The organism is Micromonospora sp. NPDC048947 (assembly GCF_040649495.1).
Classification (GTDB): domain Bacteria; phylum Actinomycetota; class Actinomycetes; order Mycobacteriales; family Micromonosporaceae; genus Micromonospora; species Micromonospora alfalfae.
Genome location: NZ_JBEZFO010000005.1, coordinates 57,349 through 112,921, shown reverse-complemented (window position 1 = coordinate 112,921; position 55,573 = coordinate 57,349). Strand labels below are relative to the sequence as shown.

The 55,573-nt window shown below is 70.9% G+C and carries 61 protein-coding genes and 1 riboswitch (2 of these 62 running past the window's edge); of the genes, 24 read left to right on the top strand and 37 right to left on the bottom strand.

Annotated features, from left to right (window positions below; genetic code table 11):
• On the bottom strand, positions 1-616 hold the 5' end (the start) of the coding sequence (ppdK, locus tag AB0B98_RS09725; protein WP_357361747.1) for a pyruvate, phosphate dikinase. The gene continues 2,093 nt to the left of window position 1, outside the view; the window shows 616 of its 2,709 coding nt (coding positions 1-616); it begins with the start codon at positions 614-616; its stop codon lies beyond the left edge, outside the window.
• A 316-nt stretch (positions 617-932) separates the two neighbouring features.
• On the opposite strand from ppdK, the gene AB0B98_RS09720 reads away from it, so the two are divergent.
• Together AB0B98_RS09720 and AB0B98_RS09715 are read left to right on the top strand one after the other, a co-directional pair.
• Entirely contained in the window at positions 933-2,600 is a 1,668-nt protein-coding gene (locus AB0B98_RS09720) for a beta-N-acetylhexosaminidase (RefSeq protein WP_357361746.1), read from the top strand.
• 646 nt (positions 2,601-3,246) lie between these two features.
• Positions 3,247-3,912: a C39 family peptidase gene (locus AB0B98_RS09715; RefSeq protein ID WP_357361745.1), complete on the top strand. Its 666-nt coding sequence runs from the start codon at positions 3,247-3,249 to the stop codon at positions 3,910-3,912.
• Positions 3,913-4,408: 496 nt separating this feature from the next.
• Here the strand turns inward: AB0B98_RS09715 and dusB are convergent, their stop codons facing one another.
• From dusB to AB0B98_RS09695, 4 genes are all read right to left on the bottom strand, one after another.
• On the bottom strand, positions 4,409-5,581 hold the full coding sequence (gene dusB / locus AB0B98_RS09710) for a tRNA dihydrouridine synthase DusB (RefSeq protein WP_357361744.1): 1,173 nt from the start codon (positions 5,579-5,581) through the stop codon (positions 4,409-4,411).
• Between the two features lie 64 nt (positions 5,582-5,645).
• Positions 5,646-7,025 (bottom strand): glycine--tRNA ligase, encoded by a 1,380-nt coding sequence (locus AB0B98_RS09705; protein WP_203124314.1) that lies wholly within the window; start codon positions 7,023-7,025, stop codon positions 5,646-5,648.
• Between the two features lie 114 nt (positions 7,026-7,139).
• On the bottom strand, positions 7,140-7,619 hold the full coding sequence (locus AB0B98_RS09700; protein WP_112589144.1) for a hypothetical protein: 480 nt from the start codon (positions 7,617-7,619) through the stop codon (positions 7,140-7,142).
• A gap of 24 nt (positions 7,620-7,643) precedes the next feature.
• Positions 7,644-7,985 (bottom strand): antibiotic biosynthesis monooxygenase, encoded by a 342-nt coding sequence (locus tag AB0B98_RS09695; RefSeq protein WP_357361743.1) that lies wholly within the window; start codon positions 7,983-7,985, stop codon positions 7,644-7,646.
• Positions 7,986-8,014: 29 nt separating this feature from the next.
• Between AB0B98_RS09695 and AB0B98_RS09690 the strand changes: the two genes are divergently transcribed.
• The 9 genes from AB0B98_RS09690 to AB0B98_RS09650 all read left to right on the top strand — a co-directional run bounded on the left by AB0B98_RS09690 (position 8,015) and on the right by AB0B98_RS09650 (position 13,274).
• Positions 8,015-8,272 carry a hypothetical protein gene (locus AB0B98_RS09690; RefSeq protein WP_238670364.1) on the top strand — a complete coding sequence of 86 codons (258 nt, stop codon included), beginning with the start codon at positions 8,015-8,017 and terminating at the stop codon, positions 8,270-8,272.
• A 54-nt stretch (positions 8,273-8,326) separates the two neighbouring features.
• Positions 8,327-9,271 (top strand): metal ABC transporter substrate-binding protein, encoded by a 945-nt coding sequence (locus tag AB0B98_RS09685; protein WP_357361742.1) that lies wholly within the window; start codon positions 8,327-8,329, stop codon positions 9,269-9,271.
• The gene (locus tag AB0B98_RS09680; RefSeq protein ID WP_357361741.1) at positions 9,268-10,029 is read left to right on the top strand and encodes a metal ABC transporter ATP-binding protein; all 762 of its coding nucleotides are present in this window, start codon (positions 9,268-9,270) and stop codon (positions 10,027-10,029) included. Before AB0B98_RS09685 ends, AB0B98_RS09680 begins: the two co-directional genes overlap by 4 nt.
• A gap of 3 nt (positions 10,030-10,032) precedes the next feature.
• Positions 10,033-10,899 (top strand): metal ABC transporter permease, encoded by an 867-nt coding sequence (locus AB0B98_RS09675; protein ID WP_238670367.1) that lies wholly within the window; start codon positions 10,033-10,035, stop codon positions 10,897-10,899.
• Positions 10,900-10,942: 43 nt separating this feature from the next.
• Positions 10,943-11,242, top strand: a complete 300-nt coding sequence (locus tag AB0B98_RS09670) for a metalloregulator ArsR/SmtB family transcription factor (RefSeq protein WP_030338189.1) — start codon at positions 10,943-10,945, stop codon at positions 11,240-11,242.
• Positions 11,239-11,637: a Fur family transcriptional regulator gene (locus tag AB0B98_RS09665; RefSeq protein ID WP_210820118.1), complete on the top strand. Its 399-nt coding sequence runs from the start codon at positions 11,239-11,241 to the stop codon at positions 11,635-11,637. The genes AB0B98_RS09670 and AB0B98_RS09665 overlap by 4 nt, the downstream gene beginning before the upstream one ends.
• Before the next feature lie 13 nt (positions 11,638-11,650).
• Positions 11,651-12,094 (top strand): GNAT family N-acetyltransferase, encoded by a 444-nt coding sequence (locus AB0B98_RS09660; protein WP_238670368.1) that lies wholly within the window; start codon positions 11,651-11,653, stop codon positions 12,092-12,094.
• Between the two features lie 206 nt (positions 12,095-12,300).
• Entirely contained in the window at positions 12,301-12,909 is a 609-nt protein-coding gene (locus AB0B98_RS09655) for a hypothetical protein (RefSeq protein ID WP_357361740.1), read from the top strand.
• A gap of 197 nt (positions 12,910-13,106) precedes the next feature.
• Positions 13,107-13,274: a hypothetical protein gene (locus AB0B98_RS09650; protein ID WP_167337361.1), complete on the top strand. Its 168-nt coding sequence runs from the start codon at positions 13,107-13,109 to the stop codon at positions 13,272-13,274.
• A 93-nt stretch (positions 13,275-13,367) separates the two neighbouring features.
• Here the strand turns inward: AB0B98_RS09650 and AB0B98_RS09645 are convergent, their stop codons facing one another.
• From AB0B98_RS09645 to AB0B98_RS09625, 5 genes are all read right to left on the bottom strand, one after another.
• Positions 13,368-15,365 carry an acyl-CoA dehydrogenase family protein gene (locus tag AB0B98_RS09645; RefSeq protein ID WP_357361739.1) on the bottom strand — a complete coding sequence of 666 codons (1,998 nt, stop codon included), beginning with the start codon at positions 15,363-15,365 and terminating at the stop codon, positions 13,368-13,370.
• A 104-nt stretch (positions 15,366-15,469) separates the two neighbouring features.
• Entirely contained in the window at positions 15,470-15,973 is a 504-nt protein-coding gene (locus AB0B98_RS09640; protein WP_124778172.1) for a DUF6328 family protein, read from the bottom strand.
• A 139-nt stretch (positions 15,974-16,112) separates the two neighbouring features.
• Positions 16,113-16,862: an SIS domain-containing protein gene (locus AB0B98_RS09635; protein WP_112584644.1), complete on the bottom strand. Its 750-nt coding sequence runs from the start codon at positions 16,860-16,862 to the stop codon at positions 16,113-16,115.
• Entirely contained in the window at positions 16,859-17,665 is an 807-nt protein-coding gene (locus tag AB0B98_RS09630) for an AAC(3) family N-acetyltransferase (protein ID WP_357361738.1), read from the bottom strand. The genes AB0B98_RS09635 and AB0B98_RS09630 overlap by 4 nt, the downstream gene beginning before the upstream one ends.
• Before the next feature lie 29 nt (positions 17,666-17,694).
• The gene (locus AB0B98_RS09625; RefSeq protein ID WP_357361737.1) at positions 17,695-18,525 is read right to left on the bottom strand and encodes an alpha/beta fold hydrolase; all 831 of its coding nucleotides are present in this window, start codon (positions 18,523-18,525) and stop codon (positions 17,695-17,697) included.
• A 107-nt stretch (positions 18,526-18,632) separates the two neighbouring features.
• Positions 18,633-18,737, top strand: a riboswitch (TPP riboswitch).
• A gap of 74 nt (positions 18,738-18,811) precedes the next feature.
• Here AB0B98_RS09625 and AB0B98_RS09620 point away from each other — a divergent pair.
• From AB0B98_RS09620 to AB0B98_RS09610, 3 genes are all read left to right on the top strand, one after another.
• Positions 18,812-19,405, top strand: a complete 594-nt coding sequence (locus tag AB0B98_RS09620) for an ECF transporter S component (RefSeq protein WP_210786970.1) — start codon at positions 18,812-18,814, stop codon at positions 19,403-19,405.
• Between the two features lie 117 nt (positions 19,406-19,522).
• Positions 19,523-20,953 carry an ABC transporter ATP-binding protein gene (locus AB0B98_RS09615; protein ID WP_357361736.1) on the top strand — a complete coding sequence of 477 codons (1,431 nt, stop codon included), beginning with the start codon at positions 19,523-19,525 and terminating at the stop codon, positions 20,951-20,953.
• Complete coding sequence (locus AB0B98_RS09610; RefSeq protein WP_357361735.1) at positions 20,950-21,750, top strand: energy-coupling factor transporter transmembrane component T; 801 nt, start codon at positions 20,950-20,952, stop codon at positions 21,748-21,750. Before AB0B98_RS09615 ends, AB0B98_RS09610 begins: the two co-directional genes overlap by 4 nt.
• 131 nt (positions 21,751-21,881) lie before the next feature.
• Here the strand turns inward: AB0B98_RS09610 and AB0B98_RS09605 are convergent, their stop codons facing one another.
• Positions 21,882-22,307 carry a hypothetical protein gene (locus tag AB0B98_RS09605; RefSeq protein WP_357361734.1) on the bottom strand — a complete coding sequence of 142 codons (426 nt, stop codon included), beginning with the start codon at positions 22,305-22,307 and terminating at the stop codon, positions 21,882-21,884.
• 290 nt (positions 22,308-22,597) lie between these two features.
• On the opposite strand from AB0B98_RS09605, the gene AB0B98_RS09600 reads away from it, so the two are divergent.
• Both AB0B98_RS09600 and gndA read left to right on the top strand, forming a co-directional pair.
• Complete coding sequence (locus AB0B98_RS09600; protein ID WP_196919265.1) at positions 22,598-22,894, top strand: thiamine-binding protein; 297 nt, start codon at positions 22,598-22,600, stop codon at positions 22,892-22,894.
• A gap of 189 nt (positions 22,895-23,083) precedes the next feature.
• The gene (gene gndA, locus AB0B98_RS09595; RefSeq protein ID WP_357361733.1) at positions 23,084-24,526 is read left to right on the top strand and encodes an NADP-dependent phosphogluconate dehydrogenase; all 1,443 of its coding nucleotides are present in this window, start codon (positions 23,084-23,086) and stop codon (positions 24,524-24,526) included.
• Positions 24,527-24,651: 125 nt separating this feature from the next.
• Here gndA and AB0B98_RS09590 read toward each other — a convergent pair whose 3' ends face one another.
• The 5 genes from AB0B98_RS09590 to recO all read right to left on the bottom strand — a co-directional run bounded on the left by AB0B98_RS09590 (position 24,652) and on the right by recO (position 27,778).
• Positions 24,652-25,413 (bottom strand): pirin family protein, encoded by a 762-nt coding sequence (locus AB0B98_RS09590; RefSeq protein WP_357361732.1) that lies wholly within the window; start codon positions 25,411-25,413, stop codon positions 24,652-24,654.
• Complete coding sequence (locus AB0B98_RS09585) at positions 25,410-25,610, bottom strand: thioredoxin reductase (protein WP_357361731.1); 201 nt, start codon at positions 25,608-25,610, stop codon at positions 25,410-25,412. Before AB0B98_RS09585 ends, AB0B98_RS09590 begins: the two co-directional genes overlap by 4 nt.
• Positions 25,611-25,839: 229 nt before the next feature.
• Positions 25,840-26,025: a hypothetical protein gene (locus tag AB0B98_RS09580; protein ID WP_030336441.1), complete on the bottom strand. Its 186-nt coding sequence runs from the start codon at positions 26,023-26,025 to the stop codon at positions 25,840-25,842.
• Positions 26,026-26,094: 69 nt separating this feature from the next.
• Complete coding sequence (locus tag AB0B98_RS09575) at positions 26,095-26,907, bottom strand: isoprenyl transferase (RefSeq protein ID WP_357361730.1); 813 nt, start codon at positions 26,905-26,907, stop codon at positions 26,095-26,097.
• Between the two features lie 4 nt (positions 26,908-26,911).
• A complete protein-coding gene (gene recO / locus AB0B98_RS09570) occupies positions 26,912-27,778 on the bottom strand; it encodes a DNA repair protein RecO (RefSeq protein WP_357361729.1) in 867 nt (288 codons plus the stop codon).
• Positions 27,779-27,880: 102 nt separating this feature from the next.
• Between recO and AB0B98_RS09565 the strand changes: the two genes are divergently transcribed.
• Complete coding sequence (locus tag AB0B98_RS09565) at positions 27,881-28,690, top strand: DUF4097 family beta strand repeat-containing protein (RefSeq protein WP_357361728.1); 810 nt, start codon at positions 27,881-27,883, stop codon at positions 28,688-28,690.
• 55 nt (positions 28,691-28,745) lie between these two features.
• On the opposite strand, the gene era is transcribed toward AB0B98_RS09565, so the two are convergent.
• The 7 genes from era to AB0B98_RS09530 form a co-directional block, all read right to left on the bottom strand.
• On the bottom strand, positions 28,746-29,651 hold the full coding sequence (gene era, locus AB0B98_RS09560) for a GTPase Era (RefSeq protein WP_238670383.1): 906 nt from the start codon (positions 29,649-29,651) through the stop codon (positions 28,746-28,748).
• Positions 29,648-30,034: a cytidine deaminase gene (locus tag AB0B98_RS09555; RefSeq protein WP_238670384.1), complete on the bottom strand. Its 387-nt coding sequence runs from the start codon at positions 30,032-30,034 to the stop codon at positions 29,648-29,650. Before AB0B98_RS09555 ends, era begins: the two co-directional genes overlap by 4 nt.
• Positions 30,027-31,451, bottom strand: a complete 1,425-nt coding sequence (locus tag AB0B98_RS09550) for a hemolysin family protein (protein WP_357362015.1) — start codon at positions 31,449-31,451, stop codon at positions 30,027-30,029. Before AB0B98_RS09550 ends, AB0B98_RS09555 begins: the two co-directional genes overlap by 8 nt.
• Positions 31,427-31,900: an rRNA maturation RNase YbeY gene (gene ybeY / locus AB0B98_RS09545; protein WP_030491788.1), complete on the bottom strand. Its 474-nt coding sequence runs from the start codon at positions 31,898-31,900 to the stop codon at positions 31,427-31,429. Before ybeY ends, AB0B98_RS09550 begins: the two co-directional genes overlap by 25 nt.
• Positions 31,901-31,915: 15 nt before the next feature.
• Entirely contained in the window at positions 31,916-32,974 is a 1,059-nt protein-coding gene (locus AB0B98_RS09540) for a PhoH family protein (protein WP_238670385.1), read from the bottom strand.
• A gap of 130 nt (positions 32,975-33,104) precedes the next feature.
• On the bottom strand, positions 33,105-34,502 hold the full coding sequence (locus tag AB0B98_RS09535) for a serine hydrolase domain-containing protein (protein ID WP_357361727.1): 1,398 nt from the start codon (positions 34,500-34,502) through the stop codon (positions 33,105-33,107).
• Positions 34,499-34,858: a histidine triad nucleotide-binding protein gene (locus tag AB0B98_RS09530; protein ID WP_357361726.1), complete on the bottom strand. Its 360-nt coding sequence runs from the start codon at positions 34,856-34,858 to the stop codon at positions 34,499-34,501. Before AB0B98_RS09530 ends, AB0B98_RS09535 begins: the two co-directional genes overlap by 4 nt.
• A gap of 99 nt (positions 34,859-34,957) precedes the next feature.
• On the opposite strand from AB0B98_RS09530, the gene AB0B98_RS09525 reads away from it, so the two are divergent.
• Positions 34,958-35,719, top strand: a complete 762-nt coding sequence (locus AB0B98_RS09525) for an SDR family oxidoreductase (RefSeq protein ID WP_357361725.1) — start codon at positions 34,958-34,960, stop codon at positions 35,717-35,719.
• Between the two features lie 46 nt (positions 35,720-35,765).
• Positions 35,766-36,704: a polyphosphate kinase 2 gene (ppk2, locus tag AB0B98_RS09520; RefSeq protein WP_357361724.1), complete on the top strand. Its 939-nt coding sequence runs from the start codon at positions 35,766-35,768 to the stop codon at positions 36,702-36,704.
• An 18-nt stretch (positions 36,705-36,722) separates the two neighbouring features.
• Here ppk2 and AB0B98_RS09515 read toward each other — a convergent pair whose 3' ends face one another.
• The 4 genes from AB0B98_RS09515 to AB0B98_RS09500 all read right to left on the bottom strand — a co-directional run bounded on the left by AB0B98_RS09515 (position 36,723) and on the right by AB0B98_RS09500 (position 39,930).
• On the bottom strand, positions 36,723-37,457 hold the full coding sequence (locus tag AB0B98_RS09515) for a 16S rRNA (uracil(1498)-N(3))-methyltransferase (RefSeq protein WP_357361723.1): 735 nt from the start codon (positions 37,455-37,457) through the stop codon (positions 36,723-36,725).
• Position 37,458: 1 nt separating this feature from the next.
• Positions 37,459-38,604: a molecular chaperone DnaJ gene (gene dnaJ / locus AB0B98_RS09510; protein ID WP_208758636.1), complete on the bottom strand. Its 1,146-nt coding sequence runs from the start codon at positions 38,602-38,604 to the stop codon at positions 37,459-37,461.
• Positions 38,605-38,679: 75 nt separating this feature from the next.
• A complete protein-coding gene (gene hrcA, locus AB0B98_RS09505) occupies positions 38,680-39,702 on the bottom strand; it encodes a heat-inducible transcriptional repressor HrcA (protein ID WP_091409786.1) in 1,023 nt (340 codons plus the stop codon).
• A gap of 84 nt (positions 39,703-39,786) precedes the next feature.
• On the bottom strand, positions 39,787-39,930 hold the full coding sequence (locus AB0B98_RS09500) for a hypothetical protein (RefSeq protein WP_238670390.1): 144 nt from the start codon (positions 39,928-39,930) through the stop codon (positions 39,787-39,789).
• On the opposite strand from AB0B98_RS09500, the gene AB0B98_RS09495 reads away from it, so the two are divergent.
• Positions 39,929-40,555, top strand: a complete 627-nt coding sequence (locus tag AB0B98_RS09495; RefSeq protein ID WP_238670391.1) for a DUF4870 domain-containing protein — start codon at positions 39,929-39,931, stop codon at positions 40,553-40,555. The two genes, AB0B98_RS09500 and AB0B98_RS09495, sit on opposite strands and share 2 nt — an antisense overlap.
• A gap of 67 nt (positions 40,556-40,622) precedes the next feature.
• On the opposite strand, the gene hemW is transcribed toward AB0B98_RS09495, so the two are convergent.
• Positions 40,623-41,846: a radical SAM family heme chaperone HemW gene (gene hemW, locus AB0B98_RS09490; RefSeq protein WP_357362013.1), complete on the bottom strand. Its 1,224-nt coding sequence runs from the start codon at positions 41,844-41,846 to the stop codon at positions 40,623-40,625.
• Between the two features lie 19 nt (positions 41,847-41,865).
• On the opposite strand from hemW, the gene AB0B98_RS09485 reads away from it, so the two are divergent.
• Complete coding sequence (locus tag AB0B98_RS09485) at positions 41,866-42,654, top strand: enoyl-CoA hydratase-related protein (RefSeq protein ID WP_357361722.1); 789 nt, start codon at positions 41,866-41,868, stop codon at positions 42,652-42,654.
• Between the two features lie 42 nt (positions 42,655-42,696).
• Here the strand turns inward: AB0B98_RS09485 and AB0B98_RS09480 are convergent, their stop codons facing one another.
• Positions 42,697-43,461 carry an SDR family NAD(P)-dependent oxidoreductase gene (locus AB0B98_RS09480; RefSeq protein ID WP_357361721.1) on the bottom strand — a complete coding sequence of 255 codons (765 nt, stop codon included), beginning with the start codon at positions 43,459-43,461 and terminating at the stop codon, positions 42,697-42,699.
• 312 nt (positions 43,462-43,773) lie between these two features.
• On the opposite strand from AB0B98_RS09480, the gene AB0B98_RS09475 reads away from it, so the two are divergent.
• The 3 genes from AB0B98_RS09475 (at position 43,774) to AB0B98_RS09465 (ending at position 47,137) form a co-directional block, all read left to right on the top strand.
• Positions 43,774-44,634: a hypothetical protein gene (locus AB0B98_RS09475; protein WP_238670394.1), complete on the top strand. Its 861-nt coding sequence runs from the start codon at positions 43,774-43,776 to the stop codon at positions 44,632-44,634.
• A 221-nt stretch (positions 44,635-44,855) separates the two neighbouring features.
• Positions 44,856-45,758: a phytanoyl-CoA dioxygenase family protein gene (locus tag AB0B98_RS09470; RefSeq protein WP_112604298.1), complete on the top strand. Its 903-nt coding sequence runs from the start codon at positions 44,856-44,858 to the stop codon at positions 45,756-45,758.
• A 191-nt stretch (positions 45,759-45,949) separates the two neighbouring features.
• Complete coding sequence (locus AB0B98_RS09465) at positions 45,950-47,137, top strand: low temperature requirement protein A (protein ID WP_357361720.1); 1,188 nt, start codon at positions 45,950-45,952, stop codon at positions 47,135-47,137.
• Between the two features lie 25 nt (positions 47,138-47,162).
• Here the strand turns inward: AB0B98_RS09465 and AB0B98_RS09460 are convergent, their stop codons facing one another.
• The 8 genes from AB0B98_RS09460 to lepA form a co-directional block, all read right to left on the bottom strand.
• Positions 47,163-48,356, bottom strand: a complete 1,194-nt coding sequence (locus AB0B98_RS09460) for a low temperature requirement protein A (RefSeq protein WP_357361719.1) — start codon at positions 48,354-48,356, stop codon at positions 47,163-47,165.
• A gap of 258 nt (positions 48,357-48,614) precedes the next feature.
• Positions 48,615-49,256, bottom strand: coding sequence for an MOSC domain-containing protein (locus tag AB0B98_RS09455; protein WP_357361718.1), 642 nt, complete (start codon positions 49,254-49,256; stop codon positions 48,615-48,617).
• Between the two features lie 119 nt (positions 49,257-49,375).
• On the bottom strand, positions 49,376-50,206 hold the full coding sequence (locus AB0B98_RS09450) for a carbohydrate ABC transporter permease (protein WP_238670398.1): 831 nt from the start codon (positions 50,204-50,206) through the stop codon (positions 49,376-49,378).
• Positions 50,203-51,189 (bottom strand): sugar ABC transporter permease, encoded by a 987-nt coding sequence (locus tag AB0B98_RS09445; protein WP_357361717.1) that lies wholly within the window; start codon positions 51,187-51,189, stop codon positions 50,203-50,205. The genes AB0B98_RS09450 and AB0B98_RS09445 overlap by 4 nt, the downstream gene beginning before the upstream one ends.
• Entirely contained in the window at positions 51,186-52,472 is a 1,287-nt protein-coding gene (locus AB0B98_RS09440) for a sugar ABC transporter substrate-binding protein (protein ID WP_238670400.1), read from the bottom strand. Before AB0B98_RS09440 ends, AB0B98_RS09445 begins: the two co-directional genes overlap by 4 nt.
• Positions 52,473-52,723: 251 nt before the next feature.
• Entirely contained in the window at positions 52,724-53,008 is a 285-nt protein-coding gene (locus AB0B98_RS09435) for a GlsB/YeaQ/YmgE family stress response membrane protein (RefSeq protein ID WP_357280443.1), read from the bottom strand.
• A 1,176-nt stretch (positions 53,009-54,184) separates the two neighbouring features.
• Entirely contained in the window at positions 54,185-54,469 is a 285-nt protein-coding gene (locus tag AB0B98_RS09430; protein WP_091409827.1) for a GlsB/YeaQ/YmgE family stress response membrane protein, read from the bottom strand.
• 431 nt (positions 54,470-54,900) lie between these two features.
• On the bottom strand, positions 54,901-55,573 hold the end of the coding sequence (gene lepA, locus AB0B98_RS09425; RefSeq protein ID WP_357361716.1) for a translation elongation factor 4. It continues 1,205 nt past the right edge of the window; 673 of the gene's 1,878 nt are visible here — the last part of the coding sequence; its start codon lies off the right edge, out of view — the gene reads right to left on this strand; its stop codon occupies positions 54,901-54,903.

Below are 55,573 nucleotides of genomic sequence, written 5' to 3'. Positions count from 1 at the left end.
GCTGCTGCGGGAACTCCCGACCGGTGTGCTTCAAGAAGATCTTCTTGTACGCGTCGACCAGCCCGCGCAGGTCGTCGGCGTCCAGATCCAGGTCGTTGTGGGTGCCCTTGGCGTGCTTGGCGTCGTCGAGCGCGTGCTCGAACTCCTCGCCCGGCACCTCGCAGACGGTCTTGCCGAACATCTGGATGAGTCGCCGGTAGGAGTCCCAGGCGAACCTGTCGTTCTGACCGGCCTGGGCGGAGAGCCCGACGACGCTCTGGTCGTTGAGACCGACGTTGAGGACGGTCTCCATCATGCCGGGCATGGAGAACTTGGCACCGGAGCGGACCGAGACCAGCAGCGGGTCCTGCGGGTCACCGAGGCGCTTGCCCATCGCGCGCTCCAGCGATTCCAGGTGCGCCTCGATCTGACCAGCGAGCCCGTCCGGCTCCCGCCCCGTCGCGAGGTACGCCTGACACGCCTCGGTGGTGATGGTGAAGCCGGGCGGAACGGGCAGGCCCAGGTTGGTCATCTCCGCGAGGTTTGCCCCCTTGCCGCCGAGCAGTTCCTTGAGCTCCTTGTTGCCTTCGGAGAAGTCGTAGACGTACTTGTGATCGACGGTCTCTTGCGCTGCCACCAGAGCCTCCACAACACACGCGCCGGATTGACACTTAACGAAGGTTCAGTTTTCTTCTTCCCCGGGACGGACCACCGGTAATCCCGGGGTCAACGTCGATCGGTGGGCGAAGGTTAAGCGAACATCGAGTGACCTGGGACCGTTCGGTGACAATTGGCACAGCCATCACGACTATCCGTGTTCGTACCGGTTTTTGGGAACGCTTCCATGCGCACCATCACGCATCCCGGCCGAGCGTCGTACGCTTGACGACACGCCAGCCGGTGAACCTCACTTTTGCCATAACCGACGCGAATACACCCCCGGAGTCGCCGCCGTGTCGACCATCCCCTCCCCCGGCCCCACCGCCGTCCCCGTGCCGCTGTCGGCGGGGGAACCCGACGCGGCCACGCTGGCCCGCACCGCCGAGCAGACCGCCGGCACGTTGCTCGCCCCGGCGGCCCCGCACCGGCTGGCCGATGTCGTTCCCGCCCCAGGGCAGGTCCAGCCGGACCCGACCGGCGACTGGGTGCTCACGGCCGAAGCGGTAATCGTGTCCAGCGCCGACCCCGCCGCGTTGGCGGTCGCCGAGCAGCTCGCCCAGCTCCTGCGTCCGGCCACCGGCTACCCGCTGCCGGTCACCGACGCCACCGCGCCGGAGCCCGCCGGCGGCATCGCGCTGGTGCTCGACGACAGCGCCGACCTCGGCGCGGAGGGCTACCGCCTCGACATCGCCACCGACGGGGCACGCGTCACCGCCGCCACCGCCGCCGGCCTCTTCTACGGCGTACAGACGCTGCGCCAACTGTTGCCAGCGGCGATCGAGAGTCCGACCCCGGTCACCGAACGCTGGGCGCTGCCCGGCGGGACCATCACCGACGTACCCCGGTTCCCCTACCGGGGCGCGATGCTCGACGTCGCGCGGCACTTCTTCGCCGTCGAGGACGTGCTGCGGGTGGTCGACCACCTGGCCCGCTACAAGCTCAACCACCTGCATCTGCACCTCACCGACGACCAGGGCTGGCGGATCGCCGTCGGCTCCTGGCCGAAGCTGACCACCATCGGCGGGACGACCGAGGTCGGCGGCGGCCCCGGCGGGCACTACACGAAGGCCGACTACGCGCGGATCGTCTCCTACGCGGCCGCCCGCCACATCACCGTCGTCCCGGAGATCGACCTCCCGGGGCACACCAACTCGGCGCTGGTCGCGTACCCGGAGCTGGCACCGGACAAGATCGCACCGCCGCCGTACACCGGCACCGAGGTCGGCTTCAGCTACGTCGACCCGGCCGACGAGCGCACGTACGACTTCGTCGCCGACGTGCTGCGCGAGGTGGCCGCGCTCACCCCCGGCCCCTGGCTGCACATCGGCGGTGACGAGGCGTTCAAGGTCAAGGGCGAGGTCTACACCGGTTTCGTCGAGCGGGTCCAGCGCATCGTGGCCGACCTCGGCAAGACCGTCGTCGGCTGGCACCAGCTCGCGCCGGCCGCCCACCTCGACGGGCGGGTCCTGCAGTGGTGGGGCACGAACGGCGAAGACCCCACCACAGTCGACGCCGTACGCCGGGGCGCCCGACTGATCGTCTCCCCCGGCAACCACGCCTACCTGGACATGAAGTACGCCCCGGACACCCCGATCGGGCACGACTGGGCCGGTCTCATCGACGTGCGAAAGGCGTACGACTGGGACCCGGGCACGCACGTCGCCGACGTACCCGCCGAGGCGGTTCTCGGTGTGGAGGCCCCGCTCTGGACCGAGTCGGTCACCTCGCTGGCCGACATCGAACTCCTGCTCCTGCCCCGCCTCCCGGCCATCGCAGAGCTGGGCTGGTCCACCCGGGCGACCCACGACTGGGCCGACTTCCGCGACCGCCTGGCCGGCCAGGGCCCGCGTTGGACGACGGCCGGGATCACCTTCCACCGCGCGCCCGAGATCCCCTGGCCGACCGCACCAACCATCCCGACACAGCGCACCACGCCCCAACCCGACACCGCCACCCCCTGACCCCCGCGTTAGGCCCGCACCCGACCCCCGCCCCCTCGATCAGGCCGGTCCGGGTGCACGAACGGCACAGATCCGGGCGCACGAACGGCACAGACGGCGTGATCCACTCGCGTTTCATGAAGTCGGGGCATCCCCGGCAGCCGGACACCGCGTTTTCCGTGAACCCGAGTCGATCACGTCGTGTGGGCGCCGTGTCGGGGTCATCGGGCCGACAGAGTGGGTGGTTTGTCGGGTTTGGTGGTTGCTGTCGGGTGGCCGGGGCCACCCCGGGGGCGGAATCGTGGGCCGGGCCGGGCCGTTATACCTGGCAGACCACCGCAACAGCCCGGGTCATGGTGCGCCGACCCCGCCGGGAACACCCGGCCGGCCGCCTCGGTTACATCCCCCGCACGGCCGAGCACCACAACGGCCGGGCATGGCAGCCGCCGGGAACACCCGCCAGGCCGCCTCGGTTACATCCCGCGCACGGCCGAGGACCACAACGGCCAACCCCCGCGGGCAGGAATGACCTGCCACCGCGAACGGTTACACCCTGTCCCGACGCCGACCCCCTCGTTGCGGGTCGCCGGGCAAGAACTTCCCCCGCACCACCACACACCCCCTGAGGTGGTGCGGGCACACCCCCGATGCAGAGGAGCACGCCATCATGCGTACCGATCTGATCCGTAAGACCACTCTGACCGCCGCCGGCCTCGCCTTCACCGCAGGCGCCATCGCCGGCCCCGTCACCACCGCCTTCGCCGCACCCACCACCACCAAGCCCACCACGCAGACGCAGACCGACCGCAAGGGCGGCCACGGTGAGCGGGAGTTGGGTGTGCGCTACGAGGCCCAGCCGAACTTCTACTACTGCGGGCCCGCCGCGACCCGTAACGCCCTGAGTGTGCAGGGCAAGAACATCAACGTCGACGACATGGCCAAGGAAATGGGCACCACCGAGGCCGGCACCAACTCCATCAACGACATCACCCCCGTCCTGAACAAGGAAACCGGCAAGACCAACGCCTACCGGTCGGTGGAGATCAGCACCCCCGACGCCGACGCCAAGCAGACCGACACCCTGCGCGCCGACATCGTCCGCACTGTTGACGACGGTAGGGCCGTGGTCGCGAACATCGCCGGCACCAGCACCGACACCGACGGTGTCACCCACTCCTACGAGGGCGGGCACTACATCAGCGTCGTCGGGTACCACGACAACGGAGACACGGTGAAGATCGCCGACTCCGCCGACCCGAACACCGCCGCCTACTGGATCAGCGTCGAACACCTCGCCGACTGGATCGCCACCCGCGGCTACGCCACCAGCTGACACCCACCCACACACAAGCACACGCTGAAGGGCCGGACCCCCACCACGGGGCCCGGCCCTTCGGCGTGTGCGTGACACCGTCCAGACCACAGCAGGCCCACCCCGCTGGCTGTGTCACGGGTCCTATAGAGCTGATGTCGTAAACGAATCAGGGCCTGACAAGCCGAGCCGAGCGAGTCAGGGCCTGACCGACCGAGCCGAGCGAGTCAGGGCCTGACCAACCGACCCGAACGAATCAGGGCCTGACCAACCGAGCCAAGCAAATCAGGGCCTCGCTGACCGACCCGAACGAATCAGGGCCTGACCGACCGACCCGAACGAATCAGGGTTTCGCCGACCGAGCCCAACGAACCAGGGCCGGGCCGACCCAGTCGAGCGGGTGATTCGTTCACGACATCAGCTCGATAGGGCGCCGAACTCATATGCCCAACCTCGGCGCCAAGGCCGCCTTCGCAAGGGCTGTTCGCGGGGCGTCTCTGCTCGACCGGGCAGGGGCTCAGCCCCCGGAGTCGTCCATCTCGGCACCCTCGGGGACCGTGTCGTCGTCGCGGCTGGCCAGCCATCCCTCGGGCAGAAAGACCTTGCCGGGCGAGTTGGTACGCCCACGCGGCTGCCCGAGGGCGGTCACCGGGAACGGCTCCGCCGGGTCGAGCTTGCCGAGCAGGTCGTCGAGCTGAGCCAGGCTTTCGATCATCGCCAGCGAGCGCCGCAGCTCGCCGCCGACCGGGAAGCCCTTGAGGTACCAGGCGACGTGCTTGCGGAAGTCGGTGCAGCCGTCCCGTTCGCCGCGGGCCGGGTTGCGGGCACCGGCAGTGAACTGGTCCACCAGCAGCTCGGCGTGCCGGCGCATGGTCACCGCCACCTCGCCGAGGGTGGGCAGCCGCCGCTCCGGCCGACCGTTGAAGGCGGCCTCCAGGTCGGCGAAGAGCCACGGTCGGCCCAGGCAGCCGCGCCCGATGACCACACCGTCGACACCGGTGTGGGCCACCATGCGGAGCGCGTCGTCGGCCTCCCAGATGTCGCCGTTGCCGAGCACCGGCACGTCGAGGGCCTGCTTCAGGGTGGCGATCGCGTCCCAGTCCGCGGTGCCCGAGTAGCGCTGCGATGCCGTCCGCCCGTGCAGGGCCACCGCTGCCACGCCGGCTTCCTGGGCGGCGAGCCCGGCTTCGACGAACGTCAGGTGGTCGTCGTCGATGCCCTTGCGCATCTTGACGGTGACCGGCACGCCGGAGGGTGACGCGGCGGCCACCGCGGCCCGCACGAGTCGCGCGAAGAGCCGACGCCGCCACGGTAGCGCCGCGCCGCCGCCACGCCGGGTGACCTTGGGGACCGGGCAGCCGAAGTTGAGGTCGATGTGATCGGCCAGGTTGCGCTCGACGACGATCCGCACGGCGGCGGCGGTGATCTCCGGATCGGTGCCGTAGAGCTGGAGACTGCGGGGCTTCTCGTCGTCGCCGAACGCGATCATGCGCAGCGTCTTCGGGTTGCGCTCGACCAGCGCCCGGGTGGTGATCATTTCGCAGACGTAGATGCCGCCGCCCTGCTCGCGACAGAGCCGACGGAAGCCGATGTTGGTGATCCCAGCCATCGGCGCGAGCACGACCGGCGGCCACACCTGGTGCTGGCCAAGCGTCAGCGGGCGCAGCGCGGGCACGGTCGAGGCAGTCACCGGACAAGTGTACGGGGCCCCGACCGGCGCTCATCGCGTCGGCCGAGGCCCCGTGCGCAGAGTCTCAGCAGCCGGGGAGACGCTCGATCAGGTAGCGCTCGACCTGGTCCAGGGAGACGCGCTCCTGGGCCATGGTGTCCCGGTTGCGCACCGTCACCGCGTTGTCGTCCAGGGTGTCGAAGTCGACAGTGACGCAGAACGGGGTGCCGATCTCGTCCTGCCGACGGTAGCGACGCCCGATCGCCTGCGAGTCGTCGAACTCCACCACCCAGCGCTTGCGCAGCAGCGTTGCGAGGTCCTTGGCCTTGGGCGACAGCGCCTCGTTGCGCGACAGCGGCAGCACCGCCACCTTGACCGGGGCGAGCCTCGGGTCGAACCGCATCACTGTGCGCTTGTCCACGCCGCCCTTGGTGTTCGGCGCCTCGTCCTCGTCGTACGCCTCCAACAGGAAGGCGAGCACCGCGCGGGTCAGACCCGCGGCCGGCTCGATGACGTACGGCATCCAGCGCTCGCTCTTGCCCTGGTCGAAGTACGACAGGTCGACGCCGGAGTGCTTGCTGTGCGTGGAGAGGTCGAAGTCGGTGCGGTTGGCGACACCCTCAAGCTCGGCGAACTCGGTGCCACCGAACTGGAAGCGGTACTCGATGTCCACAGTCCGCTTCGAGTAGTGCGACAGCTTCTCCTTGGGGTGCTCGAACAGGCGCAGATTGTCCGCCGAGAGGCCGAGGTCGAGGTACCAGTTCCAGCGCTCCTGGAGCCAGTACTCGTGCCACTGCTCGTCGGTGCCCGGCTCGACGAAGAACTCCATCTCCATCTGCTCGAACTCGCGGGTCCGGAAGATGAAGTTGCCCGGGGTGATCTCGTTGCGGAACGACTTGCCGGTCTGCGCGATGCCGAACGGGGGCTTCTTGCGGGCGACCGTCTCGACGTTCTTGTAGTTGACGAAGATGCCCTGCGCGGTCTCCGGGCGCAGGTAGTGCAGCCCCTCGTCGCTCTCCACCGGGCCCAGGTAGGTCTTCATCAGGCCGTTGAACATCTTCGGCTCGGTGAAGGTGCCCTTGTTCCCGCAGTTGGGGCAGTTCAGCTCGGCCAGCGAGGTGAGCGGCTTGCCGTGCTTCTCGGCGTACGCCTCTTCCAGGTGGTCCGCCCGGAACCGCTTGTGACAGAACTGGCACTCGGTGAGCGGGTCGACGAACTCGGCGATGTGGCCGGACGCCTCCCACACCTTGCGGGACAGGATCACCGCAGAGTCCAGGCCGACGACGTCGTCGCGCTGCTGGACCATCGTCTTCCACCACTGCCGGCGGACGTTCTCCTTGAGCTCCACGCCGAGCGGACCGTAGTCCCACGCCGATCGGGTGCCTCCGTAGATCTCGCTGGAGGGGAAGACGAAGCCTCGGCGCTTGGCGAGGCTGACGACGGCGTCGATACGGTCGGCTGGCATGTTTCCTCCTACGCCGGCTGGCGGTCGGCGGGGGCGAGATGTGGATGGAACGGTCGGTTCGGGACAACGGTACGACCACCGTCGCCCCGAGCCCAGCAGAATACCGGGGACGGGTCAGCTGACCTCGCAGACCTCCACGCCGCCGGTCTGCCCGTCCTGGCCGAGGCTGACCTGTTGCCGCTCCCGGTCGCCGCCGTCGAGGGTCACGTCGACCGGCACGGTCAGGTAGGTGGTGTCCACCTCGCCCACCCGGAACGCGGTCACCTGTGGTTCGGCGGCGGCGCGCCGCTCGAACTCCGGCCGGGATTCACGCCGCTGCGCGTCGTCGCAGAGCTGGTCGTACGCCCGCCCGTAGTTCCGTTCGACCAGCGCCTGGTAGTAGTCGCCGGTGACGGTGCGGGCCTGTTCCCGGATCGCCTGGACTCCGCTGACGGCCAGGCCGACGACGGCCGTGCCACCCCCGCCGCAGCAGAGCACCACGGCGAGCGCGCCGACGCCGAGGCCGATCCAGAGCCGAGTCCGGCGGCCCTCGGTGGGCGGCGCGGCGAACGGCGGAGCCACCCCGGGACCGGGTGGCGGGGCGGGTGCGGTCATAGGAGCAGCGTAGTGTCCGGCGGCTCAGCGGTAAGGACCCGCAGCCCGATCACTCTCGGCGACGACCACGGCCCCGCCGGGGGCGGCGGTGGCCAGCGCCTCGTAGGCGGAGGGCTCGTCGACGGACTCGGCGAGCAGCGGCACGGCGTTGACCTTGACCTCGAAGGCGCCAAGCGCCCTCCGGTACGTGCCGACCGACTCCCATTCGGTGACCAGTGACCAGTGCCGGGGGTCGTCCAGCGCCCGGACCAGTTGGCCGCGCAGGTAGCCGGGTCGGGCGGCCAGCGCGGTGAGGGCGGCGTGCGCCCGTTCGGTGAAGCCGTCGGCGGCATCGACGTCGACCACGAACCGGTTGGTCACCAGCACCGGGGGTTCCTCCTCGTAGAGTCTGTGGGATGCAGCGTACGCAGCGCCCTCTGCTCGCCCGGTTGGCCGGGGCGAACCCGACGTCGGTGTTCCTGCTCACCCTGGTGGTGGTGCTGGTGGCGTTCTTCACGCCGGGGGTGATCGGCGGGCTGCTCACGCTCGCGCTCGCCGGGGCCCTGATCGCCCTGTTGGCGACGACCTGGGCGGTTCAGGCGCCGCAGACCCGGCTGATCCGACTGGTGATGCTCACCCTGCTGGTGACTGTGGGCCTCGCGAAGCTCCTCTGACATGCAATCATGCGTTTTTGACAATCATTATCGTTGCCACGGACAGTTGACGACATGACCAACCGCTCCACGTACCGTGTCCTGGCCGCCGCGACCGCCCTCCTCGCCCTGGGCGCCGGGGCCGGCTGCTCCACCGGCGGCGCCGCCGGCGCCGACCCCCAGCGAGTCGACGTGGTGGCCGCGTTCTACCCCCTACAGTTCCTGGCCGAACGGATCGGCGGCGACGCGGTCCGGGTCACCAACCTGGCCAAGGCCGGCGCCGAGCCACACGACCTGGAACTCAACCCGAGCCAGGTCGGTCAGGTCAGCGACGCTGAGCTGATCGTCTACCTCAAGGGGTTCCAGCCGGCGGTGGACGACGCAGTGACCCAGAACGGCGGCGACCGGGCGTTCGACGTGACCAGCGTGCAGCCGCTGTTGGACGCGTCCGCCGGCGGGCACGACCACGAGGGCGAGGAGGGGCATGCCGAGGAGAGCGGCGGCAAGGACCCACACGTCTGGCTCGACCCGACCCGGCTGGCCGGCATCGGCGACCAGCTCGCCCAGCGACTCGGCACTGCCGACCCGGACCACGCCGCCGACTACACCGCCAGAGCGGCCGCCCTGCGCACCGACCTGACGACACTCGACGGCGAGTTCAAGCACGGTCTGGCGACCTGCCAGCGGCGGGAGATCGTGACCAGCCACGCCGCGTTCGGCTACCTCGCCGACCGCTACCAGCTGGACCAGGTCGGCATCACCGGGCTGAGCCCGGACGTCGAGCCCTCGCCGCAGCGCCTCGCGCACGTGATCGAGGAGGCCAAGGAGCACCAGGCCACCACGATCTTCTTCGAGACCCTGGTCAGCCCGAAGGTCGCCGAGACCATCGCCGGTCAGGTCGGCGCGAAGACCGCCGTGCTCGACCCGATCGAAGGGCTCGCCGCCGACAGCAACGGGGACTACCTTTCGGTGATGCGCACCAACCTGCGGACCCTGCAGACGGCCTTGAGCTGCTCGTGACCTCACCTGTCATCACCGTCGAGCACGGGGTGGTCGGCTACGACGGCCGCCCCGCGCTCCGGGACATCTCGCTCACCGTGACAGCCGGCGAGGTGGTCGCGATCCTCGGCGCCAACGGCTCGGGCAAGTCCACCCTGATCCGCGCCGTGCTCGGGCTGGTGCCGATCAGCGCCGGCTCGGTCACCCTCTTCGACAAGCCGTTGCGCCGGTTCCGGCAGTGGGCGCGCATCGGGTACGTCCCGCAACGCCTGGGAGCCGGCGGCGGCGTACCGGCGACCGTCCGGGAGGTGGTGGCCTCCGGCCGGTTGGCCCGTCGGGGGGTGCTGCGTCCGCCGGGTCGCGCCGACCGGTCCGCCGTCGACGCCGCGCTGGGCGCGGTCGGGCTTGCCGACCGGGCCGGTGACCCGGTGTCCACGCTCTCCGGCGGCCAGCAGCAGCGCACCCTGATCGCCCGCGCCCTGGCCGGCCAGCCGGAGCTGCTGGTTCTCGACGAGCCCACCGCCGGGGTGGACGCGGCCAGCCAGGAGGCGTTCGCCGGCGCGCTGCGCGACTTCGTCGGCGACGGCGGAACGGTGCTCCTCGTCGCCCACGAGCTGGGCCCGCTGCGACCGGTGATCAGCCGGGCCGTCGTCGTCCACGAGGGTCGCATCGCCCACGACGGCGCGGTGCCGGACCCGGCCGGTCACCACGCGGAGCCCGACCACGACCACGTGCACCCGCACTGCTACGACGAGCCCGCCGGGCTGTGGAGCAACTGACCCATGGAACTCTTCCAGTACCCCTACATGCAGCGTGCCCTGATCGGCGCGCTGGTGATCGGCCTGGCCGCGCCGGCGCTCGGCATCTACCTGGTGCAGCGCCGACTGGCGTTGATCGGCGATGGTGTGGGGCACGTGGCGCTGACCGGCGTTGGCGCGGGGTTGCTGCTCAATCGCTCGCCGGTGCTGGTCGCGGTGATCGCCGCCACCATCGGCGCGATCGCCATCGAGATCGTGCGGGCCCGTGGGCGTACCTCCGGTGACCTGGCTCTCGCCCTGCTCTTCTACGGCGGCATCGCCGGCGGCGTACTCCTGGTCGGCCTCTCCGACGCGACCAGCGCGAACCTCAACGCCTACCTGTTCGGGTCGCTGACCACCATCTCGCCCGCCGACCTGACCACCATCGCGGTGCTCGGCGCGGCGATCCTGGTCACGATGATCGCGTTGCGGCCGGCGCTCTTCGCGGTCAGTCACGACGAGGAGTACGCCCGGGTCTCCGGCCTGCCGGTCCGCACGCTGAACCTGCTGATCGCTGTCGCCACAGCTGTCACAGTGACCATCGCCATGCGGGCCGTCGGCGTGCTGCTGATCAGCGCGTTGATGGTGGTGCCGGTCGCCACCGCCCAGCAGGTCACCCGGGGCTTCCGCAGCACGATGGCCGCAGCGATGGCGCTCGGGCTCTTCGCCGCCGGCTCGGGTGTCTGGGTCGCGGCCACGGCGGACACCGCACCGGGGGCCTCGGTGGTGCTGGTGGCGATCGCCTCGTTCCTGGTGGTGGCAGTGGCCGGCGCTGTCTGGCGGGTCGTGCGGCGCCGGACGACGCCGACCGCCGCACCGACACCGGAACCGCACGAGGTCGTGCTGAGCTGAGCCTGGTCAGCGCGACGTCGGTGGTATTGGTTACCGTTGCAGGATGACCAGCGCGACGGGCTACGACGGGTTCGACGGGGCCAGCGAGTTGCTCCGCGCCCTGTCCGCTCCCATTCGGCTGGCCATCGTCAGCGAGCTGGCCGGCGGCGAGCGGTGCGTGCACGAGTTGGTGGAGAAGCTCGGCGCGGCGCAACCACTGGTCTCCCAGCACCTGCGGGTGTTGCGCGGAGCAGGTGTGGTGCGCGGCTCCCGCCGAGGCCGGGAAATCGCGTACAGCCTGGTCGACGAGCACGTCGCGCACATCGTGGCGGACGCGGTCAGCCACGCCGGGGAGGGATCATGACCGAGAGCAGCGCCGCGGTGCGCAACACCCGGCAGCGTTCGGCGGTGAGCGCGCTGCTGGGCGAGATGGAGGGCTTCCACAGCGCCCAGGACCTGCACGCGATGCTGCGGCAGCGAGGCGAGCGGGTCGGCCTGACCACCGTCTACCGCACCCTCCAGGGCCTCGCCGACGCCGGTGAGATCGACGTGATGCGCCCGCCGGGCGGCGAGCACCTCTACCGCCGGTGCAGCGAGGGGCACCACCACCACCTGGTCTGCCGGGTGTGCGGGCGGACGGTCGAGGTGGCCGGCCCGGCCGTGGAGAGCTGGGCCGATCGGGTCGCCGCGCAGCACGGCTACGCCGACGTCAGCCACACCCTGGAGATCTTCGGCACCTGCCCGACCTGCGTCCGCTGACTAACCTGTCCGCGTGACAGATCTTCAGTTCGTGCGGGTCCACCCGGTGGGCAGCGAAGCGACAGCGCTCGACTGGCAACACATCCACAATCTGATCATCCCCACCGATCCGCTGTCGGCAGACGAGATCGCCGTCCGCGCTCAGCGGAACATACTGGAGGTCGCGTACGTCGGCGGGGTGCCGGTGGGCTGCTCGACAGTGCGACCCCCGACGTCCGAGCCGGCGACCGTGATCGCGCGAGTGCTGCCCGAGAAGCGTCGACAGGGCTTCGGGGCGCAGATCTACCAGCGCGGGCTGGCCCAGGCCCGGGAGCTGGGCGCGCAGGTCGTCCACACCGTCGTCCTGGCGTCCAACGACGACGGCCTCCGCTTCGCCCGCCACCAGGGCTTCGTCGAGATCGACCGGTACGTCCTGCCGGGCGACACCATCGCGTTCGTGGACCTGCGGCTCGCCTGATCCACGACTGGCTCGCCTGATCCACGACTCGTGCGCCACGGCCACCGCCGCGTCGGTCGTCGCGGCGTAGTCGGTGCCCCGGCCAGCGCGGCCCTCGCGCGGTCCTACTCGCCCGCGACACCGCCGGCGATCGCCCCGCCGGCGGTGCCAACCGGCCGCCGATCGACGGGTGCCGGGGCGTCGTCGTTCGTGGCACGCTGACCGGCGTGAAAATCTATGCCGATCGGTTCCCGACCGCCGCCCGCCAGTTGCTCACCGACCTGCTCGTCGTCGCCTGGGTGTACGCGGCGATCCGGGGCGCGCTGTGGCTGCACGACCTGGTGCAGAAGCTCGCCGTACCGGGGCAGAAGCTGGAGGGCGCCGGCAGTGGCCTCGCCGACAACCTCGCCGACGCCGGCAGCAAGGTCCGCCGCGTGCCGCTGGTCGGTGACGAGCTGACCGCGCCGTTCCGGCAGGCCGCCGACGCCGCCCGAGGGCTCGCCGACGCCGGCCGCGACCAGCAGCACCTGGTCGACCAGCTCGCCCTCGCCCTCGCCATCGCGGTGATGATCTTCCCGCTCGGCATCGTGCTGTTCGGTTGGCTGCCGCTGCGGGTCCGTTGGATGCGCCGGGCCGGATCGGCGACGAAGCTGGCCGCCGGCCCAGCCGGCCGGGACCTGCTCGCCCTGCGCGCGCTGGCCACCCAACCACTGGGCAAACTGACCCGGATCGGCCCGGACGTCGCCGAGTCGTGGCGGCGCGGCGACGACGCGACAGTCGACGCCCTGGCCGCCTTGGAGCTGCGCCAACTCGGCCTACGCGCCCGCAACCGCTGACGTCGCCCCAGTGTGGCCCCCTCGGGAGCAGAACCGTTCAGCCCCGTCGATCAAGGAGTTGTGGTGCCTGGTTTGACGTTCAACGAGGGCTTTGTCACCCACCACAACTCCATGATCGACGGAGCAGGGTGAGTTGACGGACGGCCGCTCCGCCGGGCGAAGGTCCAGCCTGACGGCGATGTCGTTAAGGTCGTCGGGTGTTCTACTTCCTCGTCGTCATCGCCGTCCTGCTGCTCGGCTACGCCGCCGTCCTGGTCTCCTTCGTACGCCGGGGCAAGAAGATCCCACCCGCGGCCTACCTGGCGCTGGCCGGGCTGAATGGCCTGATCCTGGCCGGAGTGTTGGCCTGGGCGGTCTCCCGCTGACCCTCGCCGTCGGTCCGCACGGCGGCCGACCCGCACCCAGGTCAGCCCGCACGCAGGCCGGGCCGACCCGCGCCAAGGCCGGCCGGTGCGGGTTTACGGCTTTGGGGGGATGCGGCGGCGGACGTCCTCGGAGGTTGACGGGCCGGGCGACCAGCGGGCCACCCAGGGCAGCTCCTCGGACGGGGTGAGCACGCCCTCCTCCAGGCCGGCGTAGCGGCCGGCGAGGATGCGCTTCGCGGCGGCGGTGTCGACCGAGTCGGTGTTGTCCCAGAGTGCGGCGAACAGGGCGTCCACCCGCACCCGCGCCTGCCGGCAGAACAGGTCGGCCAGCTCGACGTTCTCCGGGCGGCTGTCCCGTTCGGCGGAGGCCCGGACGCAGACCGCGGACATCGCGAACAACTCGGCGCCGATGTCCACAACCCGGCCGAGGAACGCCTGCTTACGCTCCATCTTTCCCTGCCAGCGGGACATCGCGTAGAACGTCGACCGGGCCAGCTTGCGCGACGAACGCTCCACCTGGCGCAGGTGCGCGGCGAGCGGGCCGAACTCGGCGTACGCCGAGGGGCTCTGCCCCCGGCCGACGGCGAGGGTGGGCAGCCACTTCGCGTAGAAGGCACCGGCTCGCGCGCCGGCTCGGGCCTTGCGGCCCAGCCCCGCGTCCGGGTCGATGATGTCGCCGGCCACCGACAGGTGGGCGTCGACCGCCTCCCGCGCGATCAGCAGGTGCATGATCTCGGTGGAGCCCTCGAAGATCCGGTTGATCCGCAGGTCGCGGAGCATCTGCTCGACGGCGGCCGGGCGTTCGCCGCGGGCGGCCAACGAGTCGGCAGTCTCGTAGCCGCGCCCGCCCCGGATCTGGATCAGCTCGTCGGCGATCTTCCAGGCCATCTCGCTGGCGTACAGCTTGACCAGTGCCGCCTCGATCCGGATGTCGTTGCGGTCGTCGTCGGCGAGCAGGCAGCAGAGGTCGAGCATCGTCTCCATGCCGTACGTGGTGGCGGCGATGAAGGAGAGTTTCTGAGCGACCGCCTCGTGCTCGCCCACCGGGCGTCCCCACTGGACCCGGTCGGCGGCCCACCCTCGGGCCACGTTCAGCGCCCACTTGCCGGCGCCCACGCACATGGCCGGCAGGGAGAGCCGGCCGGTGTTCAGAGTGGTCAGGGCGATCTTCAGCCCCTTGCCCTCGCCGCCGATGACGTTCTCGGCGGGGACGATCACGTCGTGGAACCGGGTCAGGCTGTTCTCCAGGCCGCGCAGGCCGATGAACTCGTTGCGCCGCTCCACGGTGATGCCGGGGCTGTCGCCGTCCACCACGAAGGCGGTGATGCCGCCCCGACGTCCCTCGGTGGCCGGCACCCGGGCCATCACCACCAGCAGGGTGGCCACGATGCCGTTGGTGGCCCAGAGCTTCACCCCGTTGAGCCGGTAACCGGTGCCGTCCTCGGTCGGCTCCGCGATGGTGGCCAGCCGGGCCGGGTCGGAGCCGACGTCCGGTTCGGTGAGCAGGAACGCGGACACCTCGCCGGCGGCGAGCCGGGGCAGGAAGCGTTGCTTCTGCTCGGCGGTGCCGAACATCTTCAGTGGCTGCGGCACCCCGATCGACTGGTGCGCCGAGAGCAGCGCGCCAATGGCCGGGCTGACCGAGCCGGCCAGCATGAGCGCCCGGCAGTAGTGCAGGTTGCTCAGCCCGAGCCCGCCGTACTTCCGGTCGATCTTCATGCCGAACGCGCCGAGGTCGGCCAGGCCGTGGAACACCGAGTCGGGTATCGACGCGTCCCGTTCGATGGCCGCGCCGTCCACCTCGGAGGTCAGGAAGGCGCGGAACCGACCAAGGAACTCCTCCGCGCGGGCCACGTCGTCCGGATCGGATCGGGGCCACGGGTCGATCAGGTCGAGCCGGAACCGGCCGAGGAACAGTTCCTTGCCGAAGCTGGGTCGGTCCCAGGTGGACTCCCGGGCGGCCTCGGCGACCTGCCGGGCCTCCTTCTCGGTGACCTGCCCGGCTTCCGCGGGCAGCGGCGCGGCGGCACCGGCGGTGGTTTCGGAGTCGGGGCCGTCCGGTGCCGGTCGGCCATCCTGCGTCGTGGTCACGGCTGCCCCCTCGAAGCTCGGTGCGGCTGCGTCGACGTGCGCGACTACCGCCACGCTACCCCCGGTTGTTACCCAGGGGTAGCGCTGCGTGAAGATCGGCGCGGTCAGCGACCGATGGTGGTGTCCGGGTCGTCGTCATCGTCGTCGATGTCGTCCTCACCCCAGTTGCGTCGGGCGAACGGCAGGGCCACCCAGAACGTGAGGAACCAGATTCCAGCCAGGGCGCTGAGCACGAAGGCGATCGGCCGGTCCAACACGAAGTCGGTGATCAGCAGCACCGCGCTGACCATCGCGATCAGCATGAAGGCGAGGCCGCCGGTGGCCATCCGGTGCGCGAAGCGGACCAGTTCCGGTTTACGCCCCTGCCGGAACAGCGCCCGGTGGAACGCCACCGGCGAGATGATCAGCGCGGTGGCGGCGGCCGCCGCGAGCAACGCCACTATGTAGACGTCGCGCTGGAACTCGGTGGTCTCGGTGAACCCGTTACTGAACGGCAGGGTGAGCAGGAAGGCGAAGAGGATCTGCACGCCGGTCTGGGCGACCCGTAACTCCTGCAGCAGGTCGGCGAAGTTGCGCTGCCAGCGCTGCTTGTCGGTCTCCTTGGACACGCGCTACCTCCGGTGAGACGCTACTGCCGGCGGTCCCAGCCGCCGGCAGCAACGCCAATGCCCCACCCGACCGAGCGCGAAACAGGTTCACGACATCTGCCGTTCATCTCGGCGACGCAGGTCGACCGCCAGCGCCGTGTCAGGACCCGCGTCGGATCCGGCCCGCGTACCGAGCTTCCAGCTCGTTGTTGTGCGCGTCGCCGTCGGGGATGTTCGCCGACAGGTAGACCGGGGGCCGCTCCCCCGCCGCCAGCAACCGCGCCACCACCTCCACTGTCACCTGCTGCGCCAGCAGCGCCGCGGTGATCGAGGAGACCGCGCCGACCGCGCCGCCGCCGGGCAGGGGCAGCGTCGCGTCGCCGTACGGTGCGCCGTTGTCGAGCACCACGTCGGCGAGGTCGCTCAGCTTGCGCCCGGACGGGTGCCGGGAGGTCATCCGGCCGGAGTGCTGCGCCGAGGTGATCGCCACCAACCCGTGGCCGTGCTCCTTCACCAGCGTGGCGAACTCCACCATCGCGCCGTTGACACCGGAGTTCGAGGCGAGCACGAAGACATCTGTGGGACGCACCGGGGCCAGCTCGTAGAGGCGGTGCGCGACGGCCGGGTCCCGTTCCAGCAGCGGACCGAGTCGGTCGGCCGGTTCGCCACCCAGCAGCACCAGATCGCGTAGCGCGATCCGGTTGGTCGGCACCAGACCACCGGCCCGTCCGGCGATCTCCATGGCGAGGGCCTCCGAGTGCCCGGTGCCGAACGCGTGCACCACGCCGTCGGCTCGGACGGCCTCGGCGATCAGGTCGGCGGCCCGCCCCACCGCCTCCCGCTGACTGGCGGCCACCCGGCCGATCGTCTCGGTCACCACGGCCAGGTAGTCCTCGGCACTCACCGTCATACGTCCTCCGTCGTTCGATTACGGGCCAGCCAGCGAACCGCGAAGTCGACAGCCGCCCGCTGGCGCATCAACCTGCCGGTCCCGGTGCCGACCGGTGCGGTGCGTACCGCTCCGGTGGCCTCCAGGTCCCCGCCCAACGTGGCGAAGTCGTCCGCGTCGAGTCGTACGTCCTGCCACCACGCCCAGTCCCGACCACCGTCGGCGGTACGCACCGCGGCACCGATCCGCTGCCGGGGCGCGCCGGGGCGGCGGTACTCGGCAAGGTGCAGTGAGGTGCTCACCGAGTGGTCCACGCCGAGCAGCAACACGTCGGCGTCGAGGTCGTAGAGGCGGGCCAGCGGGGAGCCCTCACCGAGCATGTCCACCAGAGTGTGCCCGGCGACCACCTGCTCGGCGGCCGGGCCGAGCGCGGCGAACGACACGTGCGGATGGGAGCTGCGCAGCGCGCCGGGCCAGCCGCGGACCGTCTCGGCGAGCGCGCCCATGAACCGGCTCGGGGTGACCGCCGGGTCGAAGCCCGGCATCTCCGAGCGGATCAGCGGCCACCACCCCGCCGGCACCGGCGGGTTGCGCCACTGCGCGGGGTCGCTGTTGCCGGGCGTGTGGGTGGGCACGACGATCGTGCCGTCCGGGCCGAGCGCGTCGCGCAGGGCGAGCACCACCGCGTGCGGACCACCGCTGACGAAGCCCAGCGAACGCAGCGAGGCGTGCACCAGCAGCGTCGCGCCGGGGCGTACGCCAAGCACGCGTAGCTGCGCGGCGATCGAGCGACGGCTACCCGGCCCGCTGGCGTCCGTCGTCACGTTGGCTCTCCCTCGCGGACCCGCACGGCTCAGGCCGTCCCGCCCGCTCGGGCCAGGATCGCCTCGGCGAGCGGGGCCGGCGCCGCGTCCGGGATCCAGTGACTCACCCCGGGCAGCTGCACGAACCGGTAGTCGCCTGTGACGTTCTGCGCGCATGCCTCGGCGGCGGTCCGGCCGATGGCGACGTCCCGGTCACTCCAGACGTACGTGGTGGGCACCGCGACCGGGCCGACGCCGGCCAGGTCGGCGCCGGACATCGCCCGGTACCAGTTCAGCGCTGCCGTGAGCGCACCCGGCTCACGCATCGGGTCGGCGTACCGGTTCACCCGGGACGTGTCGCCCACCCCGCCGAGCAGCTTGCGCAGCGCGGTGGCATGCCACGCCAGCAGCACCTTCTCCGCCTTGTCGGGCTTGCGGAACAGCGCGATGTACGACGAGCGGGCCTTCTGTTGGGCGTCGGTGCTCAGGGCGTGCGCCATGGCCGCCGGATGCGGTACGGACACCGCGGTCAGCGTGTTGACCCGCTCGGGGTGCCGGGCGGCAACCGCCCAGGCCACTACCGCGCCCCAGTCGTGGCCCACCAGGTGCACGGCGTCCAGTCCGAGCGCGTCGAGCACCGCCACCGCGTCGGTGACCAGTTCGGGGATCCGGTAGTCGGCCACCTCCGTGGGCCGGGCGCCGGGTGAGTAACCGCGCTGGTCCAGCGCGTACGTGCGCAGCCCACCGGCGTGCAGTGCCGGCACCACGTCGTCCCACTCGCCGCTGTGCTGAGGGAAACCGTGCAGCAGCAGGACGGGTACGCCGTCCGTCGGACCGCCGACGGTCACCTCGAACGTGAAGCCTCGCGCGTCAACCCGCATGATCGGAAGCGTACCCAGCCGGCGGTCGGCGGGTCGCTCCCGCAGGTCAGGCGGATGCCCTGCTGGGCCCGCGACCGTGGTCGGTGTTAGCGTCAGCGAGACAACTTCATATCCGACAGGGGAGCGCACAGCGCTGAGAGTGCGGGCACGCCCGCAGACCCTCGAACCTGATCTGGGTAATGCCAGCGCAGGGAGTTCGGTCGACCTCCAGCCGCGCCGCAGTCCGGTGCCACCGGACGCGGCGTGCGTCTTCTCCTGGTTCGCACTCACGAACTGGGAGCAACACATGACATCCACCACCGACACACACCGTTGGCGCACCATCGACATCGTGGTCGCCTCGGTGATCGCTGTCGCCTTCGGCGTCATCTTCTGGGCCTGGGGTCTGGTCTGGAGCGCCACCGAGGGCGCGTTCGCCTTCTTCCCGCCGGCGCAGACGCTGCTCTACGGCGTCTGGCTGATGCCGGCCGTGATCGGCGGGCTGGTCATCCGCAAGCCCGGCGCCGCGCTCTACTGCGAAACCGTGGCCGCTGTCCTGTCCGCGCTGCTGGGCAGCCAGTGGGCCGGCACGGTGATCCCGCAGGGAATCGTGCAGGGCATCGGCGCCGAACTGGCCTTCGCCGCCTTCCGGTACCGGTCGTTCCGGCTGCCGACCGCGGTGTTCGCGGGCGCGCTGACCGGGCTCAGCGCCGCGTTGTTCGACTTCTTCGTCTGGAACGTCGACTACGCGCTGACCGACTACCGCATCCCGTACGCGCTGCTCACCATCGTCAGCGCCACAGTGATCGCCGGCCTGGGCGGCTGGCTGCTGACGAACGCCCTGGCCAACACCGGCGTCCTGGACCGTTTCCCCGCAGGCCGAAACCGAGCCCTGATCTGACCCCCACCAACTCGCGTTGATCAAGAGGTTTGCGTCAACGGAAGGCGATTTCCTGACGCAAACCTCTTGATTAACCGGGGTCGGCGGGGGCGCGCGGCAGGGAGGGGGGTGGGTTTGGTGGGCGGGGTACTGCTGCGGGGGTTCGGGTGGCGGCACGCTGGGCGGCGCGCCTGGGCCGTACGCGGGGTTGATCTGCGGGTCGAGGCTGGGGAACGAGTTTTGCTTCTCGGGCCCTCCGGGGCCGGCAAGAGCACAGTGCTCAGCGCATTGGCCGGGCTGCTCCCCGAGGACTCCGGCGAGCAGGAGGGCACCGTCGAGATCGACGGGCTCGACCCACGCAAGGGGCGGGAACGGGTCGGCATCGTCTTCCAGGACCCGGAGACCCAACTGGTGATGGCGCGCTGCGGCGACGACGTCGCGTTCGGGCTGGAGAACCGGGGAGTGCCGGCCGACGAGATCTGGCCCCGGGTGGACGAGGCGCTGCACCGGGTCGGCTTCCCGTACCCCCGGGACCGCCACACAGCGGCGCTCTCCGGCGGCGAGCAGCAACGCCTCGCCCTGGCCGGCGCGCTGGCCCTGCGCCCCGCCCTGCTGCTGCTCGACGAGCCGACCGCCAACCTCGACCCGGCCGGGGCCGAACTGGTCCGGCACGCGGTGGCCGGCGCGCTGGACACCGACACCACGCTGATCCTGGTCGAGCACCGGGTAGCCGAGGCACTGCCGCTGGTCGACCGGGTGGTCGTCCTCGAACCGGGTGGCGGCGTGCGCGCGGACGGCCCGCCCGAGGCGGTCTTCGCCGCCCACGGCGCCGCCCTGGCCGCCGAGGGGGTCTGGGTGCCCGGTCACCCCATCGCGCCCCGACCGGCCACCGCCGGCCCCGGGGAGCTGTTGCTCACCGCCGACCGGCTCGGCCTGCCGCCCCGGCTGGGCTCCACCGACCTGGCGGTACGCGCCGGTGAAGCACTCGCCGTACGCGGACCGAACGGTGCCGGCAAGTCCACCCTGGCGTTGCTGCTCGGCGGTCTGCTCCGGCCGGGCAACGGGCGGGTCACCGCGTCCACCGGGTTGGCCGGCGCGGACCACCGCACTCCCCCGCACCGGTGGCGGGCCCCCGCGCTGACCCGACGCATCGGGTCGGTCTTCCAGGATCCGGAGCACCAGTTCGTCACCAGCACAGTCTTCGACGAGCTGGCGCTCGGCCCGCGCCGCACCGGTCAACCAGAGGCGGCCGTCAAGGAAACTGTGGCCGGGCTGCTGGACCGGCTGCGGCTGGCACGACTCGCCGCCGCCAACCCGTACACCCTCTCGGGTGGCGAAGCGCGGCGGCTGAGCGTGGCGACGGCCCTGGCCACCGCCCCACGCCTGCTGATCTGCGACGAACCCACCTTCGGCCAGGACCGGCGGACCTGGCGGGAACTGGTCGACCTCTTCGCCGACCTACGCGACGCCGGGCACGGCGTGGTCACTGTCACCCACGACGCGGACTTCGTCGCCGCGCTCGCCGACCGCACCGTCACCCTGCACCGCGACCCGGACGACCACCGATGATCAGCATCGAGCCGGTCGCCGCGCCGGACGCGCCGTTGGCCCGCCGCAACCCGGTGGCGAAGGTCGCCGCCGCACTGGTCTTCTCGTTCACCCTGCTGGCGACCCTGGACCCGGTGGCCCCGGCCATCGCCATCGCCCTTGAGCTGGCCGTCCTGCCGCTGTTCGGCATCCGCTACCGGGTGCTGGCCCGCCGGGCCTGGCCACTGCTGCTCAGTGCCGCCGGCATCCTGGTCACCCTGGTGCTGTTCGCCGCCGACCGCTCCGGTCGGGTCCTGCTGGACGCGGGACCGGTGCTGGTGACCACCGGCGTCCTGCTCACCGCGCTCGGCCTGGTGCTGCGGGTGTTCGCGGTGGCACTGCCCGGCGTGATCGTCTTCGCAACCACCGACCCCACCGACCTGGCCGACGCGTTGATCCAGAACGCGAAAGCGCCGGCCCGGTTCGCCATCGGGGCGCTGGCCGCATTCCGGCTGGTGCCGCTGCTCGGTCAGGAGTGGCAGATGATCAGCATGGCTCGACGGGCACGGGGCGTCGACGCGGGACGCAACCCGGTGGCGAAGCTGCGGCTCTTCGCCTCCACCGCGTTCGCGCTGCTGGTGGGGGCGATCCGCCGAGGCACCCGGCTGGCGGTGGCGATGGACGCGCGTGGCTTCGACGCCGGCACACCCCGTACCGTCGCCCGCCAGCAACACTTCACCCGCGCCGACGCCCTCCTCATCGCCGGGGCCGCCGTACTCGCCGCAGCCGCCCTGACCGTGAGCGTCGCCCTGGGCACCTTCCGCCCCCTCATCGGCTGACCCCACCCCGCCGCGCCCCCGCCACCCCCGTCGATCTTGCGGTTTCTGTCGCTCATTCATCCCGATATGCCGGTGATGCGAGGGCAGAAAGTGCAAGATCGACGGGCGCGGGGCGGGGTGGGGGTGCTCGGTCAGCTGCGGCGGAAGGCGTAGCGGCGGGTCTGGCCGGCCTGCTGGCTGCGGCCGCCGCCGGAGCGGTTGCCGCCGCCCTGCGGTGGCCCGGCCGTCGGTGCCTTCGGTCGGCCTGTCGGCTTCGGCAGATCGCCCATTGAAGGCGCGTCGACAACCGCCGGCACATCGACCGCTGCCGGCAGCGCCACCTCGTCCGGGACGACCGCCGGCAGCGCAGGCTCCGCGAGTGCCGCCGGCAGCGCCGACTCGGCCCGCAGCGCAGGCTCCACAAGCAGCGCAGGCAGCGCCGCCGGTAGGGGTGGTTCGACCGCGAGGTCGAGGGCCGGGAGGGTGGTTGCGAGCGGTCCGTGGCCGGCCGCCGGGTCGATGCCGAGCGCCGTCGCTCTCGGGGTACGGGTCTTCTTCGGGTTACGCCTGGCAGGCATCCGGGCCTCCTTCAACGCCGACCGGCACGGCCGGTCCCGCGCTGCGGCGGTCGGTCGGATCGGCTGGTGACCGCCGTTGCGCGACGGTCGAGTGGGGAAGGGACTGCTCACCGGGGCCGGGCAGGGCCATCGCCGCCAACCGGCGGGGAGGGAATGCGGGACGCCCGGGAGCGCACGGACCGCGACGCGGGACGGCGGGCCGGCTCGGAAGTTGGGCGTCAGTTACGCATGTTCGTACCGTAGCCACCGCCCGACCGACGCGCATCCGTTTTTACTGGCACGATCGGCACATGCTGATCGCGTTCTCGATCACCCCGCTCGGCGGTGACGACTCGGTGGGTGACCTGGTCGCCGAGGCGGTGCGGGTGGTCCGTGCGTCCGGCCTGCCCAACCGGACCGATGCCATGTTCACCACCGTCGAGGGTGAGTGGGACGAGGTGATGGCGGTGGTGAAGCAGGCGGTCGACGTGGTCGCCGCGCGGGCGCCCCGGGTGAGTGTGGTGCTCAAAGCCGACGTCCGGCCCGGGGTCACCGACGCGCTGACCGGGAAGATCGCCCGAATCGAAGCCCGTCTCGCCGAAGGCTGACGCCCGCGGCGGGAAATGACGACATGTTTCCCTGCGCGGGGCTCACCGACCGTTGCCGAGGGCCCGAGCCGTCACTGGCAACGTCCACATTACGTGCAGTAACGCGACGTCGGTCACTGGTCCGTATCGGCTCACATCACGGTAAGTTTCCAAGCGCTGATAGTGGTGTGACGAGAGGTGGCGGCACGAATGGCTGATCAGGCGAGGGCACAGATCGGTGTGACCGGGTTGGCGGTGATGGGTCGCAATGTGGCCCGCAACCTGGCCCGCAACGGCTTCACGGTGGCAGTGCACAACCGCTCGCCGGAGCGCACCCGCAGCCTGGTCGCCGAGCACGGCGACGAGGGCACGTTCCTGCCGGGCGAGACGATGGCCGATTTCGTGGCGTCACTGGAGCGACCCCGCGCGGTCATCGTCATGGTGAAGGCCGGTGCGCCCACCGACGCGGTGATCGACGAGTTGGTGCCGCTGCTCGACGAGGGCGACATCATCGTCGACTGTGGCAACGCCCACTTCGCCGACACCCGTCGACGCGAGGAGGCGCTGCGGGCGCAGGGCCTGCACTTCAGCGGCACCGGCGTCTCCGGCGGCGAGGAGGGCGCGCTGCGCGGGCCGAGCATCATGCCGGGCGGCTCCGCCAAGTCGTACGCGAAGCTCGGGCCGATGTTCGAGAAGATCGCCGCCCAGGTGGACGGCGTGCCGTGCTGCATGCACGTCGGGCCGGACGGGGCCGGGCACTTCGTCAAGATGGTGCACAACGGCATTGAGTACGCCGACATGCAGCTCATCGCTGAGGCGTACGACCTGCTTCGGGCCGGCCTGGACGCGACGCCGGCCGAGATCGCGGAGATCTTCCGGGAGTGGAACAACGGCGAGCTGGAGTCGTTCCTCATCGAGATCACCGCCGACGTGCTCGCGCACACCGATGCGGCGACCGGCCGGTCGTTCGTGGACATCGTGCAGGACCGGGCCGAGCAGAAGGGCACCGGTCGGTGGACCGTGCAGAGTGCCCTGGACCTGGGCATCCCGATCACCGGGATCGCCGAGGCGACTTTCGCCCGTTCGCTCTCCGGGCACGTGGACCAGCGCGAGGCGGCCCGCCGGGCGTTCCCCGACGCGGGTGAGAAGTGGCAGGTGACCGACCGGGAGACCTTCGTCGAGGATGTCCGCCGGGCGCTGCTCGCCTCCAAGATCGTCGCGTACGCGCAGGGCTTCGACCACATCCGCGCGGGCAGCCAGGAATACAACTGGGACATCGACCTTGGCGGCACCGCGACGATCTGGCGGGGCGGCTGCATCATCCGGGCCCGCTTCCTCAACCGGATCCGTGAGGCGTACGACGAGCAGCCCGACCTGTCGACGCTGCTGGTGGCGCCGTACTTCGCCGAGGCGGTCAGCGCTGGCGTGCCGAGCTGGCGGCGGGTGGTGGCCGACGCGACCCGGGCCGGTGTGCCGACGCCCGCGTTCTCGTCGTCGTTGGCGTACTTCGACGCGTTGCGCGCGGAGCGGCTGCCCGCCGCGCTGATCCAGGGTCTGCGGGACAACTTCGGCGCGCACACCTACCAGCGGGTGGACCGCGAGGGTTCGTTCCACACCACCTGGGCCGCCGACCGCACCGAGTCCCCGGCGTAGTCGGCGCGGCGCCCTGCGCGCCGCCGTGATCGTGCTCGATCCTCGATGTAGTGGTCTCCCCCGGCGGGGAGGCCACTACATCCATGTTCGGGCGAGATCATGGGAGCAGGCCGCGCGGGTGACGGTCAGGCGACAGTGGCGTGCATCTCCCAGACGAGGATCTCGGCCGGTTCGTCGGCTGTCACCCGCCGACCACCGGTCATGGTGAGCCGGGCGGCGTCGCCGCTGCCGAGCGGACCGCTGCCCTCCAGGGTCACAGTGCCGTTTGGCACGTAGAGGTGCACGTAGGGCGCGTCCGGGATGGTGACCTCGTCGCCGGGAGCGAGACGGGCGGCGTGCAGTGTCGCGTACTGGTTGCGGATCCGGATCGCTGACGCGCCGTCGTAGCGGTCCATCCCGGACGCGATCGGCACGAGGCCCCCGCGGAGCAGCTCGTCCTCGATCTCCAACTGCTCGTAGCCGGGGTCGACGCCCTGCTCGTCGGGGAGCACCCACATCTGCACGAAGTGCACCGGGTCGGTGTGCGGCTCCTGGTTGTTGAGCCGCCAGGCGTCGTTCTTCTCCGAGTGCAGGATCCCGGTGCCGGCGCTCATCCGCTGGGCCAGACCCGGGTAGATCACCCCGGAGTGCCCGGTGGAGTCCTGGTGCACCAGGGAGCCGCGCAGCACCCAGGTCACGATCTCCATGTCCTGGTGCGGGTGGGTCTCAAAGCCCGCGCCCGGTCGGACCACGTCGTCGTTGTTGACAAGCAGCAGGCCGTGGTGGGTGTTGGCCGGGTCGTAGTGCCGGGAGAACGAGAAGGAGTGCTTGGAGTCCAGCCAGGAGATCCGGGTGGCGAAGCGGCCATCGGCGCGACGGATGTCGACAGCGGGCGCGGGCGCGGTCACCAGGCACGCTGCCCAGCGTCGGGGGTGGACGGCGCCCAGCTCAGGGCCGGTTCGCCGGTGGCCAGTTCGGCGATCTCACCGGTACGCAGCTGGGGTGTGTGGCCGAACTCGGCGCAGTGCTGCTCGGCGATCTCGGCACAGATCTCGGCCACCTGCTCGCACATCGGGTCGCCCAGGTCGGCGGCGTTCAACGCCATGATCATCTTAAAGCGGAGATCACGCATCTGCCCCCCAACCGCCGTCGTCCCACCACCTCCGGACCCTACCCGCCGCCCCTGCGCAGGACCCCGAAACGGGCACACCACCCCCGCTCGGTGCCAAGCCTGATGGTCGCCGTGGTGCCTGCCCAGGCACCTCGACGCCGAGGGGATGCGACAACGCCGCCCGCACTGGTGTGCGGGCGGCGTTGGGACAACTGGGGGTCGGTCAGAAGAAGCGGCGGCGCTTGGCCTTCTGCGGACGGATCAGGTCCGCACCCTTCGTCAGCAACCGGGTCGCCCCGGAGGGACCACGCCGGGCCTCCAGGGTGTGGCTGAGCCGGCGGGCACCGGCCGCGGCCAGCGGCACCGCGATCGCCATCACCGCCCACTGGGCAATGCGCTTCTGGATCATGTGGGTTCACCTCCGTCAGTGGCTTCTGACGTCTCTGATACCCAGAGTGACGTGCGGGTAAGCGTCGGCTCAGATAACCGGGGCGACCGGGTTGGGCAGCGCGCCGCCGAAGCGCCGGTCCCGCTGGGCGTACAACTCGCACGCGTACCAGAGGTGGCGGCGGTCGAAGTCGGGCCAGAGCGTGTCCAGGAAGACCAACTCGGCGTACGCGGTCTGCCAGAGCAGGAAGTTGGAGATCCGTTCCTCCCCGGAGGGGCGCAGGAACAGGTCCACCTCCGGGATCTCCGGGTGGTAGAGGTACTTCGCCACGGTCTTCTCGGTGACCTTCGCCGGATCCAGCCGGCCGGCCGCCACGTCCCGCGCGATAGCGGCGGCGGCGTCACCGATCTCGGCCTGCCCGCCGTAGTTGACGCAGAACTGCAGGGTCAGCGTCGAGTTGTCGCGGGACATCTCCTCGGCGGTCTGCAACTCGGAGATGACGCTCTTCCACAGCCGACCCGGCCGGCCCGACCACACCACCCGAACGCCCAGGTCGACCAACTGGTCACGGCGGCGACGGATCACGTCCCGATTGAACCCCATCAGGAACCGGACCTCGTCGGGCGAACGCCGCCAGTTCTCGGTGGAGAACGCGTACGCCGACAGGTACGGGATGCCCAACTCGATGGCGCCCTCGATGGTGTCGAAGAGGCTGTGCTCCCCCGCCTCATGCCCCTTGGTGCGGGGCAGCCCGCGGTCCTTGGCCCAGCGGCCGTTGCCGTCCATCACCACCGCCACGTGCTTCGGCACCGCCTCGGTGGGCAGCGCCGGGGGTCGGGCCCCGGACGGGTGTGGCACCGGCGGCGTCGGCTCGCGCCGGCCAGCCTTCTTCGATCGGATCACTCGGTCACTCCCTGTTCGCGCCGTCCGCCCCGGCCTGGACGTCGCCGCGTGGCCGGAGCACCACGGCCCCGGTGCCCTCCGGCGGCGGGGCCGTGCCGGCCGCCGAGGAACCCCGGTCGACCAGCGGCAGCGAGCGTAGCGCGCGTTCCAGGTGCCACTGCAGGTGAGCCGCGACCAGCCCACTGCACTCCCGGCGTACCGCGGCGTCGGTGGCGTCGGCGATCACCCAGTCACCGGAGGTCAGCGCGGACATCAGATCGATGGTGGCCGGTGCGGGATGAGCCGCCCCGGGTGGCCGACAATCCGGACAGACCGCGCCGCCGGCCGGCACCGAGAACGCTCGGTGCCGCCCGGGCGTGCCGCAGACCGCGCAGGCGACCAGCGCCGGCGCCCAGCCGGCCAGGGACATCCCACGCAGCAGGTACGCGTCGAGCACCAGGGTGGTGGCGTGCTCGCCCCGGGACAGCGCCTTCAGCGCGCCGATGGTGAGCTGGAACAACCGCAGCGACGGCTCCCTTTCCACCGGGGTCAGCCGCTCGGCGGTCTCGGCGATCGCGCTGGCCGCCGTGTAGCGCGGATAGTCGCCGAGGAACCGTTTGCCGTACAGGTCGATGCCCTCGACCTGGCTCACCGTGTGCAGAGAGCTGCCGTGGTTGCCCTTCGGGTCACCGGCGAGCTGGAGGTCGACGTGGCCGAACGGCTCCAGCCGGGCGCCGAACTTGCTGGTGGTGCGGCGGATCCCTCGAGCCACCGCTCGCAGTCGCCCGTGCCGGCGGGTGAGCAGGGTGATGATCCGGTCGGACTCGCCGAGCTTCTGCACACGCAGCACCACCGCGTCGTCGCGGTAGAGCTGTCGGCGATACCCGGCCATCGGGCCATTCTCCCTCGGGGTGTGAAATCAGGGTTGGTTCGGGGTGCAAGCGCGGATGAACCCCGATGCGGTCGCCTCGTGCTCGGCCGTAGCGTGCTGGTCATGGCACTGCACCTGACCACCACCCCCCGCCGTCGTCGCGTCGCCGCTCCCGTCGCGCTAGGGCTCACCACCACCCTCATCGTGCTCGCCGGGTGCGACAACCTGTCGTTCCGTCGGCTCGACTACGACAACACCGAGGCGGTCCGGATCACCACGGTCCGGGTCTCCGGGGGTTCTGGCGACGTTGTGGTCCGCGGCACCGGCTCGGCGTCCGAGGTGCGGATCAAGCGAGTGGTTCGCTACCAGGGCGGCGAACCGGACAACACCCGCTACGAGATCAAGGGCAGCGAGCTGGTGCTGAACACCGACTGTGGCTCGCGGTGCAGCATCTCCTACGAGGTGACGGTGCCAGAGGGTGTGGCGGTGCAGGGCGAGACCAGCTCCGGCAACGTCGAGCTGAGCCGGGTCGGCACCGTGGACCTACAGGTGCGCTCGGGCGACGTACGGATCTCCGGTGCGTCGGGCGCGGTCGGGGTGGAGGCCCGCTCGGGCAACATCGAGGTGAACGAGGCCGCCGCGGCCGTACGGCTGCGCGCCTCGTCGGGGGACATCACCGCACGCCGGCTGGGCGGCGCTGTCGACGCCGAAGCCAGCTCGGGCAATGTCGACGTGGAGCTGGACAAGCCCGCCTCGGCCCGGGTCCACGCCTCCAGTGGTGACGTCACGCTGCTGGTGCCGCAGGGCAGCTACCGGGTCCGGTCCAACGCCGACTCCGGTGACGAGACCATCACCGTCGCCGACAACCCGGCGGCGTCCCTGGTGCTCGACGGTTCGGCAAAGAGCGGCAACCTCACGATCAGCGAGCGTTGATCTCGACGCTGGTCGCCGCCCCGGCCGTCCGCTTCGGGCACCGCCGACGAGGTGATCAGAAGCCCAGCTTGCGCAGTTGCCTCGGGTCGCGCTGCCAGTCCTTCGCGACCCGCACGTGCAGGTCGAGGTAGACCCGGCTGCCGAGCAGCTCCTCGATCTGCTTGCGGGCGGTGGTGCCGACCTCCTTGAGCCGACTCGCCTTGTGCCCGAGCACGATGGCCTTCTGGCTGGGCCGCTCCACGTACAGGTCGGCGTAGATCTTCATGACCTGGCCCTCGGGGATCATCTCCTCCACCACCACGGCGATGGAGTGTGGCAACTCGTCGCGGACCCCCTCCAGGGCGGCCTCCCGGATCAGTTCGGCGACCAGCACCTGCTCGGGGTCGTCGGTGAGCATGTCGTCCGGGTAGAGCTGCGGCGACGGCGGCAGATACTTGGTCATCACGTCGACGAGGGTGTCCACCTGGTGCCCGGACACCGCGCTCACCGGCACGATCTCGGCGAACTCCCCCATCTTGCTGACCGCGAGCAACTGCTCCGCCAGGCGACGCTTGTCCACCAGGTCGGTCTTGGTGACCACCGCCAGCACTGTCGCCTTCAACTCGGCCAGCTCGCCGGTGATGAACCGGTCACCGCGCCCGACCGGCTCGTCGGCGGGGATGCACAGGCCGATCACGTCGACCTCGGTCCAGGTGGACCGGACCAGGTCGTTGAGCCGTTCGCCGAGCAGCGTACGGGGGCGGTGCAGGCCCGGCGTGTCGACCAGGACCAGCTGCGACTCGGGCCGGTGCAGCACCGCCCGGATGACGTGCCGGGTCGTCTGCGGCTTGTTCGAGGTGATGGCGATCTTGGTGCCGACGATGGCGTTGGTCAACGTCGACTTGCCGGCGTTGGGGCGACCGACGAAGCAGCCGAACCCGGCCCGGTACGGTCGCGCCTCCGGATCCTGCACCGGGCTCACTGGGTCACCGTGCCGAGGACGGTGCCGTCCGGAGCGGCCAGGTGGACCGGTGCGTCCGCCGCGAGGTCCCGTACCGCCGCGTGACCGGCACCATCCAGCGTCGACGCCTCGGTCACCACCACCGCCGCCTCCAACCGACTCGCCCCGGCCGCCACGGCCGACGCCACCGCCAACTGCAACGCGGTGAGCGTCAGCGACGGCAGCGCGACACTGGCCGCCGCGTACGTCCGGCCGTCCTGGTCGCGGACCGCGGCACCCTCCACGGCCCCGACCCGCGCGCGGGCTCCCCGGGCCAGGACGACGAGCTTGCCGTCCTCGGCGCTCAGCGCTCCCGACGCGGTGGGGGTGGGCCGGGCGGCAGGCGCGGCGGGTGTGTCAGGCATCGGCGGATTGCCTCTCATCGTCTCGGTAGTTGTCAGTGTCGTCCCCGGGGTCGGCGTGCTCGCCGCGCCCCGCGGTGTCCTGCTCATGGCCCGGCTCCACCCGGCTGACCAGAACGGTGTCGATCCGGTTGCGCCGGCCGGTGGTGCCCTCGGCGACCAGACGGAGACCGGCGACCTCAGCCTCGGCACCCGGGATCGGCACCCGCCCCAGCGACTGGGCGAGCAGACCACCGACCGTCTCCACCTCGTCGGTGGGCAGGTCGGTGTCGAACATCTCGCCGAGATTCTCGACCGGCAGGCGGGCGGTCACCCGCACCGAGGAGTCCGCCAGACGTTCGACGGGTGGGCGTTCGACATCGTACTCGTCGGTGATTTCGCCGACGATCTCCTCCAGGATGTCCTCGATGGTGACCAGACCGCCGGTGCCGCCGTACTCGTCGACAACGATGACCAGGTGGTTGCGGGCCGCCTGCATCTCGGACAGCAGGTCGTCGACCGGCTTGGACTCGGGAACGAAGGTCGCCGGGCGCATCAGCTCGGCCACCGGCAACTGTTCGGCCCCCGGGTCGCCGCCACGGGAGCGCCGGATCAGGTCCTTGAGGTAGAGCACCCCCAGCACGTCGTCGACGCTCTCGCCGATCACCGGGATGCGGGAGAAACCGGAGCGTAGGAAGAGCGCCAGCGCCTGCTCGAGCGTCTTGCCCTCCTCGATCCACACCATTTCGGTACGCGGCACCATCACCTCACGGGCGATGGTGTCGCCGAGCGCGAAGACGGAGTGGATCATCTGGCGTTCGCCGTGCTCGACCACGCCACGCTGCTCGGCCAGGTCGACAAGCTCCCGCAGCTCCACCTGGGTGGCGAACGGGCCTTCCCGGAAGCCGCGCCCGGGGGTGACCGCGTTGCCGATCAGGATCAGCAGCGACGCGAGCGGGTTGAGCGCCCGGCCCAGCCAGCGGACCAGCGGCGCCACCGCACGACCCACGGCGTAGGCGTGCTGTCGGCCGATGGTGCGCGGGGCGACGCCCACCACCACGAAGCTGACCACTGTCATCGCGCCGGCGGTCACCAGCGCGGCCCGCCAGCCGGCGCCGAAGCTGTCCACCGCCACGAGCGCCACCAGTGTGGTGGCGGTCAGCTCGGCGAGCAGCCGCAACAGCAGGAGCAGGTTGAGGTGCCGAACGACGTCGCCGGCCACTACCTGGAGGGTACGGGCGCCGCGCACGCCGTCGCGGGCCAGCTCGGCGGCTCGGGCCGGTGAGACCGCGGCGAGGGCCGCCTCGGTCATCGCGATCAGGCCGGCCAGCACCACCAGACCGGCCGCGAAGACGATCAGCTGAAAGTCGGGAAGGCCAGCGGTGGCGCCGGCCGCGAGTAACGGAGGAGTGGACATCACTGGGTGCGGGTCGACCGCCAGCTCGCCAGCAGCCGAGCCTGGAGTGCGAACATCTCCCGCTCCTCCTCCGGCTCGGCGTGGTCGTAGCCGAGCAGGTGCAGCACCCCGTGCACGGTGAGCAGGTGCAGCTCGTCGGCCGGCGCGTGCCCTGCGGTCGCCGCCTGCTTGGCCGCCACCTCAGGACAGAGCACGATGTCGCCGAGCAGGGCGGGCTCGCCGCCGGCCGGCGCGGACTCACCGGGGCCGTGGTCGACGCTGCCCTCGTCCATGGGGAAGGCGAGCACGTCGGTCGGGCCGTCGCCACCCATCCAGCGGTGGTTCAGCTCGGTCATGTAGTCGATGTCGACGAGCAGCACGGACAGCTCGGCGAGGGGGTTGACCCCCATCTCGTCGAGGGCGTGCCGGGCGACGGCGAGCACGGCATCGGTGTCGACGTCGACACCGGACTCGTTGGCGATCTCGATGGACAACTGCTTTCCTCTGCTTTAGCGGCGGCGGCCGGCCCGGCCGCCCTGGGCGGGTCGCCCAGGCACGGCGTGAACGCCCTGCGCCTGCTGGTTCTCCCGCTCGGCGTCCCAGCGGGCGTACGCGTCGACGATCTCCCCGACCAGCTGGTGGCGGACCACGTCGGAGCTGGACAACTGGGAGAAGTGCACGTCGTCGACGTTTTCCAGGATCTCCCGAACCACCCGCAGGCCGCTGCTCGTCCCACCGGGAAGGTCCACCTGGGTGATGTCACCGGTCACGACGATCTTGGAGTTGAAGCCGAGTCGGGTGAGGAACATCTTCATCTGCTCGGGCGTCGTGTTCTGCGCCTCGTCCAGGATGATGAACGCGTCGTTGAGCGTCCGACCCCGCATGTAGGCGAGGGGGGCGACCTCGATCGTGCCGGCTGCCATCAGCTTCGGGATGGTCTCCGGGTCGAGCATGTCGTGCAGCGCGTCGTAGAGCGGGCGCAGGTACGGATCGATCTTCTCGTTGAGCGTCCCGGGCAGGAAGCCCAGCCGCTCGCCCGCCTCGACCGCCGGCCGGGTGAGGATGATCCGGTTGACCTGCTTGGCCTGCAACGCCTGGACGGCCTTCGCCATCGCCAGGTAGGTCTTTCCGGTGCCGGCAGGGCCGATGCCGAAGACGATGGTGTGGGTGTCGATAGCGTCGACGTACTTCTTCTGCCCGAGCGTCTTGGGGCGGATGGTGCGCCCGCGCCGGGAGAGGATGTTGAGTGTCAGGACCTCGGCGGGCCGCTCGGCGCTGCCCTGCTCGAGCATGCCGACGGTACGCCGGACGGCGTCAGTGGTCAGGGTCTCGCCTTTCTCGATGAGTTCGAGGAGCTCGCTGAAGACCCGCTCGGCGAGGGCGTTGTCCGCGGGGTCACCGGTGATGGTGATCTCGTTGCCGCGGACGTGCACGTCACTGGTGACCGAGCGTTCGACGAGTCTGAGGATCTCGTCGCCTGCGCCGAGCAGATTGACCATGATCTTCGGGTCGGGCACGGTGATCCTGGTCTGCACCCGGGGCGGGCCGGGAGGTGGGGTGCCGGTCATAGGTTGGGCCGAAGGGCCCTGCGCACCTGCTCTCGATCTCGGCGCCGGCCGGCTGGCCTGGCGTGCGGACGTTACACCCATCGTATCGGTTCAACGCGGGCCGCATCGCGCCCATTTCCGCTGGCCGCGATCAACTCCCGGCCCGGAAGTCGTACCGGTCGAAGGTCTCCTGGTGACGGGTGAACCGGTACGTCGCCCAGTGCATCCGGACCACCGCGCCGGCCTCGTCCCGGGTCAGCCGCAGCAGCTCACCGACCTCCCGACCGGAGACCACCCGGAACACGTCAGGCTGATCCGGCAGCGGGGTGAAGATCGCCGGCGGACGTCCGGTCGGGTCACCGACCCCACGTGCCCGCAGGGTGCCGTCGTGCCACGAGAAGACGTACTCGGAGCCCTCGCCCCACCAGCGGCCGAGCGCACCCCGCAGGGCGGCCGGCGCGGGTGCGCCGGGTCGCCAGGGCTCGATCTCGGCCGGGTCGTGCTCGACGGCAGCGGCGAGCAGCCGGTGCGACAGGTCGAACAGTTCGGTCGCCGTGCCGGACGAGCCGAGCACCGCGGCGCCCATCGCCCCGGGCGTGCCGTCACCGCCGCGGCGGCCGTACGCCCCGGCGAGGAACCCGGGCATCGCCCCGTCGTGCCCCACGTGCATCACCCGCTCCCCCTGCGGGACCAGGATCAGCCCGAGCCCGAAGCCCGCGCCCCAGAGCGTCTCGTCGGTGGTGGTCAGCGGCCAGCGCATCTCGTCCAGGGTGGCCGGGGCGAGGACCACGCCGGCCGGGTCCAGCGCCGCCGGGTCGGCCAGGAACGCCGCCCAGCGGGCCATGTCGGTAGCGGTGCTCCAGAGCTGGGCGGCCGGGCCGACCGCGCCGAAGTCGGTCGGCGGTTCCGGGTGCGCCTCGTCGGAGTACGCGTCGACCAGGAACCCGGTGGCCGCCGTCGGCAGTGGGGTCACCGTGGTGTCGGTCAGCCCCAGCGGCGTCAGGATCCGCTCGGTGAGCGCCTGCGCCCAGCTGCCGCCCCGGAGCCGGGCCACGAGTTGGCCGAGTACGGCCACGCCCAGGTTGGAGTAGTGAAACCGGCGGCCGGTCGGCAGCACCCGCTCGGCCCGGTCCAGCTCGGCGACCAGTTGGTCGTCGTCCGGTGCGCGCAGGCTGTCCCACACATCGCCGAACGGCTCGCGTTGCAGACCACCGGTGTGCGACAGCAACCGACGTACGGTCAGGTCGCCGTGCGCCGGGAGGTCCAGGTGCCGGCCCACCGGGTCGTCCAGGTCCAGCAGCCCGTCGTCGCGGCACTGCAGCACCAGCGCCGCGGTGAACGTCTTGGTGATCGAGCCGATCCGGAACTGGGTGCCCGCTCCCGGAGGGCTGTCGGTGCCGGTCTCGCCGACGGTGCAACTCCAGAGCGGCCGGTCGGCCCGGTGCAGCGCCGCGGACACCGCCGGAACCCGGGCTTCGGCCTGCACCCGCCGGACCAGCCGGTCCAGGTGCTCGTCCGCCGGAGAGCCGGGCGCCGCACCTGGGGTCACGCCAGGTCCCGGGCGAGCATCGGGCCGAGGGGCGCACCACCGAGCAGGTGCGCGTGCACGTGGAACACCTCCTGCCCGCCGTACGCGCCGGTGTTGAACATCAGCCGGAACCCGTCGCCGAGCAGCCCTTCGTCCTCGGCCACGGCGGCGGACGTCGCCAGCACGTCGGCGGCCAGCGCCGGGTCACCCTGGGCGAGCGTCGCGATGTCGGCGTAGTGCTCCTTCGGAATGACCAGGACGTGCACCGGTGCCTTCGGGTCGATGTCGCGGAAGGCGAGCGTGGTGTCGGTCTCCCGGACCACTGTGGCCGGAATCTCCCCGGCGACGATGCGGCAGAACAGGCAGTCGGATCCCATCGGGGCAGTGTAAGGACTAACCGGCCGGGGGCGCTGCGGCGCAGCGTGCGCCGCCGGCCCGTTCGCAGGGGGAGGCACGGCTGAGGCAGGATGGCCGGCATGACGGATCGGGCGGTACTCGTGACCGGTGCCTCGCGCGGGATCGGCCGCGCGGTGGCGGAGGCGTTCGCAGCCGGCGGCGACCGGGTGGCCATCCACCACCGCGACTCCGCCGATGCGGCCGAGGAACTGCGCGGGCAACTGCCCGGCACCGGGCACGTGGTGGTCCGCGCCGACCTCACCGATCCGGACGCGGTCCGGGTCATGGTCGACCGGGCCGCCGAACTGCTCGGTGGGCTGGACGTGCTGGTCAACAACGCCGGGACGTACGGCGACCGCGACGACCCGCACCCCATCTTCGGCGCCTCGTACGAACAGTGGCAGCAGCGCTGGCGGCAGGTGCTGGAGACCAACCTGACCGGCGCCGGCAACGTCACCTGGTGCGCCGCCCAGCACATGCGCGAACGCGGCGGGCGGATCGTCAACGTCTCGTCCCGTGGCGCGTTCCGCGGCGAGCCGCACCAGCCGGCGTACGGCGCCAGCAAGGCGGGGCTGAACGCGCTGGGTCAGTCCCTCGCCGTGGCGCTCGCGCCGTACGGCATCACTGTCGCCACCGTCGCGCCGGGCTTCGTGGCGACGGACATGGTCACCGAGTACCTGCGCGGTGCGGAGGGCGCGGCGATCCGGGCACAGAGCCCGTTCGACCGGGTGGGCAAACCGGAGGAGATCGCCGCCGCCGTGCACTGGCTGGCGTCGCCGCAGGCCGAGTGGGCCTCGGGCACGATCGTCGACGTCAACGGCGCCTCCTACCTGCGCAGCTGAGGTCGACGCCGCCCGGCGGATCACCCGGCCGGGGGGGTGGTTGGCGGTGCGCGGGAGGGTAAGTCCCACCGACATGGCCGACTCCGCGCTGCTGGACCTCACCGCCGACTACCGGGTGGCCGATGGCCACGACGACGACCCTGTCCTGCTCCGCCCCGACGGCACCCCCGTCGAGACCTGGCGCGAGGACTACCCGTACGACGAGCGGCTGGACCGCGACGAGTACGACCGCGACAAGCGGCTGCTCCAGATCGAGCTGCTGAAGCTCCAGGACTGGATCAAGGAATCCGGCGAACGTCTGGTGATTCTCTTCGAGGGCCGGGACGCCGCCGGCAAGGGCGGCACCATCAAACGCTTCATGGAGCACCTCAACCCGCGTGGCGCGTCGGTGGTGGCGCTTGCCAAGCCGGACGAGCGGGAAGCCGCCCAGTGGTACTTCCAGCGGTGGCTGGCACACCTGCCGGCGGCGGGTGAGATCGTGCTGTTCGACCGTTCCTGGTACAACCGCGCCGGCGTGGAGCGGGTGATGGGGTTCTGTAGCCGCAAGGAGTACCTGGAGTTCCTGCGGCAGGCCCCGGAGCTGGAACGGATGCTGGTGCGCTCGGGCATCCGGCTGGTCAAGTTCTGGTTCTCCGTCTCCCAGAACGAGCAGCGCACCCGGTTCGCGATCCGCCAGGTCGACCCGGTCCGGCAGTGGAAGCTGTCTCCGATGGACATCGCCTCACTCGACCGCTGGGACGAGTACACCGAGGCCAAGGAGGCGATGTTCTTCTGGACCGACACGGCCGACGCGCCGTGGACTGTGGTGAAGAGCAACGACAAGAAGCGGGCCCGGCTGGAGGCGATGCGGCACGTGCTGCACCGCTTCGACTACACCGGCAAGGACCTCGCTGTGGTCGGCGCGCCTGACCCGCAGATCATCGGGCCGGCCGGGCTGGACCTCGGGCCGGAGGAAGAGGTGGTGCCGGTGTTTCCCCGGCCCTGAACCAGCCAGAGCCCACTGTCACCAGCGGCCGAGGCGGGCGGCGAGCACGCTGAGGGCCGCCACGCCGGCGGTGGAGGTGCGCAGCACTGCCGGCCCGAGGCGTACGGGTCGCCCGCCGGCCTCGGCGAAGGCGGTCAGCTCGGCCGGGGCGATGCCACCCTCCGGACCGATCACCAGCACGATCTCGCCGGTGGTGGGCAGCTCTGCGGTGGTGAGCCGGTCTTCGGCCTCCTCGTGCAGCACGAACCCGGCGGCGGCACCGGCGATCCGACGGGCCACAGTGGCGGTGGACTCGTCCGGCGCGCCGGCCACCACCGGCAGCCACGGCCGGCGGGCCTGCTTGGCCGCCTCCCGGGCGGTGGCCACCCACTTCTCCCGGGCACGTACGCCCCGGTCGCCGCGCCACTGCGTCACCGAGCGCGACGCCGCCCAGGGCACGATCTCGTCCACCCCGACCTCGGTCATCGCCTGCACGGCCAGCTCACCCCGGTCGCCCTTGGCGATGCCCTGCACTGTCACCAGCCGGGGTACCGGCGCGTCCGCGTACCCCCGGGAGGTGATGGTGACCTCCAGGCTGCCCCGGCCGACGGCGGTGACCACGGCGGCGGCCGTGCCACCCCGGCCGTCGGCGAGCAGCAGCTCCTCGCCGACGCGCAGCCGCTGCACTGTCGCGGCGTGGTGCCCCTCCGGGCCGTCCACTGTGAACGCGTCGCCGGTGGGCAGCGCCTCCACCAGGAACAGCGGTGCGGACACCTCAGGCGTGCCCGTTGAACGCGTCGCGCATCCGGGAGAAGAAGCCGCCCTGCTTGGACAGCTCAGCGACCTCCTCGCCACGGGTCTTGGCGAAGTCGCGCAGCATCTTCTCCTGGTCCGGGTCGAGCTTGGTCGGCGTCCGCACGTCCAGGTGGACGTAGAGGTCGCCTCGGCCGGTGCCGCGCAGGTGCGGCACGCCCCGGGCGCGCAGTCGCAGCGTGCTGGCCGGCTGGGTGCCGGCCTTGACGTCGACGGTCTCCTCGCTGTCCAGCGTCTTGATGGTCAGCCGGGTGCCCAGCGCCGCCGCCGTCATCGGCACGGTGACCCGGCAGTGCAGGTCGTCGCCCTTGCGGGAGTACACGTCGTGCGGCCGCTCGTGGATCTCCACGTAGAGGTCGCCGGCGGTGCCACCACCGGGGCCCACCTCGCCCTGCTGGGCCAGCCGGATCCGCATGCCGTCCTCGACGCCGGCCGGGATCTTGACGGTCAGCGAACGGCGGGTCCGCACCCGGCCGTCGCCGGCGCAGGTGGGGCAGGGGTGCGGGATGGTGGTGCCGTAGCCCTGGCACACGGTGCACGGCCGGGCGGAGACCACCTGGCCGAGGAAGGTGCGCTGCACCGACTGCACCTCGCCCCGGCCAGCACACGCCTCGCAGGTCGCCAGGTGCGTGCCGGCGGCCGTGCCGGCACCGGAGCAGGTGGTGCAGAGCACAGCGGTGTCGACGGTGATCGGGGCCTCCACGCCGAAGGCCGTCTCGTGCAGGTCGAGTTCGAGCCGCAGGATCGCGTCGGCGCCCGGGCGGGTACGCGGCCGTGGGCCACGGGCGCCACCTCCGGCACCGCCGAAGAACGCGTCCATGATGTCCTGGAAACCGACGAACGGGCCGGCGCCTCCGGGGCCACCCGGGCCGCCAGCGCCGCCGCCACCCGGGGCGAGCGGGTCGCCACCCAGGTCGACGATCTGCCGCTTCCGGTCGTCCGAGAGCACCTCGTACGCGGCGTTGATGTCCTTGAACTTCTCCTGAGCCTCCGGGTCCGGATTGACGTCCGGGTGGAACTGGCGCGCCAGCTTGCGGTAGGCGCGCTTGATCTCGTCATCGGAGGCTTCCCGGCTCACACCGAGAATGCCGTAGTAGTCCCTGGCCACTGCGTTCCGTGTCCTCATGTTCGTCTCGCGTTGCGCCGGTCGGCGGCCGCAGCCGGCCGCATCGGCCCTGACCAATCAGTTCTGGGCCAGCAACTCGCCCACGTAGCGTGCCACGGCGCGCACCGTGGCGATGTTGCCGGGGTAGTCCATCCGGGTGGGCCCCAGCACCCCCAGGCCACCCACGATGGTGGTGCCCGGGCCGTACCCGGTGCTGACCACCGAGGCGGCGCGCAGGTTGTCGAACTCGTTCTCGTCGCCGATCAACACCCGGGTCGTGCTCGGCTCGGTCTCACCGATGAGCTTGAGCAGCACGACCTCCTCCTCCAGAGCTTCGAGGATCGGCCGCAGGGAGCCCTGGAAGTCGAGCAGGCCGCCCCGGGTGAGGTTCGCGGTGCCGGCGAGCGCGATCCGTTCCTCGTGCCGCTCGACGAGCGTCTCCAGCAGGACGGTGGCCAGCGTGGTCATGGTCGGACGCAGCCCGGTCGGCGCTTCCTCGACGAGCGCCTGCACCAGCGGCGGCGTCTCGGACAGCCGGGCGTTGGCGAGCTTCTCGTTGATCAGTCGACGCAGGTCGGTGACGTCGTCGGCGGGCACCGGCCCGGGCAGCTCCACGAGTCGCTGTTCCACCCGCCCGGTGTCGGCGATCATGACGAGCATCAGCCGGGTGGTGGAGATCGGCACCAGCTCCAGGTGACGCACCGAGGAGCGGGCCAGGCTCGGGTACTGAACGACGGCGACCTGCCGGGTCAGCTGGGCGAGCAGTCGCACCGTGCGGTGCACCACGTCGTCGAGGTCGACAGCGCCGACCAGGAACCGCTCGATGGCCCGGCGCTCGGCCGGGCTGAGCGGCTTGACCCGGGAGAGCCTGTCGACGAAGAGGCGGTAGCCGCGGTCGGTGGGCACCCGGCCGGCACTGGTGTGCGGCTGCCGGATGTAGCCCTCCTCCTCCAGCACGGCCATGTCGTTGCGGACAGTGGCCGGGGAGACCCCGAGCTGGTGCCGCTCGACCAGCGCCTTGCTGCCGACCGGCTCCTGGGTGGAGACGTAGTCTTCGACGATGGCGCGGAGCACTGCGAGTTTCCGGTCGTCGAGACCCATCCTCCGCACCTCCTGTCGCACGTCGGCCGCCGGCGCTCTGGGCCGGCCGGGCCGTCCTGGCACTCGACTGTAACGAGTGCCAGTCTACGTCGGCGGGCCGGCCGACGCGATGATCAACGGCCACCCGTCGGTGCGGCCCACGCCACCGGCGTTGGGCCGATCGGCCCGCACTGCCGGGCGGTGTCGCTCTGGTGCGGCGTTGCCACGGGCACCTACCGTGACATCCATGACTGAACCTCCTCGCCCTCCCGGGTCGGGCGACCCCGGCAACTACCCGCCGGAGCCCACCTCCCCAGGCCCGTCCCCGTCGGCCGAGCCGCCCACCGCACCACTGTCCGGGGCACCCGGCCCGGCCGGCTATCCCCCGGCCGGTGGCTATCCGCCGCCCACCGGTGACCAACCGCCGTCAGGCGGCTACCCTCCGGCAGGCGGCTACCCCCCACCCGGGGGCTACCCACCACCCGGCGGCTATCCGGCCGGTGGGGCCTACGGCGGCCCCGGCGGCGGCTACGCCAACAACGAGGACAAGACCTGGGCCCTTGTCGCGCACTTCGGCGGCGCCCTCGGCGCACTGGTCAGCTTTGGTCCGCTGGGCTTCGTCGCCCCGCTCATCGCCTACCTGGCCCGGGGTCAGCAGTCGCCGACCGTCCGGGCGCACGCCCTCGCCGCCCTGAACTTCCAGATCCTCTGGTCGATCATCGCGTTCGTGCTGCTCTTCGTGAGCTGGTGCCTGCTCTTCCTGCCCAGCATCGCCGTCGTGGTGATCCAGATCCTGTTCGGGATCATCGCCGGCATGAAGGCCAACGAGGGCACCCCGTACCGCTACCCGATGACCGCCAACTTCATCAAGTGAACCGGTCCGGCCGCTCCCCCGGCCGGAGCGGTTCACCGCTGTTCCGGTCCGGGGAGCGGTGGGCCACTCAGGGCAGCAGGTCGCGGACGACAGCGTCGGCGAGCAGCCGCCCGCGCAGTGTGAGCACCGCCCGGCCGGCGGCGTACTCGTCGGCGGCCAGCAGGCCACCGGCCAGGGCCCGCTCGGCGCCGGCCCGGCCGGTGGCGTCGAGCACCGCCAGCGGCAGACCGCTGGCCAGCCGCAGCCGCAGCATCACGTCCTCCATGTGCGCCTCGTCGACGGTGAGCACCTCCCGGGCCAGGCCGGGTGACGCGCCGGTGGCCAGCCGCTGGGCGTACGTCGTGGGGTGCTTCACGTTCCACCAACGCACCCCGCCGACGTGGCTGTGCGCCCCCGGCCCCAGCCCCCACCAGTCCGCGCCGGTCCAGTAGAGCAGGTTGTGCCGGCAGCGGGCCTGTTCGGTGCGGGCCCAGTTGGAGACCTCGTACCAGGAGAGCCCGGCCGCGTCGAGAGCGGCCTCCGCGGCCAGGTAGCGGTCCGCTGCCACGTCGTCACTGGGGTACGCCAGCTCGCCGCGCCGCATCCGGGCGGCGAGCCGGGTGCCGTCCTCGACGATTAGGGCGTACGCGCTGACGTGGTCCACCCCGGCGGCGACGACCTGCTCCAGCGAGGCGGCGAAGTCCTCGGCCCGCTCCCCCGGGGTGCCGTAGATCAGGTCCAGGTTGACGTGCTCGAACCCGGCGTCGCGCGCCTCCAGGGCGGCGGCGGTGGCTCGGCCGGCGCTGTGTTTGCGGTCCAGGATCGCCAGCACCCCCGGGGAGGCGGACTGCATGCCCAGCGAGATCCGGGTGTAGCCGGCCGCCCGCAGCAGCTTCAACGATTCCGGGGTGACCGACTCGGGGTTGGCCTCGGTGGTCACCTCGGCGTCGGCGGCCAGCCCCCAGGTGCGGTCGATGCCGTCGAGGATGCGGGCCAGGTCGTCGGCGGGGAGCAGGGTGGGCGTGCCGCCGCCGACGAAGACGGTGTCGACCCGGGGCGGCGGGTTGTTGCCGAGCACCCGGGCGGCGAGCGCCAGCTCGGCCAGCACCGTGTCGGCGTACCCCTCACGGCTGGCACCGCCACCCAGTTCGGCGGCGGTGTAGGTGTTGAAGTCGCAGTATCCGCAGCGGCTGGCGCAGAACGGCACGTGCACGTACACGCCGAACCCGCGCGCGCCGACCGCAGTGGTGGCGGTGGCGGGCAACGATCCGTCGACGGGGACGGTCTCACCATCTGGAAGGACGCCGGGCATGGCCACTAGTGTGCCCGGCATGACCTCTCCCGACGTCCTCGTGCGGGTCGCCACGGCCCGTGGGGTGACCACCCTCACCCTGGACAGCCCGCACAACCGCAACGCGCTCTCCACCGGCCTGATGACCCAACTGCTGGCCGGGCTGGCGGACGCGGTCGCCGACGAGGCGGTTCGAGTGATCGTGCTCGACCACACCGGCCCGGTCTTCTGCTCCGGCGCGGACCTGAAGGAGACCGCGGCGGCGTACGCCAGCGGGACGGTGCCGGCCGGCATGCTGGGTGACGTGCTCGCGGCGCTCTGGGAGTGCCCGAAGCCGGTGCTCGCCCGGGTCGGCGGGCCGGCGCGGGCCGGTGGGCTGGGCCTGATCGCCGCCGCCGACCTGGCGGTCTGCACCGACGAGGCGACCTTCGCGTTCACCGAGGTGCGCATCGGGGTGATCCCGGCGGTCATCTCGGCGACCGTGCTGCCCCGGCTGCACCCCCGCGCCGCCGCCGCGCTGTACCTGACCGGCGACACCTTCGACGGCTGCCGGGCCGCCGAGATCGGCCTGGTGACGGCCTCGGTCCCGGCGGACGGGTTGGACGACGCGGTACGCAGCTACTGCGACTCGCTGGTGCGCGGCGCGCCGGGGGCGCTGGCCGGCGCGAAGGAGTTGCTGCGCCGACCAGGTACCGCCGAGTTGCGCGCCGACCTGGCCCGCCTCTCCGCCGTCTCGACCGGCTACTTCCTCTCCGACGAGGGACGCGAGGGAGTCATGGCGTTCCGCGAACGTCGACCGGCGCGCTGGGTGCCCGCTCTCGACGGCTGACGGCCGGGGCGCCACCGGGAGCGGCGGCGCCCCACTGTCGGGTCACCAGGCGGTCGCGCCGCCGTCGACCGGGTAGTTCGCCCCGGTGATGTACGACGCCCGGTCGGAAGCGAGGAAGACCACCAGCTCGACGACCTCCTCGGGACGCGCGAAGCGCTTGAGGAGCGTCTTGGCGGTGATGGCGTCCCGGGCCTCCTGGTTGTCACCGAGGTCGCGTTCGCTGGCCGGAGTGAGGGTGGGCCCGGGACTGACCGCCACCGCGCGGATGCCGTGGGGCGCGCCTTCGAGCGCGAGCTGTCGCGTCATGCCGATGATGCCGGCGTTCGCGGCGGTGTGACCGACCATCGGCGGGACGTGACCGCCGATCGACCCGGCCATGGAGGCGGCGCTGATGATGACACCGCCACCGCGCCGGACCAGGTGCGGCCAGGCGAACTTCGACACGAAGTACGGAATGTCGAGTTCTCCGGTGATGGTGTAGCGCCAGTCCTGCACGGAGAAGTCAGGCATCGGTCCGAAGCGGAGAGCGGCTGCGTTGTTGTAGACGATGTCGAGCCCGCCGTAGGCGGCAGCGGCGTCGTCGACGAGCTTGCGTACCTGCTCGGGGTCGGTGAGGTCGACCGGCGCGATGCCGGTCATCTCGCCGCCGGCGCGGCGGACGAGTTCGACCGTCTCGTCGTTGCCGGCGACCTGGAGGTCGGCCCCGACGACCTTCGCGCCCTCGCGGGCGAAGGTCAGCGCCGCGACGCGGCCCAGACCACCGCCGGTGCCGGTGATCAGGACGACCTTGCCATCGAGCGTTCCCATGGAACTCCTCCTCGTTCGGCGACCAACGCGCCCGGGTTGGGTGGTAAGTCGGATTGATATGTCAACTCGGTTAAGTCCTTGACCGATCAATCGCTTCCCGTTGTCGGTTACCCGGTGACGCTCATGACAGCCCTGGCCGGTACAGAACGTCGCAGCAGGTGAGATCGCGACCGGAGCGGGAACGTCGCCAACCGGTACGCCACAGCGGAGCCGCCCCGAACTGGTCGGAGTCGGCCAGGCTGGGCCCGAACCGCTCGGACGACCCGGAGAGGGCCTGCGGGGACGTACGCTTGGCGAACTGTCGATCTGGGGGTGTGGGTGCGAACTCGGGCAACCGTGGCGGGTGGAGTGGTGCTCATCCTCGTCGCCGTGATCGCGATCTGGCTCGTCGTACGGCAGGTGGGCGACAACCTCAGGTTGCCGCTGGTGGCACGGAAGTGCACGGTGCAGGCCGACGGACGTGTCGCGCTGGACGCCGACCAGATGGCCAACGCGGCGACCATCGCGGCGATCGGCGCGAAGCGCGGAATGCCGGAGCGGGCCGTCGTGGTCGCGCTCGCCACCGCGTACCAGGAGTCCGGGCTGCGCAACCTCGCCGACGGCGACCGCGACTCGGTCGGCCTGTTCCAGCAGCGGCCAAGCCAGGGTTGGGGCACTCCGGCGCAGATCCGCGACCCGCGTTACGCGGCCAACCGGTTCTACGCCGCCCTGAAGAAGGTGCGCGGCTGGGAGAAGATGCGGGTCACCGACGCCGCCCAGCGGGTGCAGCGCTCGGCGTTCCCCGAGGCGTACCAGAAGTGGGCCGACGACTCCGAGGTGCTCAGCCGGGCCCTGCTCGGCGACGCCAGCGGCGCGGTCTCCTGCTCGGTGGGGCGCACCCCGGCGATGCACGGCGCGGCGGCGGCCGCGCAACTGACCCGCAACCTGGTGCTGGACTGGGGGCTGAAGGGCACCGACCCGACCGACCCGACCGGGTTGGCGGTGACTCCGGGCGACCAGCGCGACGGCTGGCGGTACGCGCACTGGCTGGTCTCGCACGCCCAGGACCACGGCGTGAAGCGGGTCCGCTTCGGCGACCTGGAGTGGACCGCCCGCGACGGCTCGTGGGGCCGGGTGGACGGCCGACAGAACCCCGCCGGTCAGGTGGTCGCCGAGGTGTTCAACGAGGGTTGACCGACCCGGATCTCTTAACCGGCAGTCACCGCACAATCGGGCAATGCCCGCCGAATCGCACTATTGATCACGCAGATCTCACTCTGTGCGTTTCTCTCACTGCGTGGGGTCCCGCCGTGGCCCAATCCCGCACCACACCCTCCCCGATGCCTGGACGGCCGCGTTACGATCGGCGGCCTGTGCCAGAAAAGGTTTCACCTCATGGGGAGGGGTACGACGCGGTGTTCGATTACGGCGACCGGACCGGTTACGAACCGATCAGCGACATTGACCGCAAGGAGTTCCACGAGCAGGGCTTCCTCCTGCTGCGCAACGTCCTGACGGAGGACCACCGGGCGGCGCTGGAGGCGGCGGTCGACCGCGTCTACGCGGAGGAGCAGGCCAAGGGCACCACCAAGAAGGACGGCACCCTGCACCTGCTGGGCTTCCTGGAGCGCGACGAGCTCTTCGGCGAGCTGCTGACCCACCCGATCGCCTTCCCGTACATGTGGGGGCTGGCCGGCTGGAACATCTACACCCACCACAACCACCTGGACGTCACCCCACCGGCCGCCGAGCCGGAGAAGCCGTACTGGGGTTGGCACCAGGACGGGTACCGGCAGAACTCCGACCCGGAGACGATGGACCCGAACCTGCCTCGGCCGATGTTCTCGCTGAAGGTCGCGTACGTGCTGTCGGACCTCTCCGAGACCGGCCGCGGCGCCACCAAGGTCATCCCGGGCAGCCACCTGAAGAACTCGCTGCCCCGGCCGGCGGACCTCACGGTGCAGAACCCCGACCCGGAGGGCACGGTGGAGATCACCGCCAACCCGGGCGACGCCTTCATCTTCGACCGCCGGCAGTGGCACTCACGGTCGACGAACCTGTCGACCATCACCCGCAAGATGCTCTTCGTCGGCTACACCTACCGGTGGATCCGTCCGCTGGACGAGCTGCACCCCGACGTGAACGGCGAGTGGTACCGCAACCGCACCCCCGTGCAGCGCCAGCTGATCGGTGAGGGCACCCACACCGCCAACTACTGGGGCATCAACTGGGACGGGTACGTCGACGACGAGATCCCGCTCCGCAAGGAGCTCAAGGAGCGCGGTCTGCTCGACCGCAACATCCCCTGGCTCCGCTGACCCACCGCTCGTAGGACGGCCCCCCACCGACGCCAAGCGTTGGCGGGGGGCCGTTTCCACGTCTGCGGACCCGACCGTTCGGGCCGAGCCCGTTCCGGCCACCGGGGACCGCACTGTCGGTAGCGTGGCGGGTGCGCAGGTCGGGGCGCGGCGCCCCCGCCCAGGGCGTGGGTGGCACAGGAGGCAGCGCAGTGACATCCGCTCCGCTCCCCCGGATCCTCCGCCGCCGCGGCGAGCCGGAATACCCGACCTTCCTGGAACTCTTCTTCGATCTCGTCTACATCTTCATGTTCTCCCGGCTCGCTGCCAGCCTGGCCGAGAACCTCACCTTCCAGGGCGCGGCGCAGACCGCCGTCCTGCTGCTGGCCGCCTGGTGGGTCTGGGTGCTGACCGCGTGGCTCACCGACCTGTTCAACCCCCAACTGCCGATCATCCAGGCGACCACCCTGCTGGTCATGCTCGGCACCCTGCTGATGGCGATCGCGACCCCGTACGCCTTCGGTCGGTACGGGTGGCTCTTCGTCGCGGCCTACTTCGGCATCCACCTGGTCCGCGACGCCGTCCTGATCCCCGGCACCCGGGTGAACCGGCCGATCCAGGCCAGGAGCATCAGGGTGTTCTTCTGGTTCGGCGTCACAGTGACGCCCTGGGTGGCCGGGGTGTTCGTGGATGAGACCGCCCGACTGGTGCTCTGGTCGCTCGCGGTGGCGGTCGACCTCGGCTCGGCCCGGGTCGGCTGGCCGACGCCGAAGCTGGGACGTACCGAGCTGGCCAGCCAGATCTTCACCGGGGTGCACCTGTCCGAGCGGCACCGGGCGATCTTCATCGTCGCGCTCGGCGAGTTGATCCTGAGCACCGGCACGGGGCTGGCCGGCAGCGGATTCACCATCGGCGCGGTGGCCACCGGCGCTGTCGCGTTCGTCAGCGCGGTCCTGCTGTTCCAGCTCTACTTCCAGCGGGTCCAACGGATCCTGGCACCACCGAGCGTCGCAACAGTGGAACGGGTCCGCTCCGGCACCTCCACCTCGTACAGCCATCTGGTCATGGTCGCCGGGGTGGTGCTGGTCTCGACCAGCACCTCGCTGGTCATCGACCGGCCGTTCGGCCGCGCCCCGGTCGAGCTGATGGTCGCCACCCTCGGCGGACCGGCCCTGTTCCTGCTCGGCACCGTGCTGTTCGATGCCGTGGTGACCGGCCGGCCCCTCTGGTCCCGGGTCCTGGCGATCGTGGTGTTGTGTGCCCTGCTGGCACCCGCCACCCTCCTGATCCCGCCCCTGGCCGCCCTGGTGCTGGCGAACCTGGTCCTGCTGGTCACCCTGGTCGGGGAAGGGCTGGCCGCGCGCCGACGGCTGGTCGGGGCCGCCGCGCCATCGCGATGAGGGGCCGTCCGGCCGCCGTGCGGAGTCACCCCAGCATCGGCGGTGCCGGCGTACGCGCGTGTCGCCGGGTGCTCACCAGGTTCGCCACGGCGATCAGGAGCAGCACCGTCATGGCGAGCAGGGCGACCAGCACCGGCGGCAGCAGGGGCGTGGTCGGCGCCACTCCCACCAGCAGCACCAACCCGGCCAGCCGGGACCGCGAGATCCGCCCGAACACCGTGAAGTCGAGGACGCCCCGGCCGACCAGGTACACCGCGGGCCCGCCGAGGATCACCGCGGCCCACGAGGGCGGGGTCTCGCCCATCGGACGGCCCAGCACGAGCCGGCTGGTGACCGCCGCGCCGACGATCCCGGCCACCATGATCAGATGGGTGACCGCGGCGGACTGGGTGAGCAGCGCCGGGTTGGACGACCGGGCGATCGCGTCGGTCAGCAGCTCGCCGGCGCGGTAGATGTAGATCCGCCACATCAACACGACGGTGGTGAACACCACGAGTAGAGCCCAGGCTCGCTCAAGCGTGTACTCGCTCATGCTGAAGGTCGTACCGATCACGAAGATCGAGACGCCGAGCGCGACGATGACGAACTGCCGGTAACGCTCGGCCACCCGCGCGCCGACCAGCCGCCAGTCGCGCGCTCGTGAGCGGCCGATCCCGGGTAGCGGCCAGCCCAACGCCGCTGCGCCGTACTCGACGACGACAGCGAGCACCCAGATCGTCACCTGCCCCGAACCGCCGACGAGCGCCCCACCGATCCAGCCGATGCCCGCGGCAGCCTCCCAGATCAGGATCCGGACGCTGCGGCGCGGCGGTCTCCGGTGCGAGACGACCACCATGTAGTAGGCCGCGGTGCTGAGGTGGATGACCAGGTACGTGGTGGCGAACAGCAGCCCGCGGTCGCCGTACGCATCGGCGGCGAGCGCGGCCAACAGCAGGCTGGCAGCCGCCACCCAGATGAACTGCCCCTGCCCGGCCGGGCGGGTCAGGTCGACGCTGTCCGCCGTCCAGACGGTCAGCGCCCAGATCATCGTGAACGCGAGCAGCAACACCAGCGTCTCGACGATGCCGGTCCAGGTCAGGTTGTCGGCCAGCACCGTCGCCAGGGTGACCAGGGCGAAGACGTAGACGAGGTCGAAGAAGAGTTCCAGGAACGCCGGACGCTCCACGCCCGGATCGGGGTGTGACGCGGCTGCGGCACCGCCGTCCGTCGCCATCGACATCGCGCTCCACCCGGTCCCCGCCGCACGCCCTCCGTGGGGACAATACGGGCAAGTCCGCCGCTGGGCCCGTCATCGGAGTTTCTTCCGGGTCGGATCCGCCGAGCCTGTCGGCGCTCGCCGCGACGTCGCGGTCGATGCCGCCTGTGCTCGCCGCGACGGATGCCGTCTGTGCTCGCCGCGGCCGATGCCTTCGGTGCTCGCCGCGGTGGATACCGTCGGTGCTCGCCGCGACGTCGCGGTGGATGCCGTCGCGGCCGGTCAGCCCTGGGCGGCGAGGCGTCGTCGAACCTTCTCCCGGATCGGCGCCGGCAGGTCCTCGGCGTCGAGAAGCCGAGGCAACAACTCCGGCTCCAGGCTGGTCGCCCGGAACACCTCACCGATGGTGACACCGTGCGCCGGCCGGTCCACCACCTCGACCGGGTCGCCCGCGCCGACCTCCCCCTCGCGCAGCACCCGCAGGTAGGCCCCGGGCGATGCCCGGACGGTGAACCGCTTGATCAGATCCGGTACGCCCCAGAACCCGGCGAACGTGGTGCAGGGGGTGCGCGGCTTGGTGACCTGGAGCAGGGCGGAGCCGACCTGCCACTGCTCGCCGATCACCGCACCCGTCACGTCGACCGCGTAGGTGGTCAGGTTCTCGCCGAAGCCGCCAGGCGGTATGGCGCGGCCCAGTTCGGCCACCCACCAGGCGGCGTCCTCCTCCGCGTACGCGTAGACGGCCTGGTCGGGGCCGCCGTGCTGGGGCCGCTCGCCGATGAAGTCGCCCGCCACACCGCCAGTGAGCAGCGACACCGAGCCGTCGACCGGCCGCTTGTCGATGCCGCTGCGACCGCTCGCGTCGCCGGCCCACCCAGCCTCGGTCACGATGCCGAGGTTCACCGCTGCCACCCTGCCCGTCATGACCGCCAGCCTAGTGGCGGTCCAACGCCGACCAACCTGCCCGGCACGGGGGATCCGGCACCGGCGTCAGCATTCCGCACGTGGGCCGACGTCGGCCTCGGACTGTCGGGGCGCGAGGGTCAGCCCTTGACGGCGCCGGCCACCAGGCCGGAGACCATCCGACGCTGCACCAGCAGGAAGAAGATGATGACCGGCAGGGTGAACAGGGTGGACGCGGCCATCACCGGCCCCCAGTTGGTGTCGTCCCGGCCGAAGAAGAAGGTCATCGCCACCGGAAGCGTGTAGCTGCCCTGGTCGTTGATGAACGTCAACGCGAAGATCAGCTCGTTCCACGCGGTGATGAAGGAGAAGATGCTGGTCGCCACCAGGCCGGGCGCCACCAGCGGGAAGAGCACCCGGCGGAAGATCTGGGCCCGGCTGGCCCCGTCGATCGCCGCAGCCTCCTCCAGTTCCTTGGGCACCGCGGCGACGAAGCCGCGCAGCATCCACACCGCGAACGGCAGCGAGAACCCGAGGTACGTGAGGATCAGGCTGGGCAGGGTGTTGTAGAGCCCGAGCCGCTGGATCATCAGGAAGAGCGGGATGACCAACGCCTCCAGCGGGATCATCTGCACCACCAGCAGCATGATCAGGAAGCTGGTCCGCAGCTTGAAACGGAACCGGGCCACCGCTGTCGCGGCGAGCAACGCCACCAGACCGCTGAGCACCACAGTGGAGACGGCAACCAGCGCGCTGTTGAGGAAGAAGTCGAGGAAGCTGACGCCGGGGATCAGGTTGCCGGTCAGGATCTCCCGGTAGTGATCCAGCGTCGGATGGGTCGGCACCGGCTGCGGAGTGGACGAGAAGATCTCCCTGCTCGGCTTCAGCGAGGTGGAGATCATCCAGTAGACCGGGAACGCCGCGAAGAGCGCGACCAGCAGCCCGGCGCCGTTGAGGGCGATTTTCTTCACGACTCGTCCTCCTGCCTGAGCACCATCCGTACGTAGAAGCCGGTGACCACCAGCAGGATCAGCGTGAGGATCACCGCGATGGCCGCGCCGAGCCCATACTTGGGCGGCGGAGAGAAGGCTTCGGCGTACGAGTAGATGGCGAGCATGAACGTCGGCCGGTCCTGGGTGCCGCCGGCCAGCACGAACTGCTGGGTGAAGACCTTGAAGTCCCAGATCGTGGAGAGCACGATCAGGATCCCGAAGACCGGGCGCAGCAACGGGAAGGTGATCTTCCAGAAGACCCGCCACGGGCTGGCGCCGTCCACCCGGGCCGCCTCGTGCAGCTCACTCGGCACGCTCTTGAGACCGGCCAGCACACTCACCGCGATGAACGGGAACGAGTGCCAGACCACCACCAGGGTGAGGATGGCGAAGAAGAGCAGTGGCGAGTTGAACCAGCCGTATCCGGTCCAGTCGCTGCGCCCGAACAGGCTGTTCGACAGCCCATCCGGCAACGCGTTGAACAGCCACGTGACCAGGCCACTCGTGTCGTCGAAGATCCATTTCCAGACGATGGTGCCGGTCAGCGCCGGCGTTGCCCAGGCGAGCATCACGCAGCTGGCCACGAACGTCGCCATCTTGCGACCGAGCCGGTTGAGCAGCAGCCCCACCAGGGTGCCGAGCACCATGGTGAGCAGCACGTTCGCTGCGGCGAACAGAACCGTGTTGCGCAGCACGGTCAGGAAGAACGGGTCGGAGAGGATGTCGACGTAGTTGCCGAACCCCACCCACGGCCACTCCCGATCGCCGCGCAGTTGCCGGACGCTGTTCAGCCGGTAGAAGGACATCACCACCACCTGGCCGAGCGGCCAGAGCAGCAGCACCCCGATGATCAGCAGGGCGGGCAGGAGCAGCAGGTAGGGCAGGCGGTCCACCCGGCGACGCCGCCGCACAGGGGTCTCCCGCGCGGCGGCCGTCTTCGGACTTTTTGTCTGAGCGCTCACTTGCTGTTCAGAATGCCTTCCATCTCAACGGCCGCATCGGCGGTAGCCTTCTCGACCGTCTTCTGCCCCTTCATGACCGAGCTGTTCATCGCCTGGGTCACCGTCTTCGTCCGGCTGACCTCCACCCACTTCGGGGTGAGCGGCGTGAGCTTGGTGTTCTGCATCGTGGTGGCGAACGACGCCATCACCTTGTCGTTCGCGTACGCGTCACCGGAGACCAGGTCCTTGTAGACCGGGAAGAAGCCGAGGCTGCTCGCGAAGCTCTGCGCGTTCTTCTTGTTCAGCAGCACTGTCAGGTAGTCCCAGGCCAGGTCCTGCCGCTCACTGTCCTTCCAGATCGCCACGTCCGAGCCGCCCGCGAAACCGGGCGCCGCCTTGCCGTCCGGGCCGGGGATCGGGAACGTACCCCAGACCTTCTCGATCTCGGGGTTGTCCTTCTTGATGGCGCCCTGCTGCCAGCTACCGGCGAAGGCCATCGCGGCCTTGCCGGTGGCGAACTGGGTACGCGCGTCGATCTCGTTCCAACCCGCCGCCGCCGGCGGGGCGACCTTGTGCACGGTCACCAGGTCGGTCCAGAACTTGACGGCCCGCTGCGCCTCGGGCGTGGTGTAGCCGGACTTCCAGGTGCCGCCCTGGTTGCTGGCGATCTCGCCGCCCGCGCCCCAGAGGAAGGAGTAGAAAGGCAGCTCGGAGTTGCCGGGCAGCGCGATGCCGTAGGTGCCCTTCTTCTTCGCCTGCACGGCCTTGGCCACCGTCACCAGGTCGTCCCAGGTCTTCGGGGGCTGCACGCCGGCCTCGGCGAACCAGTCCGTGCGGTAGTAGATGGCGCGCACACCCGCGTACCAGGGCACGCCGTACTGCTTGCCGTCGAGCTGAGCGTTGCGCACCAGGTCGGGCAGCAGATCCTTGCCGTCGGCCCAGCCGCCCATCCGACCACTCACGTCGGCGAGCGCCTCCTGGGCGGCCCAACCCTGAGTCTCGGTGTTGCCCAGCTCGGTGATGTCCGGTCCCTCACCGCCGGCGAGCGCCGCCTGGAACTTCTTGGGCGCCTCCAGCCAGGGGATGTACTGCACCACCACGTCGGTGTCGGGGTGCTTCTGGCGGAACTCGGCCTCGACCCCGTCGAGGAAGGAGTTCTGCGCGTCCCCGCCCTCGCCCATCATCCAGACCGTGAGCTTGCTGTCGTCAGCCGCGTCGTCGCCGGAGCCTCCACAGCCGGTCAGCACCATCGCGGCCGAGGCCACCATGGCGGTGACCGGGGCCAGCCGCTTCCACCTGTTCACGCCACTTCTCCCCTCGCGCCGCCTGGAACTAACCTTCTCCGCCGCACCCTAGTACGGAGAATTCCTTTACGACAGTGGGCGGGACTGGCCGAAGCGAGGCGACCGTACCGCAGCAGCCCGACGACCGGCACTCCAACATCCGGCCAAAGTCGGGCCTTCCAGCACGAAAGAGCGCCCGGCTCTCGGCCGGGCGCTCTTTCCAGTAGTGCTGTCCTACCAGTTCTGCTGTCTCGTCAGATGATGCCGGGTCGTTATCGGGTGACGCTGCGGCGGCGACCCACACCGGCCACCAGCGCGACAGCGATCGCAGCCACAACAACCTGCACCAGCAGCTCGCCCCAGTCGATGCCGCTCGTCTCAGTCGCGATGCCGATGGCCCGCGCCAGGACGGTGCCCAGCAGCGCGGCGCCGATGCCGATCAGTAGGTGCAGCCAGATCGGCATGTTCTGCCGACCCGGAACGACCAGGCGGCCGAGCGCGCCGACGATGAGACCAACAACGATCGCAGTGATGATGCCCCACACGGTGAGCTCCACGGCCACCCTCCTTCAAGAATGTCTGACACACGGTGCGTGTGCTTCCTGTCGTGACCGTTAATTGCCCTACCCACCCAAAATCCAAACCGACTTCACTCACCAAACGATCACGACTTGGCCAACAAAGGCACGTTCCACCGCAGCCCCACCCGACCACCCCGCCCACCCGGCCGCCCGGCCACCTGACCACCCCGCCCGCGCCACCGCCCGGCCACCTGACCACCCCGCCCACGCCACCGCCCGACCGCCGGATCGCCCGGGCAACCGGGCAACCGGGCAACCGGCCGGGCAGCCGGGCAGCCGGGCAACCGGGCAGCCGGGCAACCGGGCAGCCGGGCAGCCGGGCAGCCGGGCCGCCGGGCCGCCGGGCCGCCGGGCCGCCGGGCCGCCGGGCCGCCGGGCCGCCGGGCCGCCGGGCCGCCGGGCCGCCGGGCCGCCGGGCCATGATCAACTCGGGTTCCTTGAAACCGCGGTGTCCAGGTGCGGGGATACCCCGACTTCATGAAAGCCGAGTGGATCATGTCGGTCCGTGCGGGTTGCGCGCCGCGCCGCATCCGGCGGAGGCGGATGGCGTCGTTCAACCGGAGCCGACAAGAGATCTTGGACAGTTTCCGTTCCGTGCTAACGGAAACTGTCCAAGATCTCTCGAGGCGGGGAGGTGAGATGGATTTTGTGGGGTTAGTGGCGGTGGCTGTGCGGCGATACAACACCCAGGACACCCCAGCTTCACCAAACCGAGATGATCACTGCGGTCCAGCTCGCCGGGGACCTCCAACAGGACGCCGCAGACGTCGGGCGGGCGTCGCCGCAGACCTCAGGCTCCAATCGGCAGGCCTCGGGCCGCACCATGGCAAACCGAGGGCCGCACCACGCCAATCCGCAGACCGCACCACGGCACACCGCAGACCGCAGACCGCAGACCGCAGACCGCACCACGGCACACCGCCGACCGCATAAGGGGCAAACCTCGAGTCGCATGCCAGCGACGTCGGACGTGAGGCCCACCCGACGGACGGAGCACAGCAACGCCGCCGCAGCGGACGGAGCACAGCGACGCACGCCGCAGCGCACGGAAGCGGCGACGCCCGCCACGACGGGCGGAACGCCGATGGGCGCCAGGCCTGTCGGCCGGGCGCCCATCGGGGTGTCGCAGTAGTAAGGGTTGGTGCCGTGGTGTTACCGGGTCACCCGGCGGCGGCCACCCACACCGGCCACCAGCGCGACGGCGATCGCAGCCACAACGACCTGCACCAGCAGCTCGCCCCAGTCGATACCGCTCGTCTCAGTCGCGATGCCAATGGCCCGCGCCAGGACGGTGCCCAGCAGCGCGGCGCCGATGCCGATCAGCATGTGCAGCCAGATCGGCATGTTCTGCCGGCCCGGGACGACCAGACGGCCGAGCGCGCCGACGATGAGACCAACAACGATCGCAGTGATGATGCCCCACACGGTGAACTCCACGGTCGCCCTCCTTAAAAGAATGTCTGACACACGAGGCGTGTGCTTCCTGTCGTGACGGCTAAGTGCCCGACCCACCGAAAGCCCAAACCGACTCACCTCAATCGACACCGTCATTCGTCAATGTTTAGGAGGTGCGTCGGTTGACGCGTGAGTACGTCCACACAGGTAGGAGCCCATCTCGTCGACCAGTCGGCCCCACCACAGCGACAGAAAAGTTTTCCGCACCCGGCGGTCACACTCCTCGCACCGGCGCACTCAGCCGGCAATCTCGGCGGCCCGACAGACCTGACGGGGCAGAGCGGCCGAGTCGCGCCAGACGAGCCCGCGCCAATCTTCGCCGCACAAGACGTTCGAGCACGCTGACCGGAGGCGCCCGGAAACGCGTACGCGCCCGGGTGCGAGTGGCACCCGGGCGCGTACGGCGGCGTGAACTACTTCTTGCCAGCGGCCTTACCGTCGCCGGAGTCGGAGGAGAGGGCGGCGATGAAGGCCTCCTGCGGCACCTCGACTCGGCCGACCATCTTCATCCGCTTCTTGCCTTCCTTCTGCTTCTCCAGCAGCTTGCGCTTACGGCTGATGTCGCCGCCGTAGCACTTGGCGAGCACGTCCTTGCGGATCGCCCGGATGGTCTCCCGGGCGATGACCCGGCTGCCGATGGCCGCCTGGATCGGTACCTCGAACTGCTGGCGCGGGATCAGGGTGCGCAGCTTGGCGGCGATGGTGACGCCGTAGTTGTACGCCTTGTCCTTGTGCACGATGGCGCTGAACGCGTCCACCGGCTCGCCGTGCAGGAGGATGTCCACCTTCACCAGGTCGGACGCCTGCTCGCCGGAGGGCTCGTAGTCGAGTGAGGCGTAACCCTTGGTACGGCTCTTCAGCTGGTCGAAGAAGTCGTAGATGATCTCCGCCAGGGGCAGCGTGTAGCGCAGTTCCACCCGGTCGGCGGAGAGGTAGTCCATGCCCAGCAGGGTGCCGCGCCGGCCCTGGCAGAGTTCCATGACGGCGCCCACGTAGTCGTTGGGCGTCAGCACTGTGGCCCGGACCACCGGCTCGTACACCTCGGCGATCTTGCCGGTGGGGTACTCGCTCGGGTTGGTGACGACG

Excerpts from the sequence above, each read along its gene's own strand:
- AB0B98_RS09635 (WP_112584644.1), bottom strand. The coding sequence starts at position 16,862 with ATGACGGTGAGTGCCGAGGACTACCTGGCCGTGGTGACCGAGACGATC.
- AB0B98_RS09500 (WP_238670390.1), bottom strand. The coding sequence starts at position 39,930 with ATGGATGTCACGGTAGGTGCCCGTGGCAACGCCGCACCAGAGCGACAC.
- recO (WP_357361729.1), bottom strand. The coding sequence starts at position 27,778 with ATGGCCGGGTATCGCCGACAGCTCTACCGCGACGACGCGGTGGTGCTG.
- AB0B98_RS09540 (WP_238670385.1), bottom strand. The coding sequence starts at position 32,974 with ATGACCGGCACCCCACCTCCCGGCCCGCCCCGGGTGCAGACCAGGATC.
- AB0B98_RS09580 (WP_030336441.1), bottom strand. The coding sequence starts at position 26,025 with ATGATCCAGAAGCGCATTGCCCAGTGGGCGGTGATGGCGATCGCGGTG.
- AB0B98_RS09565 (WP_357361728.1), top strand. The coding sequence starts at position 27,881 with ATGGCACTGCACCTGACCACCACCCCCCGCCGTCGTCGCGTCGCCGCT.
- AB0B98_RS09675 (WP_238670367.1), top strand. The coding sequence starts at position 10,033 with ATGGAACTCTTCCAGTACCCCTACATGCAGCGTGCCCTGATCGGCGCG.
- hrcA (WP_091409786.1), bottom strand. The coding sequence starts at position 39,702 with ATGGGTCTCGACGACCGGAAACTCGCAGTGCTCCGCGCCATCGTCGAA.
- AB0B98_RS09600 (WP_196919265.1), top strand. The coding sequence starts at position 22,598 with ATGCTGATCGCGTTCTCGATCACCCCGCTCGGCGGTGACGACTCGGTG.
- AB0B98_RS09685 (WP_357361742.1), top strand. The coding sequence starts at position 8,327 with ATGACCAACCGCTCCACGTACCGTGTCCTGGCCGCCGCGACCGCCCTC.
- AB0B98_RS09455 (WP_357361718.1), bottom strand. The coding sequence starts at position 49,256 with ATGACGGGCAGGGTGGCAGCGGTGAACCTCGGCATCGTGACCGAGGCT.
- AB0B98_RS09485 (WP_357361722.1), top strand. The coding sequence starts at position 41,866 with ATGACCTCTCCCGACGTCCTCGTGCGGGTCGCCACGGCCCGTGGGGTG.
- AB0B98_RS09495 (WP_238670391.1), top strand. The coding sequence starts at position 39,929 with ATGACTGAACCTCCTCGCCCTCCCGGGTCGGGCGACCCCGGCAACTAC.
- AB0B98_RS09530 (WP_357361726.1), bottom strand. The coding sequence starts at position 34,858 with ATGGGATCCGACTGCCTGTTCTGCCGCATCGTCGCCGGGGAGATTCCG.
- AB0B98_RS09480 (WP_357361721.1), bottom strand. The coding sequence starts at position 43,461 with ATGGGAACGCTCGATGGCAAGGTCGTCCTGATCACCGGCACCGGCGGT.
- AB0B98_RS09585 (WP_357361731.1), bottom strand. The coding sequence starts at position 25,610 with ATGGCGTTGAACGCCGCCGACCTGGGCGACCCGATGTGCGAGCAGGTG.
- AB0B98_RS09525 (WP_357361725.1), top strand. The coding sequence starts at position 34,958 with ATGACGGATCGGGCGGTACTCGTGACCGGTGCCTCGCGCGGGATCGGC.
- gndA (WP_357361733.1), top strand. The coding sequence starts at position 23,084 with ATGGCTGATCAGGCGAGGGCACAGATCGGTGTGACCGGGTTGGCGGTG.
- AB0B98_RS09620 (WP_210786970.1), top strand. The coding sequence starts at position 18,812 with ATGACATCCACCACCGACACACACCGTTGGCGCACCATCGACATCGTG.
- AB0B98_RS09700 (WP_112589144.1), bottom strand. The coding sequence starts at position 7,619 with ATGACCGCACCCGCCCCGCCACCCGGTCCCGGGGTGGCTCCGCCGTTC.
- AB0B98_RS09715 (WP_357361745.1), top strand. The coding sequence starts at position 3,247 with ATGCGTACCGATCTGATCCGTAAGACCACTCTGACCGCCGCCGGCCTC.
- AB0B98_RS09705 (WP_203124314.1), bottom strand. The coding sequence starts at position 7,025 with ATGCCAGCCGACCGTATCGACGCCGTCGTCAGCCTCGCCAAGCGCCGA.
- hemW (WP_357362013.1), bottom strand. The coding sequence starts at position 41,846 with ATGCCCGGCGTCCTTCCAGATGGTGAGACCGTCCCCGTCGACGGATCG.
- AB0B98_RS09555 (WP_238670384.1), bottom strand. The coding sequence starts at position 30,034 with ATGCCTGACACACCCGCCGCGCCTGCCGCCCGGCCCACCCCCACCGCG.
- AB0B98_RS09605 (WP_357361734.1), bottom strand. The coding sequence starts at position 22,307 with ATGCCTGCCAGGCGTAACCCGAAGAAGACCCGTACCCCGAGAGCGACG.
- AB0B98_RS09460 (WP_357361719.1), bottom strand. The coding sequence starts at position 48,356 with ATGTCGATGGCGACGGACGGCGGTGCCGCAGCCGCGTCACACCCCGAT.
- AB0B98_RS09665 (WP_210820118.1), top strand. The coding sequence starts at position 11,239 with ATGACCGAGAGCAGCGCCGCGGTGCGCAACACCCGGCAGCGTTCGGCG.
- AB0B98_RS09690 (WP_238670364.1), top strand. The coding sequence starts at position 8,015 with ATGCAGCGTACGCAGCGCCCTCTGCTCGCCCGGTTGGCCGGGGCGAAC.
- AB0B98_RS09610 (WP_357361735.1), top strand. The coding sequence starts at position 20,950 with ATGATCAGCATCGAGCCGGTCGCCGCGCCGGACGCGCCGTTGGCCCGC.
- AB0B98_RS09670 (WP_030338189.1), top strand. The coding sequence starts at position 10,943 with ATGACCAGCGCGACGGGCTACGACGGGTTCGACGGGGCCAGCGAGTTG.
- AB0B98_RS09625 (WP_357361737.1), bottom strand. The coding sequence starts at position 18,525 with ATGCGGGTTGACGCGCGAGGCTTCACGTTCGAGGTGACCGTCGGCGGT.